The 53,791-nt window shown below is 47.7% G+C and carries 53 protein-coding genes and 1 pseudogene (1 of these 54 running past the window's edge); 29 read left to right on the plus strand and 25 right to left on the minus strand.

The window, feature by feature from the left end; all coding sequences use genetic code 11:
- Positions 1 to 1,038, plus strand: partial view of a cobyric acid synthase gene (locus tag J7E78_RS12895; RefSeq protein WP_215076613.1) — the 3' portion only. It extends 507 nt beyond the left edge of the window; the window shows 1,038 of its 1,545 coding nt (coding positions 508-1,545); its start codon lies beyond the left edge, outside the window; it ends in the stop codon at positions 1,036 to 1,038.
- A 126-nt stretch (positions 1,039 to 1,164) separates the two neighbouring features.
- Here J7E78_RS12895 and J7E78_RS12900 read toward each other — a convergent pair whose 3' ends face one another.
- Positions 1,165 to 2,865 carry a methyl-accepting chemotaxis protein gene (locus J7E78_RS12900; protein WP_215076562.1) on the minus strand — a complete coding sequence of 567 codons (1,701 nt, stop codon included), beginning with the start codon at positions 2,863 to 2,865 and terminating at the stop codon, positions 1,165 to 1,167.
- Positions 2,866 to 3,217: 352 nt separating this feature from the next.
- On the opposite strand from J7E78_RS12900, the gene J7E78_RS12905 reads away from it, so the two are divergent.
- From J7E78_RS12905 to J7E78_RS29390, 4 genes are all read left to right on the plus strand, one after another.
- Positions 3,218 to 4,615, plus strand: coding sequence for an L-cystine transporter (locus J7E78_RS12905; protein ID WP_215076563.1), 1,398 nt, complete (start codon positions 3,218 to 3,220; stop codon positions 4,613 to 4,615).
- A 263-nt stretch (positions 4,616 to 4,878) separates the two neighbouring features.
- Positions 4,879 to 5,562 carry a queuosine precursor transporter gene (locus J7E78_RS12910; RefSeq protein ID WP_215076614.1) on the plus strand — a complete coding sequence of 228 codons (684 nt, stop codon included), beginning with the start codon at positions 4,879 to 4,881 and terminating at the stop codon, positions 5,560 to 5,562.
- A 202-nt stretch (positions 5,563 to 5,764) separates the two neighbouring features.
- Entirely contained in the window at positions 5,765 to 5,941 is a 177-nt protein-coding gene (locus J7E78_RS29385; protein WP_251035007.1) for a hypothetical protein, read from the plus strand.
- Positions 5,922 to 6,116, plus strand: a complete 195-nt coding sequence (locus J7E78_RS29390; RefSeq protein ID WP_251035008.1) for a hypothetical protein — start codon at positions 5,922 to 5,924, stop codon at positions 6,114 to 6,116. Before J7E78_RS29385 ends, J7E78_RS29390 begins: the two co-directional genes overlap by 20 nt.
- 294 nt (positions 6,117 to 6,410) lie before the next feature.
- Here the strand turns inward: J7E78_RS29390 and J7E78_RS12920 are convergent, their stop codons facing one another.
- Complete coding sequence (locus J7E78_RS12920) at positions 6,411 to 7,499, minus strand: M24 family metallopeptidase (protein WP_215076564.1); 1,089 nt, start codon at positions 7,497 to 7,499, stop codon at positions 6,411 to 6,413.
- Positions 7,500 to 7,765: 266 nt separating this feature from the next.
- Here J7E78_RS12920 and J7E78_RS12925 point away from each other — a divergent pair, with 266 nt between their 5' ends.
- Positions 7,766 to 8,977, plus strand: a complete 1,212-nt coding sequence (locus tag J7E78_RS12925) for a PQQ-dependent sugar dehydrogenase (RefSeq protein ID WP_215076565.1) — start codon at positions 7,766 to 7,768, stop codon at positions 8,975 to 8,977.
- Positions 8,978 to 9,180: 203 nt separating this feature from the next.
- Here J7E78_RS12925 and J7E78_RS12930 read toward each other — a convergent pair whose 3' ends face one another.
- Both J7E78_RS12930 and J7E78_RS12935 read right to left on the minus strand, forming a co-directional pair.
- Positions 9,181 to 9,939 carry an MBL fold metallo-hydrolase gene (locus J7E78_RS12930; protein ID WP_311517236.1) on the minus strand — a complete coding sequence of 253 codons (759 nt, stop codon included), beginning with the start codon at positions 9,937 to 9,939 and terminating at the stop codon, positions 9,181 to 9,183.
- Between the two features lie 29 nt (positions 9,940 to 9,968).
- A complete protein-coding gene (locus tag J7E78_RS12935; protein ID WP_215076566.1) occupies positions 9,969 to 10,511 on the minus strand; it encodes a hypothetical protein in 543 nt (180 codons plus the stop codon).
- Positions 10,512 to 10,615: 104 nt separating this feature from the next.
- Here J7E78_RS12935 and J7E78_RS12940 point away from each other — a divergent pair, with 104 nt between their 5' ends.
- The gene (locus J7E78_RS12940; RefSeq protein ID WP_215076567.1) at positions 10,616 to 11,479 is read left to right on the plus strand and encodes an SDR family oxidoreductase; all 864 of its coding nucleotides are present in this window, start codon (positions 10,616 to 10,618) and stop codon (positions 11,477 to 11,479) included.
- 47 nt (positions 11,480 to 11,526) lie between these two features.
- On the opposite strand, the gene thrS is transcribed toward J7E78_RS12940, so the two are convergent.
- The 3 genes from thrS to J7E78_RS12955 all read right to left on the minus strand — a co-directional run bounded on the left by thrS (position 11,527) and on the right by J7E78_RS12955 (position 16,523).
- On the minus strand, positions 11,527 to 13,533 hold the full coding sequence (gene thrS, locus J7E78_RS12945; protein WP_251035009.1) for a threonine--tRNA ligase: 2,007 nt from the start codon (positions 13,531 to 13,533) through the stop codon (positions 11,527 to 11,529).
- A gap of 471 nt (positions 13,534 to 14,004) precedes the next feature.
- A complete protein-coding gene (locus J7E78_RS12950) occupies positions 14,005 to 15,765 on the minus strand; it encodes a sensor histidine kinase (RefSeq protein ID WP_215076568.1) in 1,761 nt (586 codons plus the stop codon).
- Positions 15,762 to 16,523, minus strand: a complete 762-nt coding sequence (locus tag J7E78_RS12955; RefSeq protein WP_215076569.1) for a response regulator transcription factor — start codon at positions 16,521 to 16,523, stop codon at positions 15,762 to 15,764. The genes J7E78_RS12950 and J7E78_RS12955 overlap by 4 nt, the downstream gene beginning before the upstream one ends.
- A 220-nt stretch (positions 16,524 to 16,743) precedes the next feature.
- Here J7E78_RS12955 and J7E78_RS12960 point away from each other — a divergent pair, with 220 nt between their 5' ends.
- Both J7E78_RS12960 and J7E78_RS12965 read left to right on the plus strand, forming a co-directional pair.
- On the plus strand, positions 16,744 to 17,844 hold the full coding sequence (locus J7E78_RS12960; RefSeq protein WP_251035010.1) for a M23 family metallopeptidase: 1,101 nt from the start codon (positions 16,744 to 16,746) through the stop codon (positions 17,842 to 17,844).
- Positions 17,845 to 17,951: 107 nt separating this feature from the next.
- On the plus strand, positions 17,952 to 18,455 hold the full coding sequence (locus J7E78_RS12965; protein WP_036610704.1) for a GNAT family N-acetyltransferase: 504 nt from the start codon (positions 17,952 to 17,954) through the stop codon (positions 18,453 to 18,455).
- A gap of 112 nt (positions 18,456 to 18,567) precedes the next feature.
- On the opposite strand, the gene J7E78_RS12970 is transcribed toward J7E78_RS12965, so the two are convergent.
- On the minus strand, positions 18,568 to 19,062 hold the full coding sequence (locus J7E78_RS12970) for a DinB family protein (RefSeq protein ID WP_215076570.1): 495 nt from the start codon (positions 19,060 to 19,062) through the stop codon (positions 18,568 to 18,570).
- Positions 19,063 to 19,337: 275 nt separating this feature from the next.
- Between J7E78_RS12970 and J7E78_RS12975 the strand changes: the two genes are divergently transcribed.
- The 6 genes from J7E78_RS12975 to J7E78_RS13000 all read left to right on the plus strand — a co-directional run bounded on the left by J7E78_RS12975 (position 19,338) and on the right by J7E78_RS13000 (position 24,493).
- Positions 19,338 to 19,757, plus strand: coding sequence for a hypothetical protein (locus tag J7E78_RS12975; RefSeq protein ID WP_215076571.1), 420 nt, complete (start codon positions 19,338 to 19,340; stop codon positions 19,755 to 19,757).
- Positions 19,754 to 21,043 (plus strand): ammonium transporter, encoded by a 1,290-nt coding sequence (locus J7E78_RS12980; RefSeq protein WP_215076572.1) that lies wholly within the window; start codon positions 19,754 to 19,756, stop codon positions 21,041 to 21,043. Before J7E78_RS12975 ends, J7E78_RS12980 begins: the two co-directional genes overlap by 4 nt.
- 150 nt (positions 21,044 to 21,193) lie before the next feature.
- Complete coding sequence (locus J7E78_RS12985; protein WP_215076573.1) at positions 21,194 to 22,135, plus strand: DUF1963 domain-containing protein; 942 nt, start codon at positions 21,194 to 21,196, stop codon at positions 22,133 to 22,135.
- 175 nt (positions 22,136 to 22,310) lie between these two features.
- Positions 22,311 to 22,778 (plus strand): DinB family protein, encoded by a 468-nt coding sequence (locus J7E78_RS12990; RefSeq protein ID WP_311517242.1) that lies wholly within the window; start codon positions 22,311 to 22,313, stop codon positions 22,776 to 22,778.
- 106 nt (positions 22,779 to 22,884) lie between these two features.
- The gene (locus J7E78_RS12995) at positions 22,885 to 23,838 is read left to right on the plus strand and encodes an aminoglycoside phosphotransferase family protein (protein ID WP_215076574.1); all 954 of its coding nucleotides are present in this window, start codon (positions 22,885 to 22,887) and stop codon (positions 23,836 to 23,838) included.
- A gap of 148 nt (positions 23,839 to 23,986) precedes the next feature.
- Complete coding sequence (locus tag J7E78_RS13000; RefSeq protein ID WP_215076575.1) at positions 23,987 to 24,493, plus strand: DUF2569 domain-containing protein; 507 nt, start codon at positions 23,987 to 23,989, stop codon at positions 24,491 to 24,493.
- Between the two features lie 129 nt (positions 24,494 to 24,622).
- Here the strand turns inward: J7E78_RS13000 and J7E78_RS13005 are convergent, their stop codons facing one another.
- The 14 genes and pseudogenes from J7E78_RS13005 to J7E78_RS13070 form a co-directional block, all read right to left on the minus strand.
- Positions 24,623 to 25,081, minus strand: coding sequence for a threonine/serine exporter family protein (locus J7E78_RS13005; RefSeq protein WP_047842069.1), 459 nt, complete (start codon positions 25,079 to 25,081; stop codon positions 24,623 to 24,625).
- 18 nt (positions 25,082 to 25,099) lie between these two features.
- Positions 25,100 to 25,861: a threonine/serine exporter family protein gene (locus tag J7E78_RS13010; RefSeq protein WP_215076620.1), complete on the minus strand. Its 762-nt coding sequence runs from the start codon at positions 25,859 to 25,861 to the stop codon at positions 25,100 to 25,102.
- A 235-nt stretch (positions 25,862 to 26,096) separates the two neighbouring features.
- Complete coding sequence (locus J7E78_RS13015; protein ID WP_215076576.1) at positions 26,097 to 26,402, minus strand: hypothetical protein; 306 nt, start codon at positions 26,400 to 26,402, stop codon at positions 26,097 to 26,099.
- A gap of 64 nt (positions 26,403 to 26,466) precedes the next feature.
- Positions 26,467 to 27,510 carry a S66 family peptidase gene (locus J7E78_RS13020; protein WP_215076577.1) on the minus strand — a complete coding sequence of 348 codons (1,044 nt, stop codon included), beginning with the start codon at positions 27,508 to 27,510 and terminating at the stop codon, positions 26,467 to 26,469.
- Positions 27,511 to 27,604: 94 nt separating this feature from the next.
- A complete protein-coding gene (locus tag J7E78_RS13025) occupies positions 27,605 to 28,939 on the minus strand; it encodes a DUF4179 domain-containing protein (protein WP_215076578.1) in 1,335 nt (444 codons plus the stop codon).
- A complete protein-coding gene (locus J7E78_RS13030; RefSeq protein ID WP_311517248.1) occupies positions 28,936 to 29,451 on the minus strand; it encodes a sigma-70 family RNA polymerase sigma factor in 516 nt (171 codons plus the stop codon). Before J7E78_RS13030 ends, J7E78_RS13025 begins: the two co-directional genes overlap by 4 nt.
- 378 nt (positions 29,452 to 29,829) lie before the next feature.
- Positions 29,830 to 30,357 carry an ankyrin repeat domain-containing protein gene (locus J7E78_RS13035; protein WP_215076579.1) on the minus strand — a complete coding sequence of 176 codons (528 nt, stop codon included), beginning with the start codon at positions 30,355 to 30,357 and terminating at the stop codon, positions 29,830 to 29,832.
- Between the two features lie 69 nt (positions 30,358 to 30,426).
- Positions 30,427 to 31,290, minus strand: coding sequence for a helix-turn-helix transcriptional regulator (locus J7E78_RS13040; RefSeq protein WP_311517249.1), 864 nt, complete (start codon positions 31,288 to 31,290; stop codon positions 30,427 to 30,429).
- A gap of 18 nt (positions 31,291 to 31,308) precedes the next feature.
- On the minus strand, positions 31,309 to 31,710 hold the full coding sequence (locus J7E78_RS13045; RefSeq protein ID WP_311517259.1) for an NUDIX domain-containing protein: 402 nt from the start codon (positions 31,708 to 31,710) through the stop codon (positions 31,309 to 31,311).
- A 210-nt stretch (positions 31,711 to 31,920) separates the two neighbouring features.
- Positions 31,921 to 32,409 (minus strand): annotated as a pseudogene (locus tag J7E78_RS13050) (GNAT family N-acetyltransferase); the annotation flags it as partial.
- A 147-nt stretch (positions 32,410 to 32,556) separates the two neighbouring features.
- Positions 32,557 to 32,967 (minus strand): flagellar basal body rod protein FlgB, encoded by a 411-nt coding sequence (flgB, locus tag J7E78_RS13055; RefSeq protein ID WP_215076581.1) that lies wholly within the window; start codon positions 32,965 to 32,967, stop codon positions 32,557 to 32,559.
- A 183-nt stretch (positions 32,968 to 33,150) separates the two neighbouring features.
- On the minus strand, positions 33,151 to 33,966 hold the full coding sequence (speD, locus tag J7E78_RS13060; protein WP_215076582.1) for an adenosylmethionine decarboxylase: 816 nt from the start codon (positions 33,964 to 33,966) through the stop codon (positions 33,151 to 33,153).
- A gap of 167 nt (positions 33,967 to 34,133) precedes the next feature.
- The gene (locus J7E78_RS13065) at positions 34,134 to 34,712 is read right to left on the minus strand and encodes an SLOG family protein (RefSeq protein ID WP_215076622.1); all 579 of its coding nucleotides are present in this window, start codon (positions 34,710 to 34,712) and stop codon (positions 34,134 to 34,136) included.
- A gap of 63 nt (positions 34,713 to 34,775) precedes the next feature.
- On the minus strand, positions 34,776 to 35,924 hold the full coding sequence (locus J7E78_RS13070) for an RluA family pseudouridine synthase (protein ID WP_215076583.1): 1,149 nt from the start codon (positions 35,922 to 35,924) through the stop codon (positions 34,776 to 34,778).
- Between the two features lie 189 nt (positions 35,925 to 36,113).
- Between J7E78_RS13070 and J7E78_RS13075 the strand changes: the two genes are divergently transcribed.
- Positions 36,114 to 36,521 (plus strand): hypothetical protein, encoded by a 408-nt coding sequence (locus J7E78_RS13075; protein WP_215076584.1) that lies wholly within the window; start codon positions 36,114 to 36,116, stop codon positions 36,519 to 36,521.
- A 225-nt stretch (positions 36,522 to 36,746) separates the two neighbouring features.
- On the opposite strand, the gene J7E78_RS13080 is transcribed toward J7E78_RS13075, so the two are convergent.
- The gene (locus J7E78_RS13080) at positions 36,747 to 37,457 is read right to left on the minus strand and encodes a GT-D fold domain-containing glycosyltransferase (RefSeq protein ID WP_215076585.1); all 711 of its coding nucleotides are present in this window, start codon (positions 37,455 to 37,457) and stop codon (positions 36,747 to 36,749) included.
- Positions 37,458 to 37,775: 318 nt separating this feature from the next.
- Here J7E78_RS13080 and J7E78_RS13085 point away from each other — a divergent pair, with 318 nt between their 5' ends.
- The 10 genes from J7E78_RS13085 (at position 37,776) to J7E78_RS13130 (ending at position 50,526) form a co-directional block, all read left to right on the plus strand.
- Complete coding sequence (locus J7E78_RS13085; protein WP_215076586.1) at positions 37,776 to 38,465, plus strand: glycosyltransferase; 690 nt, start codon at positions 37,776 to 37,778, stop codon at positions 38,463 to 38,465.
- An 18-nt stretch (positions 38,466 to 38,483) separates the two neighbouring features.
- Positions 38,484 to 39,473: an SDR family NAD(P)-dependent oxidoreductase gene (locus J7E78_RS13090; protein ID WP_215076587.1), complete on the plus strand. Its 990-nt coding sequence runs from the start codon at positions 38,484 to 38,486 to the stop codon at positions 39,471 to 39,473.
- 34 nt (positions 39,474 to 39,507) lie between these two features.
- The gene (locus J7E78_RS13095) at positions 39,508 to 41,019 is read left to right on the plus strand and encodes a nucleotide sugar dehydrogenase (RefSeq protein ID WP_251035011.1); all 1,512 of its coding nucleotides are present in this window, start codon (positions 39,508 to 39,510) and stop codon (positions 41,017 to 41,019) included.
- Complete coding sequence (locus J7E78_RS13100; protein WP_215076588.1) at positions 41,006 to 41,752, plus strand: class I SAM-dependent methyltransferase; 747 nt, start codon at positions 41,006 to 41,008, stop codon at positions 41,750 to 41,752. Before J7E78_RS13095 ends, J7E78_RS13100 begins: the two co-directional genes overlap by 14 nt.
- Before the next feature lie 151 nt (positions 41,753 to 41,903).
- Positions 41,904 to 43,034: a glycosyltransferase family 2 protein gene (locus tag J7E78_RS13105; RefSeq protein ID WP_215076589.1), complete on the plus strand. Its 1,131-nt coding sequence runs from the start codon at positions 41,904 to 41,906 to the stop codon at positions 43,032 to 43,034.
- A 443-nt stretch (positions 43,035 to 43,477) separates the two neighbouring features.
- Positions 43,478 to 45,358 carry a DNA helicase RecQ gene (gene recQ, locus J7E78_RS13110; RefSeq protein WP_215076590.1) on the plus strand — a complete coding sequence of 627 codons (1,881 nt, stop codon included), beginning with the start codon at positions 43,478 to 43,480 and terminating at the stop codon, positions 45,356 to 45,358.
- A gap of 1,003 nt (positions 45,359 to 46,361) precedes the next feature.
- Positions 46,362 to 48,404: a B12-binding domain-containing radical SAM protein gene (locus tag J7E78_RS13115; protein WP_215076591.1), complete on the plus strand. Its 2,043-nt coding sequence runs from the start codon at positions 46,362 to 46,364 to the stop codon at positions 48,402 to 48,404.
- Positions 48,405 to 48,831: 427 nt separating this feature from the next.
- Positions 48,832 to 49,161, plus strand: coding sequence for a DUF3024 domain-containing protein (locus J7E78_RS29395; protein WP_251035012.1), 330 nt, complete (start codon positions 48,832 to 48,834; stop codon positions 49,159 to 49,161).
- Positions 49,162 to 49,335: 174 nt separating this feature from the next.
- Positions 49,336 to 49,863, plus strand: coding sequence for a plasmid pRiA4b ORF-3 family protein (locus tag J7E78_RS13125; protein WP_215076592.1), 528 nt, complete (start codon positions 49,336 to 49,338; stop codon positions 49,861 to 49,863).
- A 183-nt stretch (positions 49,864 to 50,046) separates the two neighbouring features.
- Entirely contained in the window at positions 50,047 to 50,526 is a 480-nt protein-coding gene (locus J7E78_RS13130; RefSeq protein ID WP_215076593.1) for a hypothetical protein, read from the plus strand.
- Positions 50,527 to 50,576: 50 nt separating this feature from the next.
- On the opposite strand, the gene J7E78_RS13135 is transcribed toward J7E78_RS13130, so the two are convergent.
- Positions 50,577 to 51,179: a hypothetical protein gene (locus J7E78_RS13135; protein WP_215076594.1), complete on the minus strand. Its 603-nt coding sequence runs from the start codon at positions 51,177 to 51,179 to the stop codon at positions 50,577 to 50,579.
- Positions 51,180 to 51,322: 143 nt separating this feature from the next.
- On the opposite strand from J7E78_RS13135, the gene J7E78_RS13140 reads away from it, so the two are divergent.
- Genes J7E78_RS13140 through J7E78_RS13150 form a run of 3 tightly spaced genes read left to right on the plus strand, consistent with a single transcriptional unit; the run spans position 51,323 to position 53,434 of the window.
- Complete coding sequence (locus tag J7E78_RS13140; protein WP_215076595.1) at positions 51,323 to 52,048, plus strand: hypothetical protein; 726 nt, start codon at positions 51,323 to 51,325, stop codon at positions 52,046 to 52,048.
- A gap of 55 nt (positions 52,049 to 52,103) precedes the next feature.
- On the plus strand, positions 52,104 to 52,826 hold the full coding sequence (locus J7E78_RS13145; RefSeq protein WP_215076596.1) for a HEAT repeat domain-containing protein: 723 nt from the start codon (positions 52,104 to 52,106) through the stop codon (positions 52,824 to 52,826).
- A gap of 23 nt (positions 52,827 to 52,849) precedes the next feature.
- A complete protein-coding gene (locus J7E78_RS13150) occupies positions 52,850 to 53,434 on the plus strand; it encodes a chloramphenicol phosphotransferase CPT family protein (RefSeq protein WP_215076597.1) in 585 nt (194 codons plus the stop codon).
- 38 nt (positions 53,435 to 53,472) lie between these two features.
- On the opposite strand, the gene J7E78_RS13155 is transcribed toward J7E78_RS13150, so the two are convergent.
- A partial coding sequence (locus tag J7E78_RS13155) for a hypothetical protein (protein ID WP_215076598.1) occupies positions 53,473 to 53,791 on the minus strand: 319 nt, incomplete at its 5' end.

The raw sequence follows: 53,791 nt of genomic DNA on the forward strand, positions 1-53,791 counted from the left end.
TCCATTGTAGGTACGCTGGAACTGCTGGAACCCCATGAAGCGGCGCGTGTCAAAGGGTTCATTATCAACAAGTTTCGTGGTGATCTGTCCTTGTTGCAACCGGGACTCGACTGGCTCGAAGAACGGACAGGCATTCCAGTATTAGGTGTATTGCCTTACATAAGAGATATTCAGATTGAAGCAGAGGATTCAGTGGTACTGGACTCCATGCGTCATGGAAAATCCGGCAAAACCGAGCTGGATCTGGCGGTGATCCGATATCCGCGAATTTCCAACTTTACAGACTTTGATGCACTTTCCCGTGAACCGGATGTGAATGTACGTTACGTGACCTCGCCAGAGGAATTGGGTAATCCGGATGCCATTCTTCTGCCGGGTACGAAGGACACCATAGGTGATCTGGCATTTCTGCGTGAGTCTGGGCTGGAGCAGGCGATTGCGAGCCAGACCGAGCGTGAGCATGTGCAGCTCGTAGGCATATGTGGCGGATACCAGATGCTGGGACGTCATCTGAAGGACCCGTTTGCTGTGGAGGCGAATCAGATCCAGGAAGCGAAAGGGCTTGGCTGGCTCCCGCTATCGACAACGTTTCTTCAGGAAAAGCAGACCGTCAGAGCTTCCGGACGGGTGCAGCCTAATCACCCGATTCGTCTGTATGGTGAGCGAGATGTAGCAGATGTTGCATTACCTGTTAATGGATATGAGATTCATATGGGTGTTACGGAGTGCCACGAGCCTGAACGTGTAACCGCGTTGTTTGAAATCTCACATCCAGGTGGTCAACCTTTCCAAGAAGGCTGGGGCTCAGTCGATGGCAGCGTGTGGGGAACCTACCTGCATGGTTTGTTTGAAAGTGATCAATTCCGACGTTCGTGGCTGAATGCCTTGCGTGCAGGAAAAGGACTGCCGCCGCTTCAGGAGACATATAGTGCGCAAGAACGTAAGGAGATGGAGTTCGATCGGGTAGCCGAATCATTGCGTTCGGCATTGGATATGAAGCGCGTGTACGAGATTATGGGTGTTCAGGCACCCGAGTGAAACAACAATACCCCCTTGTCCGACAAACCGTTCTCTGGAAACGGAATGTTAGTGGCATGGGGGTATTGTATATCCTATGACTAAATGAGGTTTAAATCAGGTGATGATGGGTTAATGGTATACCTGTTAGTTTATTTTGAATTTCTTCATAGCGGATTGCAGCTCTACAGCTTGTTCATGCAGATGGCGAACTGTATTTGAATGTGAATCCATCTCGCTGAGCTGAAGATCTGCTGTTGAAGCAATCTGTAACATGCTCTCACGGGATTTGGACGTAATCTGTGCCGTTTCTTCAACGGACGCACTCACTTCTTCAGCACCAGCGGATACTTGTTGTGTCGAAGCAGAGACGGTCTGAATGGTCAGATTGACGTTCTGGATCAATTCATTCAGTTGCTGGAAGGCTGAGCCTGCTTGTTGAACAACAGTTGTACCTGAACCAATCTCCTGGGTTACACGATTCATGGCATCAACGGACCGTTCAGCGTCTTCTCGAATGGTGCCCAGATAATCCGAGATTTCTTCGGTGGCTGTTTTGGATTGCTCGGCAAGTTTGCGAACTTCTCCGGCAACAACAGCGAATCCGCGGCCATGCTCTCCAGCACGAGCTGCTTCAATGGAGGCGTTGAGTGACAGCATGTTAATCTGTTTGGTGATTTCAAAAATGGAAGCTACAATGGTGCCTACGGCTACCGAACGTTCATTCATGGTCTCCACATACCGCAGTGATTCACTTGCTGTCTGGCCTACACGTTCCATCTGCTCAACGGCATTCTGAGCCAGTCGGTTACCGTTAACTGCCTCGTTGGCTGCTTCACCAATCTGCTCAGACACTTCAGCGGAAGAAGAAGCAATATGCATGATACCCTGCGTAATTTCTTCCATAGCTCTGGCGTTCTCGGATGCGCTTGATGCAATGCTGATGCTGCCTTTCTCTGCATCTTCTGCGGAGCGGCTGGAGTTTCGAACCATACCGGACATCGATTCAACCCGCTGAAGCAGGTCATTGGAGCCTGATACAACTTCATTGGATGTGGACAAGGCACGGCTAATCATTTCTTTCAGGTTATGCGTCATCGTCTGGAAGCTTGCGGCAAGCTGGGCAATTTCATCTTTGCCTTTGATCTGGAGTTCAGCGGTCAGATCGCCTTGGGAAATTTGTTTACTATGTTGGACAAGCTTGATGATCGGTTTGGTCACTCTTTTGATCATACTAGTGGAGATAAGCCAGCCGAGCACAAACACTAATGCTGTAATCCCAAGACACAACCAGAAAATCTGGGTAATCTTGTCTTGAATGAACTGGGCATCCATGCTCACAGCCATAATCATGTTACTTCCTGCAATGGGGATAAAGGCTGCTTTATGTACACCAAAGGAATCGGAGTAGACCTCACTGATGACCATTTCTTTGTTCTCAATAGCTGCATTCATTGCGGGTTCTACACTAATCTCATCCTGGGCTTTCATGTTTGAGGAAGAGTTGGCCACAACCACTTTGGCTGAGCCGTCCTGTATAGCAACAACGTAAGCAGCATCCAGATTATGTTCTTTTGCTTTATCTGCCAGATACGATTCCACGGTCATGGCAGCACCTTCAGAACCGGCTCCGCCACTCTGTGCCTGTAGGATTTTGGAGGCTGAAGTATTTTTGTATATATCCTGAATGGACGTGTTTAGGACTTTGTCGAACTGCGGAAGCACGTAGCTTTGAATAATATTCATCGATACGGCATAAAAACTGATACTGAACAACAGGGAAGCAACCAGCAAGACGAGGAACAAGGTGCCTCTGATTTTACCGGCAACGGTGCGATTACGAAACATATGATCATCCTTTCACGTCATGTTCATTAACATTGTCGCTTTTCCGTACTCATAAGACCTATCTACCAATGAAGAAAGACCTAAATTGAACGTTGAGAAAACTTGGGAATAAGCGGATATACCTATATTACAAAATTAACCGGAGGTTGAATAGAACAATTTTCACGAATTGGTGTATTTTTTTCAGAAATTGATGAATCTGTTACATACATATTACATAATATCAATTAATACCTACCAGAATAGTTTGTTATATGGTATATTGTAAAATGTCTTTGTCGGAAGTACAAAAAATAGAAGAAAAAGCCGGATATGTTCCGGTCACACACATGCCTGAGGAGGATTTAAAGAAATGGATACTTTTCTAGTCATATTGAATGTAGTGGTTATGCTTGTCTTACTTGGCATCCTCTACTGGATGCAGAAAAAGCATATCTCCTTTACGAAACGCGTATTTGCGGGTCTGGGATTGGGAGTAGTTTACGGTGTTATTCTCCAATTGGTGTACACATCAGGTTCTGATGTAGTTACGAAATCAGTCGATTGGTTCAATCTGGTCGGTTCAGGATATGTTCGTTTGTTACAGATGGTCGTGATCCCATTGATCATGGTGTCGATCATCTCAGCCATTATGAATCTGAAGGGCAAGCAAAATCTCGGTAAGATGAGTGTTTCCATTATTGCCATTCTGTTGATCACCACAGCGATTGCCGCAGGGGTCAGCATTGTAACCAGCCTTAGCTTTAACCTGACTTCTATTGAAATTGAGGGTGGAGATCGCGAGCTCGCTCAGGGGCAGAAGATGGAGGAACGGCTTGTTGACGTGAAGGATCAGACCATCCCGCAGCAAGTGCTCGAATTCATTCCTTCGAATCCATTTGCAGATATGACAGGAGAACGTCGTACATCCACACTGGCGGTGGTTATCTTCTCCGCGTTCATCGGTGTAGCTGTACTGGGATTGGATCGCAAAAAACCACAGCAGGCGGAAACCTTCCGAGGAATGGTTAATGCGGTATATGCGGTAGTTATGCGGATTGTTACGCTGGTGCTCAGGCTTACACCATACGGGATTCTGGCCCTCATTACCAAGGTGACGGCGACAACAAATCCGGATGAGATTCTCAAGTTGATCAAATTTGTCATTGCGTCCTACGTGGCCCTCCTCGTGATGTTTATCATTCACTTGATCATCATCTCGCTGTCCGGGTTCAACCCGATTACGTATGTGAAAAAGGTTCTGCCAACACTGGTATTTGCCTTTACCTCCCGTTCAAGTGCAGCGTCGATTCCGCTGAATGTGGAGACACAGACGAAGAAACTGGGCGTATCGGACGGTATTGCGAACCTGTCTGCAAGCTTTGGGGCTACAATTGGGCAAAACGGCTGCGCCGGGATCTATCCGGCCATGCTGGCGGTCATGATTGCTCCAACGGTCGGAATCGATCCGCTGAGCTGGGACTTCATTGTAACTCTGATCCTCGTAGTTATGATCAGTTCATTCGGCGTAGCCGGAGTCGGCGGCGGGGCAACCTTCGCTTCCCTGATCGTATTGTCCACCATGAACCTGCCAGTAGCCTTGGCAGGATTGCTGATCTCCGTTGAACCACTGATCGACATGGGTCGTACAGCGTTGAACGTGAACGGGTCCATGACTTCAGGACTCGTAACCAGCAAAATTTTGAAAGAAAACGATCAAGACACATTCAATGATCAGAGCCGTGAGCTGGATTCAGCTGTTCAGGCGTAATATCAAAATGGATTAGATAGAGGCTCATATTAAGATAGCTAGAGCCGTCTATAAGCCAGGTGAGAATAGCCGTCCTTCGGAGGAATCCGGAGGGCGTTTTTTTGTGGCAATCAAATTATAATGTCACTCAGGCAGATTTGGAGTTATTTAGTGCTGTTCAATGGCGGGGAAATGTGATAGAGTATTCATGTTTTGGCCTGGAGCCAAACCGCGGTTCGTAACCATCCCGCGTAATCAAAACTAGGAAGGCAGTGTATGTATTGATGTTTAACTTAGGGTGGGGAGCAGTTTTTGTTCTCGTAACTTATGGATTTTTCCTGCTGTGTTACCGCTTGTTCGGTAAAAAAGGTCTCTATGCCTGGATTGGTGTGGCTACAGTTATAGCCAACATTCAGGTGACCAAAACGATAGATATTATGGGAATTGTACTGACACTTGGCAACACGATGTATGTCAGCATGTACCTGACCAGTGATCTGCTCAATGAGAAATATGGACCAGGTGAGGCGCGTAAAGCCGTATGGTTCGGGTTCTTCACGTTGATCATGACAACCGTGTTAATGCAGATGGTATTGTTCTTTGAGCCAGCATCTACGGACTTTGCACAGGAACCCATGGCGAAGCTGTTTGGTCTGCTGCCACGTCTGGCACTCGGAAGTCTGTCAGCCTATTTCATCAGCCAGTTCCTGGATGTACGACTGTACTCCTGGCTGCGTAAGGTGGCCCCAGGGCGCAATCAGTTGTGGATTCGCACCAACGGTAGCTCGATCATCAGTTCATTTGTGGATACACTGGTGTTCTGCACGATCGCGTTTGCGTTCATCTACCCTTGGGATGTTTGGCTGGAAATCTTCCTGACGACGTATATTATTAAATTTGTATTAACTGCGGTCGGAACGCCGTTTCTGTATGCTGCACGCAGCTTTAAGTTTAAGGATGAGGCTTAGACAATATTCAAAGAGTATCACTTAAAATTACCCTCTGCGCAGTCCATTGTATTTCGGACTCTGCAAGGGTTTTTTTCATAGAAAAGACCCGAAACAAGAAAAATCCTTTTTACATTTTTATGAAAAAGTTATAATATAAACGACCTGTCGTTATAAGCGTGTATCATTAGCAACGATGACTTCAACCAAAGGGGAATCGCACATGTACTCTACACTGCGTTATACACTGGAAAGCAATGGCACAACCTACGAGAATGATAGCATTAATGCCTCGTTATTGGTGGAGTTGATCACCAATCTGGAATTGCAGGAATACGTAGTACTTGCACCTTCGGAGCTGGTGAAGGGGAAGTATGTATATGCAGGCTGCTGCGCTTGAGGAACCAGGGCAAATGGTGGCGGAGATTCGTTTGCAGGAAGGCGAGGACGGTTTCCGACATTACAGCTGCAGAACAACAGATCCGACTGGGATTATTCAATGGTTTCTGGATTACTGGGGGAAGCAACAGCTGCCACAGCTGGAGTCTTGGCAGGATATCACGCATGAGTTTTGACTAATGGTAAATGAGTGAGCAGGAATAAGATTACGTAGAATGCAGACGGAGTAATTTAGGATATGCTCAGTATTAATTACAATCCCGCAACCCATGATATTCATGGATTTGCGGGATTTTTGCGTTCGCGTGTGTACTTGCTACTTTTTCTGTATACAGGCCTGAGGCGTACGCGAAAGGAGTATATTATTTTGAAGAACAGTTCAGCGCAGTTTCGTGCAGTTTAGTTCATGATGCATAAGATCGGCTGAGCATTGATGTATAGGGGTAGTTTTTGACATAGATTCAATTGGATTAGTCGGTAAGGATTTGCAGTTCTTTTGGATATGTTGTCAGAACTTCGACACCCGTCTCGGTCACAATTACATCATCCTCAATACGGACGCCGCCTGCTGCGGTATAGATGCCCGGTTCAATCGTGAATACGGTACCTTCATTCAGGATGTCCATATTCTCTCCATGGAGAGAAGGATACTCATGTACGTCGATACCCAATCCATGGCCTACTCTATGCATAAAGCGCTCGCCGTATCCCGCTTCTTCCGTGACCTGGCGTGCTGCACGATCTACTTCTGCGCAGGTGATGCCTGGTTTCACGATTTGGATAGCGGCTTCATTGGCTGCGAGCACCGTGTTATAGATGGTTTTGAGTTCAGGTGAGATGTCACCAAAGGCGAATGTACGTGTGATATCCGAGGCATACCCTCCAGCATACACACCCATATCAAACATCAACAGGTCACCATGTTGCAGTTTTCGTTCACCTGGTGTACCGTGTGGCAGACCTGTTTTGGGTCCTGTGAGCACCATAGTATCAAAGGAAGGGCCATCGGCACCCAGCTTTTTCATCTGATACTCCATCTCGGCGACAAGTTCAATCTCGGTTACACCTGTGCGAACATGAGAGAGGCCTTGACGCAATGTTTCTTCAATTAGATAAATAGCGTGGCGAATGCGGGCTACCTCATCAGGTGTTTTTTTCACACGTAATGTGCGAAGCAGGGGGCCAACATCTTGGAAGCTGGCAGCACCCAGCGCGGCGGTCAGTTGCTCATAACGTGCGACTGTCACGTATTCTTTTTCGAGACCTACCCGGCCCAAGCGCCCCTGATAACGATCAAACAAAGCGTATGGATTATCCGTATCCGTGTGCGTGGCAATATTGGATACCGAGGAAGCGGCTGCGGCAGCTTCAGCGTCCAGGGCGGGTACAATCAATAACGGTTCTTCGCCGCGTGCAAGAACCAGACCAAGGAAGCGTTCATGCGGATTGCTCGCAAATCCAGTTAAATAGTAGATATGTTTCGGATCTGTGATCAGCATGGCGTCCAATCCTTGCCCGGACAGATCGGCTTCAAGACGAGATAAAGGGTTTTGATTCATAAGTGTATATATCCACCTTTCCATTCCTTCTATCTCTCTATTATAAAAGATTATGATGGAATTCCAAACTGCGGTGATTTCATATCCTCGGAATCCCTTGAATTCTCGGTTTAAGCGGCTGGTATGAAGGGTAATACAGGGCGAAACCGCTTAACAGATGAATAATAGCACCACAACTATAGAGAGCAGTGAATGAACAATACGTCGAAGCTTTTCTTTATTTATTTTATACGAAAAAACGATATGCGAAGGGAGATGTAATTATCATGAATAATCGAGTAACCGTTCCGCTGTATGCTTCATTATTAAGTGTGGCACTGTTAACCGCGTCATGTTCTTCAGGCGAACCCTCTACGGGAGGAACAGAGCAGACGTCTCAGGGGCAGGGAACCGCTCAGGGACAGACAGCCAATGGAGGTAATACCGGTGCGAGTGGAAACGAGAGTGGAGCACAGGGAGAGACGGTTATTCCGTATCAGGCTTCCGTTCTGGTTGAAGGATTGAATGCACCATGGGAGATTGTGAGTGTGCCTGATGGTCGGATGTTTGTAACGGAACGCCCTGGTGCGATTCGGGTTATTGAGGATGGAAAACTGGCCCCTGAACCACTGATTGAATTCTCAGCTCCATTTAATGAAGAAGGTGAGGGAGGTCTGTTGGGTCTTGCGGCTGATCCGGACTTCGAGGATAACAGTTATCTGTATGCATACCACTCCTATCTGGAAGGCGATGACATTGCCAATCGAGTGTTACGCCTCAAGGTGAATGATGGCAAAGCGGTCATAGATCAAGAGCTGCTTGGTAACATTCCAGGCGGAACGAATCATAATGGTGGGCGGATCAAAATTGGCCCGGACAAGTTGCTCTATATCACGACAGGTGAACGTTATGAACCGGAACTGTCGCAGAACCAAGATAGCCTTGGGGGTAAAATATTGCGGATAGGTCTCGACGGATCGATCCCGGCAGACAACCCATGGCCGAATTCACCTGTATACAGTATGGGACACCGTAACGCACAGGGACTGGCATGGAACCCGGACAATGGCTATCTGTATTCTACCGAGCATGGTCAGCGGAATCATGATGAGATTAACCGGATTGTAGCCGGGGAGAATTATGGCTGGCCCGAGGTAGAAGGAGACGATGATGACAATGGCGCATATCAGGCTCCGCTTGCACATAGTGGGAATGATACATGGGCGCCGTCTGGTGTAGCTTTTGTTGAAGAAGGACCTTGGGCTGGATCACTGATTGCTGCGAATCTGCGTGGAGAGCAGCTGCTAAAGGTTACTCTTTCGGAAGATGGCACACAGGTGGAGAAGGTGGAACCCATCTTCGAAGATGAGTGGGGGCGAATTCGTAATGTGAGTGCGGGCGAGGACGGAAAGTTATACGTGCTTACGAACAATCGGGATGGACGGGGATCACCACGAGATGGAGATGACAAGCTGATTGTACTTACTCCGGAGAGTTAAGTCGGGGGCAGGGGAGACAAAATCAGTGTAACAGGAAAGCGTCGAACCGAATTGGTCTCGCCGGTAAGGTTAGGAGGTTTAATGGTTAATTAATCAAAGGAGCTGTCCCGTCAAGTTCATGACATTTGGGACAGCTCCTTGATTGTAATGTATGTTTCATCCTAATCTTGAATGAGCTACAACGCACAATGCCGCGTTCTTTACTATTCTGCGCTCTCCGCAAGTGTGGCAATACGCTGAGCCGGATCATTCATGTACTCTCCACCGTGATAACAGAGAACCTTATTAAGCTTAAGGTTGGTCAGTTTCTTCAGGCTTCGCAGCGCTTCAGGCATGTCCGGTGTCGCTTGTGGCGCAGGGCCAACCAGTTCATCATCGACCATACGAAGTTCATCGGCAGCAAGCAGGAACTGCTGCTCCTGGAAATACAGACAGATATGACCTGGCGTATGTCCCGGTGTATGAATGACCTGTGTACCGCCTTGAAGGGGTAATAAGTCTCCGTCTGCCAGAGTTCTGCTAATGTTCACTTCGGGCAGCTGCAAGAGCAATTGGTCTGCCAGTGCCAGAACGGGAGCGGGCAGCAGAGCACGACGTTCAGGCATGAACTTGATCAAAGGTTTCTCACCTGTTAGATATGGAGTCTCATCGGCATGTGCCCAGATTTCCAGATCGGGAATAGCATCCAGCAGAGCGCCCAGATTACCGATATGATCGATGTCTTGATGGGTAATAATCACACGTTTGACGTCCGAGAGCTGTACGCCCTCTTGTTCCAATGCGGATTGAAGTTCGGCAAATTGTCCAATCATGCCTGTATCCACCAGGGTAACGCCATCTACATCACGAAGCATGACGGGGAATATGGGGCTGTTCCCGGAAGGTGTGGGAATCTGGAGATTTAGCACAGTAATCGAAGTTGTTGGATGGCTCATGGTGATCCGGACCGTAGTCCGGTACACCTCCTTTTCTTTTTTAGCGATGATTGTTGTTATTCAGGGCGATTATATTTTAAGTGTTTTCTATATTTTTTTACCGTATGGAGCAGTGCTTCGAACGTTTCTTCTTCATTACTGCCATCCTTAACGATGGAGACAAATGAGAAGTTATCATGAACAAGTTTGTTCCTCGTCTGAAATACCAGACTAAGGGCTTCAGCGAAGTGTTCTTTTTCGGATTCCAGAGCAATGAACTCTTTACTCAGTTCCGCTTGAATAATCTCCATGTTGGAGCGCGCGCGGTAGGCAGGAGTTTTCATCAGCTGGGTCGAATTAAACTTTTTCTGATATACGTCTCTGTACAGTTGATGTAACATTTGTTCAATGATGGCGCATAATTCGATGACCAATGAAGCATATCTTCGGTTTTTGCGTTTTCGGGTGAGCTCACGTGTTTCTTCTTTGTCCAAAATACCATATTTTTCATACAGCGTAGAGTCAACGTTCTGCAAGATTTCCTGATATTCCTGTTCGAGTAGTGCGATTTCAACTTTGGCTTGTTTTTTAACTTTTCTAAAATCTTCTTTGGTCAGCATACTTGTCCTCCCATGGAAACCGAGATGTGATCCTATCATTATCTCATATTGTCCGTTGTTGCGCCTCTAATTTCAGAACCTCAGGTTCAGAAAGGAATTACCTCATGTCCATTCAGATAGCAATTGTAACAGGAGCTAACTCAGGTATGGGGTTGGCAACCACCATTGAACTTGCAAGACAAGGATATCGCGTAATTATGGCATGCCGCAGTGAGAAGCGCGGACAGGAGGCTCTTCAGGAAGCTGTGCGTCAGTCCGGCTCTTCTACGATTGAACTTATGCTGTGTGACCTGGGTTCACTCGAAAGGATACGCCAGTTTGCCCGCACATTCCGCGAGTGTCATGATCGCCTTGACGTTCTGGTTAATAATGCGGGGGTGGTGATGGTCAAGCGGAAGGAAACCTCAGATGGGTTCGAACAAAGTATCGGTATTAACCATCTGGGGCATTTCCTGCTGACCTTACTTTTGATAGAACCTCTGAAAGCCGCGAAGCAGGGACGGGTGGTGAACGTTTCGTCAGGTGCTTACAAGGCTGGCAAAATCCACTTCGAAGATCCACATCTGCACAAAGGTTATAATCCGATCAAAAGTTATGCTCAATCCAAACTGGCGAACGTGCTGTTCACTCGTGCACTGGCTCGCAAACTGTCAGGTACGTCTGTCACAGTGAACTGTCTACACCCTGGTGCGGTGGGAACGAGTATAGGCGTAGATCGCAATACCGGATTTGGCACACGCATTATGGCGTTTGCAGGTAAGCTTCCATTCTTTCTGTCGCCTGAAGAAGGGGCACGAACGGCTGTTTATCTGGCTACAAGCTCTGAAGTCGTCGGGATCACCGGGCGTTACTTCTATCAGCAGAAAGAGCAGCAGCTGAAGGCACATGCCATTGATGATGCTTCAGCTGAGCGTTTCTGGACGTGGAGTGAAGAACAGGTTGGGCTAAAGCCTGACGAGAAGTTGTAATTCAGCACAAGCTGATGAGTGACCAATGAATAGAGTTGTTACATCTTTTATACTTTTGCCTTCACAGCTTGTTGGATCATTTTAATAAAATCTCGAATATGTTGGATGCCTTGATCTCCCTGACCGTATGCACGGACTGAGGCGGATGAGGCATTTTTCTCATTCTCACCAAGCACGAGTGAATAAGGCACTTTTTCCATCTGGGCTTCACGGATTTTGTACCCGAGCTTCTCGCTGCGCAGATCTGTTTCTACCCGAATTCCCGCAGCACGGAGCTGGCTCTGTACTTGGAGCGCATAGTCTGCGTAATGATCTGATACAGGTAGGAGCTTCACTTGCACAGGTGCGAGCCAGAGTGGGAACGCTCCTGCATAGTGCTCAGTCAGGATGCCGATGAAACGATCAATGGAACCATAGATGGCACGGTGGATCACGACAGGACGGTGTTTCAGGCTATCCTCGCCAATATAAGTGAGGTCGAACTTCTCCGGCATTTGAAAATCAAGCTGGATTGTTCCGCACTGCCAGCTACGCTTCAGCGCATCGAGGATATGAAAGTCAATTTTCGGTCCATAAAAGGCACCGTCCCCTTCGTTAATGCGATACTCCACACCGCGCCGATCCAGTACATTTTGCAATGCTTTTTCAGCTTGATCCCACAGTTCTTCCGATCCCATGGAATCTTCCGGGCGAGTGGACAATTCAATCTTATATTCGAACCCAAAGATATCGTACATACGTCCAATCAGTGAGATTGCCTGATTAATCTCGTCCTCGATCTGCTCTGGCATGACGTAGAGATGGGCATCATCCTGGCAGAATGTCCGCACACGCATCATGCCGTTCAGAGCACCTGAGAATTCATGACGGTGAACCTGACCAAATTCCATCATGCGAATCGGTAATTCGCGATAGGAATGGAGTGTATTTTTGAAGATCAGCATGTGCCCGGGACAGTTCATCGGTTTCAGTGCAAAAGTGGAATCGTCCACTTCCGAGAAATACATATTGTCCTTGTAATGCTCCCAATGGCCGGATTGCTCCCACAGCCGGTTGTTCATCATGAGCGGAGTCCGAACTTCCTGATAACCTTCCTGTAATTGCAGCTCACGGGAGAATTGCTCCAGTTCAGTACGAACAGTCATGCCTTTAGGCAGATAGAAGGGCATGCCGGGCGCTTCCTCGGAGAACATGAATAGTTCAAGCTCTTTACCGAGTTTACGGTGATCCCGTTTTTTCGCTTCTTCGAGCATGTGCAGATGTTCATCCAGTTGGGCTTTGTTCGGAAAAGCTGTACCGTAGATGCGTTGCAGCATCTTATTATCCGAGTTCCCCCGCCAGTACGCACCAGCCACATTCAACAGCTTGAACGCTTTGATCCGACCAGTGGATGGGAGATGGGGACCGCGGCACAGATCAAAGAACTCTCCTTGATCATAGATCGAAAGCTCGGCGTCCTCTGGCAAATCCTGAATGAGTTCAAGCTTGTAGGGGTCCTGGATTTCTCCGAAGATCCGGAGGGCTTCTTCCCGGCTAACGACCCGCCGACTGATTTTGTGATTTTCCTGAATGATTTTGTTCATTTCCCGCTCGATGGCAGCCAGATCACTGATGGACAAGGCATGCTCGAGATCAACATCGTAATAGAATCCATCTTCAATGACGGGGCCGATCCCCAGTTTCACTTGTTCTGCACCGTAGATGCGTTTGAGTGCCTGTGCGAGCACATGTGCTGCGCTGTGACGATAACGATACAGACCTTCCGCACTGTCCAAAGTAACGATAACAAGTTCGCAATCTTGCTCGAGCACCCAATCGAGGTCGACATTCTGACCATCTACAATACCGCCAATGGCCTGTTTTCCCAGGCTTGTGCTGATCGATGAGGCAACCGCACCTACAGTGATGCCTGCTTCGTAAGAACGTACCGCGCCACCTTGCAGACGGACCTCAATGGAATGACCGGATTGTTGCACATCATTTGCTGTTGCTTGGCTGTTTATTTCGTTACCTGATTTGTTGCTTGCAGCGTTACTGTTTACCTGTTTACTCATGTGAACCACTCTCCATTTCATCAAATGAAAGCGCAAAAAACACCCGTCCCGGAAAAGGGACGAGTGCGCTTGGCTCGTGGTTCCACCCTAATTTTGGTTATGGTGCACCCTGCTCTCGGCCAGCCGCCGGAACAGAAAACATCATAACCCTCATTGGAATCCGTTATCGGGGATCAGGCGGTGAACTCTACTGGCAGCATGCCAAACATCCGAGGGAAGTTCGAAATGCTGAGGTTCGAGGTCACGGCTGCAGAGGGGTAATTCCGGTCCGTTCGCTGAAGAAGGTTTCACCAATCCCCTCTCTCTCTGGGCAGCACGCAAACGAAATCATGTCTCTGGTCATCGCCAAATATGTTAGATCAACTCATCAGATGATCCTGAAATGTGTTGTGTTCAATATTAATATATGGGAACAGGTGTTATTGAGTGTCGATTATATAGACTGGAAATGGAAAGGTCAAGCGGAACATTTTAATTGGTTTCGGACGGTCCATCCCATATTAAGCGAATGATCGTTCCTTCACCAGGGGTGGACTGTACCTCAATCCGACCATTCATGGCTTCGATCAAACCTTTGGTTACCGCCATGCCCAGCCCTGATCCAACATCCGATGTACCTGTATCTGTACCGCGATAGTATCGTTCAAATAACTTCCATACCGTCTCGGGGTCCATGCCTCGTCCATTATCGGCAAACTGAATGCTGAATTCATCTGCCTGCTTACCAGAATGCACACTGACAAGCAGGATGGACTCGGCCGGATTATGAAGAAGGGCATTGGCGGTCAGATTATCCACGATTCGTTCAAACGACGGAATATGCACAAGGCCATACACGGGCACTTCGGAAGCTTGGAAAATAATGCGACCTTCCCCATATGCCGGATTCCGTTCAGCGCGCAGGATCAGATCGCGGAGCAACGTATTTACGTCAGTTTCTTCCACCACAGGTTGATATCCTCCACTGCGTAATCGATAGGTCATGGCAAGGTCGTTGACAAGCCTGTCCATATACATAGATTTATCGAGCATTATGCCTGCGAATTCCCTGACTTCTTCCGCGGTCCAGCTATACTTATCTGCCTCAAGCATATGAGCATATCCCTGAATGGAGGAGAGGGGTGTCTTCAGATCATGTGTTATGCCAGCAATCCACTCCTCCCGCAGAGAATCGGTCTGTTTCCGAAGTTCTTCATCTTGTTTCAATGTGTGAGACAGGGCCTGCATGGAGCGAAGCACTTCAGCATACACGTTGTATTTTCGCTTCCACTTTCCGTTACGACGCTGACTGCGAGGCACTCCAAAGGCTCCGGTGGGTTCCTCATAATGTCCTCGTTCCAGACGCTGTAACCATTGGAGCATATGCAGCATAGGTGAGCCGAAGCGGTTGGCATACCAGAAGGCGAGTAGGCTAATCAAAATGACAACGGACAGGAGAAGCGCGAGAAGAGCGGGTGCCAATATGAATTTATATGGATTCTCATCTCCTGACGCAGATGGGTCTACAGGTATGTTAAGCATCCAGGTTGTGCTGTTCTGTTCGTCGTAAAAAGTTGCGCTCGATATTCCATACCGATTGGGATAACGAATACGTAAAATCAGTTCCTGGATGTCATAACTGCTGGGGACGCCTATGGCGGGTTTGTTAAAGGAAGCCAGCTCTTGACCGTAAGCGTCCAAAACTTGCAGATATGCATCTTTGGAGCGAATCGCATCCTGTTGTTGGGGCTGGAGAACCAGCTCTCCATTGGTGTAATAACTGTTTTGACGGGCTTGATTAAGTAAGGATTCGGCCTGATTGCGCTCGCCGTACAGCAAGGTGAAATCCTGTCCGTCTTTCTTCCGAATCTGAATGATGATCCGGTACGGGAAGGTTTTTTTGGCATCCCAATAAGCGATCAACTCGCCGGGCTTGTATTGTTTGGGGACATCGGTTGGTGTATTAAAGTCGTCAATGACGAAGCCCTTCTTATCCAGAACCTGCAACCATCCCTGATTATGTTTCACCTGCTCCAGCAGCTTGGGATCATAACGTACCGTGCCATCGGGCATCATCTCTGCGGTATTGATTAATTGGTCAAGTCCGCTTGTAGCGAAGTCATCCACCAACATGACTTCATTTACCCTTTGAACGACCCAATAGGTTGCCGCAGAACCCAATAGGATAATAAGGACAACTATACCGGCAAGCATCCCGACAAACCGGGTCATCAATCTGCGACGAATACTCATGGACGAATCGCTTTTTCTGGTTGAATGAGCTTGTAACCCAACCCCCGGACATTCACAAGAAAAGCCGGGTTCGAAGGATCGGCTTCAATGCGCTCCCGAATGCGGTGAATATGAACCATTACGGTATTGTCATCACTAATGGCTTCAGAGCCCCATACTCGCTCATATAGATCTGATTTGGTAAAGATACGATTGGGATGCTTGCAGAAAAAGAGAAGCAGTTGAAACACAAGTGCCGGACAGGATACGGATTCACCTTCAACTCGAAGCTCACCAGCCCATTCCAATACCTGGAATCGTCCAAAGTCGTATACGCCTTCCGGCATGCTGGAAGATGACGTATTTACGTTAGATGAGACGTAGTCCGAGAGGGTTACTGTTTTTGATGGTAAATAACGCTTCAGTAATGATTTAATTCGAGCAACCACTTCTAGAGGGTTAAAGGGTTTGGCCACATAATCGTCGCCACCAACGGCGAACCCGGTTAATTTGTCATAATCCGTTGTTTTGGCTGTTAGAAACAGGATGGGCGCATCGGTGACCTGCCGCAGAAAAGGACAGATTTCCAGCCCGCTTTTTCCAGGGAGCATGATGTCGAGCACAATGCAATGATATGTCTTGTTGTTGCAAGCCTCAATGGCAGCTTCGCCTGTTGTAACGGTATCAATATCGAGAAACTGCTCTTTGAGCAGAACGGTTTTGAGCATATGCAGAATAGCCTGTTCATCATCCACAAGCAGTAATGAGACGTTATCCATAGATTAAAAATGACCTCCTGATCCTTCCGTTGTGTGTATTGCTAATCATACCATCCAAGAAGGCTGTATAGCGTACGAGCTATCTTAACGGAATCTTAATTATGCAGCGTTAGAAGGCAAGACGAGTTTAACTACTGGTAAGTTGGGGTTAGACGAAGGATAAGACTCATTCTGTACACTTAACTGGAAAGTATAACGATTAATAGAAGGGATGTTGAAAATGAACAGGGAAGGTCATCTGAGATCAGAGCAACATACACACCAGAAATTACAGCACAGAAAGAGCTGGAAGGTGCTTGCGATTGCCCTTGGAGCCTGCGTGATATTGTCTGCTTGCGGCAACAGTAACTCCATTACTTCCGACCAGGCGGAGCAGCAGTCAGCCGAACAGACGTCCAATTATGAAGCGAGTGAGAAGGCTAATCAGGAGCAGAACTCAAGTTCAGAGGTGAGCACGATGGTTACACCAGACAATTTCATAGATACGTTGATGACCGGTTCAAAGGATGCGATCTACAGTCAGTTTTCTCCGGAATTGAAGGAAACGTTAACGCTTGAGCAGTTCAAAACCTCCGCCGATAGTTTCCTGGAAGGTGTTGAATCGTGGGAGCAAGTGGTAGACGCCAAAATGAATCAATTATCCGAGTATGCCTGGAAAGATCAGACAGGGACAAAAGGGATTCTGGCCTATTTTTCCAAAGAAAACCAGATTGATGGTCTGTTGATTCAGCCGCTGGAAACCCATGAGGATACAGATCAAAAGTTCACCAAAACCGAATTCCATTTCCCTTTAAAGGGTGAGTGGTATGTGTTCTGGGGAGGCAACGATGTGATGTCGAACTATCATTATGAGCATGAAACGCAGCGCTACGCGCTGGATATTGTTCGGGCTAAAGAAGGTTTCAGTTATAACGGGGATGCCAAGGTGAACGCAAGTTACCATGCTTTTGGTGAACCACTCTATGCTGCTGCGGATGGAACCGTCGTTGAAATCAAGAACGATATACCGGACAATGTACCGGGTGTGATGAATCCCGAAGAGCCAGCGGGGAATTATGTAGTCATTGACCATGGGCAGGGAGAATATAGCATTACGGCACATATAAAAAAAGGAAGTGTAGCGGTCAAAAAAGGAGATAAACTCAAGCAGGGGGACCTCATCGGTGAGCTGGGTAATTCGGGTAACTCCAGTGAAGCTCATCTGCATTTCCAGGTATCGGACGGCCCGGATCTGTTCACATCTCGCTCAATCAACATTCGTTGGGCAGACCAGAGTCAGCAGTTAACTCGTGGCAACACAATTCAGGGACTTCCAGAGTAATGATTGAGTAATTCTTTGTCAGAATGTTAGAGGTGACGAAGGCTTCTATTTTCCATTATAATATCCTCTATGATAATAGAACGATTTGGAATGATGGAGGAATAGGGATGAAACTGGAAGATGTGCAGATTGAATATGCGCGCCTGGAGGACTTGCCGAGGATTGTGGAAATTTATAATTCTACCATTGAGGGCCGTATGGCAACAGCGGATTTGGAGCCGGTGACGGTGGAGCAACGTTTGCCTTGGTTCGAGGAACATACACCGGAACATCGTCCGCTTTGGGTGATGAAGCAGGCAGGACAGGTGGTCGCTTGGGCAAGTCTCAGCTCGTTCTATGGACGCCCTGCGTATAATGGAACGGTGGAAGTCAGTGTATACGTGGATCAGCAATGCCGCGGAATTGGGGCTGGTGGACGTTTGCTGGAAACGGTATTTGCGGCATGTCCTGCACTTGGAATTAAGACCATTCTTGGATTTGTCTTCGGGCATAACGAACCGAGTCTGGGGTTATTGCGCAAGCATGGTTTTGAACAGTGGGGTTATTATCCCGAAGTGGCCGTGTTGGATGGTGTGAATAGGGATCTGGCGATTTTGGGCAAAAAAATATAAGTGTCGTTCTTTTCGTAGAAAAGAACATTGAAAACCTCCAACCTAAATTAATAGGATTGGAGGTTTTTTGTCGTTCAACTATATTCTTCGCTATTTGAAGTGTAGGTTGTGTTTACACGCCAAGCTGCTGTTTGATCTCTTGAATCTGCCCCAGATGACGTTCCTCATGATAACTTGCAAAGTCAATCCATTGGGTAAGATCCATCTCACCAAATACGGGATGAGGAAAGGACTTGCTGCGCAGCAGGTCAGGATCATGATCCAATGCAAAGTTGTTTAACGCTTGGTGAGATTCGTCCAGATCATTGCGTACGTCTGCAAGTGCTTCAGGCGCTGCTGGAGGCTGAAGATGGGGTGGTGCCTCGACGGAGCGGCTGCGGTCCAACGATAATTCATATGGTTTTTTGTCCACAGACACTGTCTGTTCCTTCTCGAGGGCCGAGCGGGCTTGTTTTCCAATTACATTTTCCATCAGATTCAGATGACGTAGTACTTGCATAATACTCCATTGCTCGGGTGAAGGTTTTCGGTTCAATTGTTCTTCTTCGAGTCCCGAGACGGCTTCCCAGATTTGGTTACGTATATCGTCATTACGAGTAAACATCATATAATCCTCTCCTTATATATGGATTCTGTGATGTGGGTAGTCTGTGTATGTTCATTACCCCAAATGTGGATGCTTATTCTATATGGATTGGAAAGAGTGAATGCGAACCTAGGCAAAATTACCTTGTTAAATGTGATCTGTGCCAAATAAAAAAAGCCGTTCTCCATGAACGGTTCATTTAAATCCATCCCAAGTCCAAAAAAAGATTGACGGGCAGACCCCGGCAAACTATAATCGGTACAAGTAACTTTATATGTAAGGAGTCCTGACATGATATGTTAGTAATCGAGGAGGTGTATCACCATACAGCATTGCAAATATCATCGTCCGATTTATTGTACCTTATCGAACGGCTGAAGGTCAAAAAAGAAAATGAGATCCAAACGCTCAAGCAGAAGATCGAACAGTTCGAACAAAAGCGTCGAGCGGAAGAGGTTGCTTATCAATCATTGTCGCCCGTACGCAAATGGTTCGCGGGACGCCCTGCATCCCATCATCAGGCGGTAGAGTATATGGTGCAGGTAAAGGAACGTTTTCGCAAGATGGAACAGATTCGCAGACGCATACGTGAATTGGATCAGATCGCAGAACGAATTAAGCATCCGGACAGCATTGAGCGGGACGAGATTGAGCTTGCGCCCGATACAATCCGTGAGCTCAGACAGCTTAGTGAAACGGAGGATGTACAAGCATGACTTTGGAGACGTTAAGCACCGGGATTGATACGGTCTGGGTCGTACTGAGTGCAGCGATGATTTTATTGATGGAGGGTGGATTCGCCCTGCTCGAGGCTGGCTTTGTGCGTTATAAAAATAGTGTGAACATTATTATGAAGGTCTTTGCTGACATTACGATTGGAACGTTGCTGTTCTATGCCATCGGTTTTGGACTGATGTATGGTTCGGACGTTGGTGGTTTTGCGGGAGTAACGGGATTCTTCCTGAATGGGGATTTGTCTCACCTGGACGTACCGGTATCTCTGGAGACATTCTGGTTGTTCCAGGCTGCCTTTACCATTGCCGTTATTTCCATCGTTTCAGGAGCGGTAGCCGAGCGGATCAACTTCCGTGCCTACTTGTTGTATATCATATTGATGACAGCGATTATCTATCCAATTGGTGGACACTGGGCATGGGGCGGCGGCTGGCTTAGTCAGCTGGGGATGCAGGACTTTGCCGGTTCGGCTGTCATCCATGCACTCGGCGGATTCTCGGCATTGGCTGCTGCGATTATCATTGGCCCACGTAAAGGCAAATACACGCCACTTGGCGTAAGTGCCATTGCACTCCCGAGCAATCTGCCGCTGGCATCTGTAGGTGCATTTTTGTTATGGTTCGGCTGGTTTGGCTTCAATGCGGGTAGTACACTCAGCGCGACGGATGTGAGAATTGGTCACATTGCGATTGTCACGATGTTATCTGCGGCTTCGGGTGGTGCGGTTACGTTGCTGTATACGTTATTCCGCTTTAATCGTTCAGATGCACCCTCGGTCATTAACGGTTCGCTTGCGGGACTAGTCGGCATTACAGCAGGCTGTGCTTTTGTTGGCGATGTAGCAGCGATATTCATTGGGGCAGTATCCGGTTTATTGATGATGGCTGCCACCAACTGGCTGGACCGTCATCAAATTGATGATCCAGTTGGTGCTTTCCCGGTGCATGCCGCATCCGGAATGTGGGGTACGATTGCTGTAGGTTTGTTTGCCACGGATGGTGGATTATTCATGGGCGGCGGCTGGAGGTTGTTGGGTGTTCAAGCACTTGGCCTTACAGCCTTGGTCGTCTGGGGATTCGCCATGACTTGGGTCGGGTTAAAGTTAATTGGGAAAATTGTGCCTGTACGATCGACAGAAGAAGAGGAAGATCTGGGTCTGGATATTAGCTATCATGGTGTGATGGCAGCCCATCAGGCCCATGAATTCCTGGACGGTGAGGAGCATATGCGCGCTTACCAGGAAAAGTCTTCTGATCCAAATCGTTGAAATGGAATACAGGATAAAGAAGTAGACTGACAGGGGATGTCAGTCTCTTTTTTTGCTAGAAGCAGGGAAAGACGTCCGGGCGGAAGAATATACAGGTGTGAACCTGAATATGTCTCAGCATAGGTGTATTGTCAAAAGGGGAGGATCTATATGATTAAGCCAGAACAATGTGAACGTCTGACCAGAAAAGCCCGTAAAACACTTGAGGAATATGGTTTGGGAGTTGCTGCCGATCTGCTGTTGTCCTCAAGCCGCTGGGGAATTCGCCTCGATGTATCCACACTGGACGAATATCGCAGGACGGGAAACTCACGTGTGGGTGGACATCCGGATTTGCCGAGTCGCATGGAATGGCCCGTAACACAAGAAGGAGTTCCAATGACTTTCCTGGCCCAGTTAAACCTGGTGGATTTGTCGCCGTATACGCCGAATGATGGGCGCGGGACTTTGCCTGAACGTGGAATGTTATACTTTTTTGTTGGCACGGATGAATCTGCTTGTCCCATTGAACATCGTGTAATTTTTGAGCCGAGTTCTCATCATTTAATAAGGCGAGAGCCTGAAGGTGATACCGCGCTGGACGGAGCCCCGTTTGTTGCACATTCGGTGACCGTACTGCCTAATCTTGAGTTTCCTACATATGCTTATATAGACGCCAACGCGCTGAATGAGCTCTCGCCGCCTCAGCTTGAGACCGATGAGGCCGAAGCGGAAGTGAGTCTGTATGACCGATACCTTGAATTCGAGTCGAGCTGGAACCATCCGAGTACGCTGAATTGGGGTGGTATGTTTGGATATCCTGACGGGCAGCATCCGGATGCCGAGCACCGTGCCTTGTTACAGATCGCACTGGGAGAAGAGTACGATTATAATGAGCAGGAATGTGAGAAGAAGCTGACCAAGCATTACGGCGGTGATGAGGATCGGACATGGCAGGAACTATCCGATACGCTGCTGCTGTTGAAGATAGATACACATGATGCTATTGGTTTCCAATGGTGGGATTGCGGGGAACTGCAATTTTTCATTCGCAAGTCTGACTTGGAGGCTGGACGATTCGAGCAAACGTATTGTTCGTTATACTCCAGTTGAGCGAAGATTTGAACTCATATAGGCAACAAAATGTCCTGAATCCCGTCTATAAGAAGGAGGAAGGACTTTTTTGTTCGTAGATTGTTAGATTTGGTATATAGTTCGTTTATATATTAGGGAGGGATATCTTGGTTGATAATAGATCATATGTTCTGTATAATGGGATAAAAAGGAAGTGTATGTATTGATTCAATCTGCGTTCAAACATATTGACGTGGCCGTAACATCGTTAATTGATATATGTGATCAGCTGTCGGAAGAAGATTTGGCTTTGACTCCCATTGAAGGTAAACGGCCTGTTGGAGAACTACTAGCTCATCTGTCTGTGATCTGCCGAGCGGATGTTTATATTTCCGAAGGTGCATCGGAGGAAGAGATGGCTCAATTCTATGCAGAGAATCAGGTGCATTCGCTCTGTGAGATCAAGCAGGCTCTGATTGATAACCAGATGTATCTGTACCAACGGTACAGGCAGTTTAACACGGAAGAGTTACTGCATGTGACGGATTCGTATTGGGGAGCTTCCTATAGTCGGCTGGAGTGGTTGCTGGAGATTATGGGGCATGTATATCATCATAGGGGGCAATTGTATACGATGCTGACCCTGACGGGCAAAGAACCCGAATCAGTACTTTTTAAATAGAAACGGATAGAATACATATAAGCATGTTATAGGAATCATCGTGGGATAGAGTGGTAATAGACAGACGATACTACACGTTATACGTGAAATAACGGAGGTTTCTGGTGTGGAACAACATAATACATGGAATGCATCGATGGACAATACGTTGATTGACAGGTTAAAACAGATTCCTGAACTTGATCAGGCTACACGGGTTGAACCTGTTATGAAGGGGTATTCAGCGGATGCTAAATTCAAAATGTTTGTCCCCGGCCAAGGCCATGTGTTGGTGAGGGTATATGATGTTGCTGAGGAATGGATGAAGCAAAGGGAATATCAATGTTTGAAGAGCATGCAACAATTAGGTGTACTGTGTCCAGCAACGTTGGGCACAGGTAGATTGGATGAGAAGAACGGTTATATGATTCTTAGCTACATTGAAGGCGAAGATGCTTCCGAGAGACTGCCTCAACTGAATGAACAGCGGCAGTGGGCCGTTGGTTTCGAAGCGGGAGCGCAGTTACAGCTGATTCACCAGTTGCCGATGGAGGAACAGACCGAATCATGGTACATACGCAAGAGCACGAAGCATCAACGTTACGTGGAGCGCTATAAACAGTGCCCGATCGTGATGAAAGAGGATCATACTATTCTAACGTTTATTGCAGACCATCTTGGTTGGATGAAAAATCGTCCAGATGGATTTCAGCATGATGACTTCCACCCGAGCAATCTTGTCGTTAAGCAGGATAAGCTCGCAGGAGTGATTGATTTTAATCGTTATGATCAAGGGGATCCCATTCATGAATTTTTGAAGCTGGGTTTGTTTGCTTCGGAGATCAGTATTCCATATTCCATAGGTCAAATTCAGGGCTATTTCGATGGCAATGAACCGGATGAGCTATTCTGGAGATTGTATTCACTGTATACGGCTATGGCGCTGGTGTCTTCTGTGGTGTGGATTCAGCAGGTGAAGCCGGAAGAGACAACTGAGATGATGACCAAGATCGAGCGTGTCCGTGACGATCACGATGATTTTCGCAGTTTCATCCCTCGGTGGTATACTTTGAACAGGTAAGGAATTGGGGAAGGAAAAGCATAGCCAGCAGATTATGCTAAGGTATACCCGGATCAGAAGATTATATTTAAGGCCAGGCAACGAACTGGAACTTAGGCACAAGCGGTTATTACTGGAGACGTTTAATATTCGGTATGAGGAGGATGAAATGAACAATAGACACCTGAATTCGGAAGGAGAGCTGCCTGGTATCTCCGGATTGGGCGGATGGCTTATTTTAATCCAGATCAGTCTCTGGCTTGCGCTGGTGTTTCTCATCTCGGATTTATCGCAGGTGAATGTCATCATGGACTCTGCCAGATGGGAAGTAGGCCGTGGTGTCGATCCTCAGATTTACAGTGAGATGATCCGTCCACTCCTGTGGTTTGGTTTCATAAGCAGTACCATTCTATTGATAATTGTTATCGTGAATCTCATTCTTTTGTATAAACGGAAGAGACAGTTTCCGCGCATGATGGTGGTGATGTACCTAATGAATGTGATCATAAGCATCGTGACGTGGATTCTGATTGCGCGCAATGAAATCCCAAGAGAACAGCATGTGCTTGATGCAACTCCGGCTTTTCAGCTGATCGTACGATCCATTCTGACGTGCTGTATCTTCATTCCATATTTCCTGAGGTCGGTACGTGTGAAGAATACGTTTGTGAAGTAAACAGAATATTGATTGATTTGCTGCTCTATAATGCTCTATAAGAAAGTGATACGTAAGGCCCGTAGGTATACAAGAGCTTATCCTGTATGCTAACGGGCCTTACGTGTGCTGAATATGTGAAAAGAATAATCATTTCGATGATGATTTTGTCCGAAGTGAGGCGGGAATTCGGCGTATCATCTGGTTTAATACCTCGGAGAGCACAAGGCCTACGGCAATAGCACCGGATAACATAAGTGCCTTGGCGGCCATCTCCATGGCGGCACTGTAGTCATTTTGCACAAAACTTCGCATCGCATTATACGCCAGTCCACCAGGAACCAGAGGAATGATGCCTGCAACGCTGAAGATGATGACAGGTGCGCGAAACATGCGAGAGAATACCTGGCTGATGACACCTACGGCTATGGTCGCAGCAAGTGTAGCAGGCACCGCATCCGCTGCATATTCAAGCACGATATAGATAATCCAGCCGATCATACCGACAAATCCACCATGGAGCAGCATGCGCCGGGGGGCGTTGAAGATGATTCCAAATGCGGCTGAAGCGACAAAACTGGTTAAGGCTTGTTCAATAAAATGGAGCATATCCTGCATTCCTCCGTCTTACATAAAAAGTGAAAATACAACTGCAATGCCAGTACCTATGGCAAAGGCGGTCAGAAATGCCTCGGCTCCCTTGGATAATCCGGAGACCAGATGTCCGGCCATCAGGTCGCGTACAGCATTGGTAATCAGCAGCCCCGGAACGAGCGGCATAACCGAACCAATGATGATTTTGTCCCGTTCATAACCCGCTCCCATATAGATCAGGAGAAAAGCGAGTAAGCCAATAACAAAGGATGCCGTAAGCTCGGCAAAAAATTTGACCCGTACCAACCGGTGAAAGGAAATAACGGCTGCATAACCTATGCCCCCGCAGATCAGCGCCGGAAGAAAGTCGCTCCAGCCCCCGCCAAACATAATGGTAAAACAACCACTGGATAACGCTGCGGCCGTAAGCTGCACAGCCGTTGAATAGGAGGAGGGCTTGCCTTCGATCTGTATCAACAGATCATGGGCTTCCTGAGCGGATAGCTCACCTTGTCCAATGCGGCGGGAGACCGCATTCACCTCGGACACCTTGTCCAGATCCGTCGTACGCTCGGAGATGCGAATCAGCTTGGCGGGTTCGGTTGCATCAACAGAGAAGAAGATGCCTGTCGGGACAACGTAACTGTGCGAATGGGGTAAACCCAGCGCAGCCGCCATACGTTTCATCGTATCTTCCACACGGTAGGTTTCACCACCGCTTTGCAGCATGATTTTGCCTGCGAGCAGACAGATGGCAATCACGCGGGATTGTTCAGTAGGGTTGCTGCCAATCATACCCGTCTCGACTTGTGAAAGGGGTGATGAATCATGACGTATGTATTCCAACCGGATCAAGCTCCGTTTCATATGAGATATGGGGTGTTGCGACACCATTGTATCATATTTCACACGCTTGCAAGGAATCATACCGCACCATCGCCAAGACCATAAAAAAGCTTCGTTCCCAAGACTTGAAAATCTCAGGAGCGAAGCTTCTTGGAACAGCTTCGGATATAGAAGTACAATACCACTACATCAACAGTGTGATAACCAACAATTCATACAGCACCAGCGGCAAAATCGTCGGTCCAAACAAGGCGCGCGGTTCAGGGTATCCATGCATCGGGGTAACCTGGAGATACAAAATCCCCCGGTCTGCACTGATGATGACACCTTCCCACACTTGCCCATCGATATTCTGGACGTGTACTTTCTTGCCAATATGCTGCCGGGCTGTATGATGAAGCATATTCCGCACACTTTGCACGGATTGAAGCATCGGTTGATTGGCTTGATACACGACACGCATGGATGGCGTGGATGTGGATTCAGACATGATGCACAACCCTTCCTCAAAATAAGTTCTTACTTCAAGGTATGCATCTGCCTATAAAAGGTGATCACACAAACGCCATCTCAAGGCTCCCGCGTCCATTTTCATAAGTGACTTTGCCCAATGCTCCATTCACAAAGGTGAGCTGGGGCGGAATATGACCAAGATCCACATCGTACAGTACAGGGACATCCAGATCCCCAAGTGCAGAGGATAGGGCATCGGTGAAATTAAAATCCGCTGTATCGGAATAACCCGCAGGTCGGCCGAACATGAAGCCTTTTACGCCAGCAAACCAGCCGGCCTGTCTCATCTGCCACAGATGACGGTAGATATCCCCCGCACTCATCTCACAGCTTTCCAGATACCAGATGGCTCCTTCGACTGCACAGTATTGCTCCAGATACGATTGGACAGGTGCATACGGGGTGCCGATCAGACAGGTGATTGTATCCATACAACCGCCGATCAGCCGACCGGAGAAGGCCGCAGAGGTATCCGCATCTTCCGAGTGGCCGAGCTGTTTCCAGCGGGAAGGTGTATCCAGATTGAATCCAGGCAGTTCCATTTTCCATGCCGATTGATAATGCGTGGAAGACGATTGAGTGATCTGTCCGCCGTATTCGTTCTGTAACACATCAATCCAGCGCGCAGTCACGGGATCGAGGGCGTTTGATCTTAGATCCACATAATTGGTGCCATGTGCTGATGCAGTTCCGGTGATCAGGGTATATGCGAATAAAAAGGTACTGATATCCGAATATCCCATGACCCATTTGGGCGGCAATGTTTTCAAAGCTTCCCAATCCAGCAGGGGCAGGATATCCATCAGAAACTCCCCACCCCATGGAGGGATAATGGCTTGAATATTGGGATTGCGGAAAAATTCATTCATCTCTTCAGCGCGTTCCTCTTTAGAGGCACTCACACATTTGGTGTTGTGGCGGAGCGATGGGCTTTCCATCACGCCAAAACCAAGGCACTCCATATTGCGTTTGCTTTCCTCAAGATAATGGTGCAGAGATTCGCCTACACCGCTGGAAGGGGCTGCCACACCGATCATGTCCCCTTGCGCGAGTGGTTGCGGATAACGGATGGAACGGTTATTCATTGTGAAAACACCCTTTCCTGTGAACATTGCTCATCTTCATGAATATTTCCATTATATAGATTAATCCGATTATTGAAAGCTTGTTGAGTTTAGATTAAGGGTTCACAGGAATATCCAACGAGAAGGGGGACTTAATTTTCATCGGATAGGTGGAGATGTTCATCTTCACTTCCCCTTTTAACTTAGCTCCGTTTTCGATAGTAGAAGAAACAATCGTATGACTGTCATCCGTTCCCTCTCCACTACTCCAACTGGAGCCAGGAACTTCATATGATTTCCCTGCACTGTCTGTAACTTTCTTGAAAGTGAGAACGAACCCACCGTCCATCCTGCCAGCAACTGAGAAGTCAATAATTAGATCTTTGCCTTCGACCTTACTGCCTACCATCTTCAATCCAGGTGGGCCCCCTGTAATCCGGTGTGACTTCAGATCAAGGGTAAGATCCAGCTCATCTTTATCCAATCCGGAGAAGCCAGATCCCTGTAACGTCAGCTTTTTCGGTATGGAGAAGTACATGCTTTCGAAATAAATGGAACGTTCATCCTCACCTGTTGAGGTATCTGTTCTCCACGCGAGGCCTTGCTCATCGACCAGTTGAAGATCGCTGAGGCCAAATATCTTTTTGGTATTCTTTGGATCAAAATTCACATCAAGTACAAGACGGGTTGGATACAGAGTAGCCTGTTTCACATCAATACGCTGCCCATCCACCGTTAACGCCTGATTCACAGGGATGACTTTTTTCATGCCTTTGGTAAGATTCTTATCTACCGGGAACGTTATTTTCCACTTTTCTGCACTCGTTGTATCTTCGGACTTAAACACGACGCTCAGCTCTTCAGGAGGAGAGGTTCCATCCGTGAAGATCACGTCTATCATATTTTCATTCACATTCTCGTCTGGAGAAGGCTTTGGATAAGCGTAACTAAACGCAACAGGAAGATCTTTACCGTTCTCATCGAGCAAATCAATGTCATAGTTGAATTTTTCGGGATCTTTCATACCTTTCATCGTGTAAAAAATGACCATACGTGACTCGTCTGTGATAATGCCATCAATGGTCAAGGAAGTACCATCATGCTCGTCGGTGACGCCGACCTTCTGTAAGAGGGACTGATCAATCGCCATCATTAATCCTTTGTCTTGGCGAATCATACTCACAATGCCTTCCATTCCCGGCAACTGCTCCACGAAGGACGCAAAAGCGGGAGAGACACGGATACATCCGGTAAATAGCAGGATGAAGGCCGCTGCCGAGATGGAACTCATATACCAGCGCAGCCGGGACTTGCGTTTGCGGGCAGCCTGGCGGATTCCGGACTGAACAGCCTGATGGGCAGCATCCGGTACAGGGATGGTTTCATATTCCGTCTTGCGAGCGTTCAGCCGTTCTTCCAATGCGTCAAATGATTTTTGTTCATCCGTCATGAGGATGCATCTCCTTTCGTTTCAAGTTGATCACGGAGCTGTCCGAGTGCCCGATGTAATCGGGATTTTACGGTTCCGGTCGGGATTTCGAGAATATCGGCAACTTCAGTTAAGGAGAAACCTTCGAAATAACTCAGAATAATAATCTGTTTGCAATCCCGGTCAAGGGTGGATACAGCGGCAGCAAGATCGGGATCTGCAGGACGATCCCAACTGCTGGATTCATGAATCTCGGTGACGGGACTGAACCGACTTTTGCGTTTGCGTTCGTCCGCACAGTAGTTGAGCAGAATGCGGATGAGCCAAGTGCCGAAGTAGGAGGGCTCTTTTAATTTTTTGAGTTTACGGAACGCCCGGAAGGTTGATTCCTGAATCGCTTCGAGCGCATCGCCTTCATTGTGCAGGTAGGCATAGGCGATACGGTACAGTCGGCTCTGATGTAATTCCATTAACGCTGCAAAAGCCTCGGCATCCCCTTTTTGTGCGGCGATGGTGAGCTGAGTAGGGGTCACATGGCTCCTCCTTTCATGGATATGTTGAGTATTAGACCGTGTAAGGCGTCAAACGGTTCTTATTTCCTGAAAAAAATATGATGGATCGCGATTTCTATATAAGGTGAACTATATTTACACGATAACGTAGAGGACAGAAATAACCTGAAGAAGCGGAGCGTTCACCTTTGTAAAAGTGAATTAAAAAAATTTGGGGATAACAGCGATCGGAGGGTTGTTCTGTCATCGGAGTGGCAAGTGTAAATATTCTTTAGCTCAACTTATATAGCCTCCCGATAGAGGTATGTAATCGAACAACAAATAACCGTCAGACCTTCTCTTTGTACTCCAAAAAGAGTTCTGGCGGTTGTTCATGTTATTGTCCAATCTACCTAAACATTATTGCTGCTGAGCTGCAACGGCTGCTCGCAGACATGAAGCTGTAGACGTGTTACCACGTTCAAGTGCAATGTCCAGTGGGGTCTGACCCGCTGAGTTCAGCGCATGTGGATCTGCACCATGCTGGATTAACATCTCGATAAGTTCGATCTGATCCGTATGAAATGCTGCGGAGTGCAACGCATATTGTCCATCGCTGTCCAGAATACTCGTGGATGCCCCATGTTCGAGTAAAAGTTGGATAACTTCTGGCGAACGTTCTCCCGCAAGCGCGGCATGCAGTGCAGTATTGGACGGAATAAAGGAAATCTTGGAATGAGAAAGGGTGTTAACATCGGCTCCATGCTCCAGAAGAAGACGAACTGCTCCTGCTTGTCCATAATGAGAGGCATATCCCAGCGGAGTTAACCCATCCTGATTTTCAGTATTGGTGAGTTCCGGGTGAAAATTGAGCAATAATTGCAGGTTGGCCAAATCTCCAGACTGTGCAGCCTGAAATAGTTGATTAATCTGTTCTGCGTGATTCATAAAGGAATACCTCCATCTGATGAGATAATGTAATTATAGATATTCCTCTTCAGAGGTTCTTCTTCATAATCACCTTTTTGCCCGCAGCTGGGAAGGTGAGCTATGGAAGCGTCTAGTGAATAATGAACTGAACGAACCAAGGCTTTCGAAGCCCACATCATAACAGATATTGGTGACAGACCTGTCCGAATCTAGCAAAAGCCCCTTCGCAGCCAATAGTCTACATTCAGTCAGATAACGATGGGGTGAAGTACCAAACAACTTTTTATAACTGCGTAGAAAATGATTCACGGATAGTTGTGCAGCCGATGCTGTCTGTTCTAGCGTTAAAGGCTGATCATAGTAGGCGGAGATATACTCATGCCCGATATACACTCTTCGGTACAACTCTTCTCTGGTTGAACGTCTGATCATATCCAGTTCGTTGATCTCTTGCTGAACGTTACGGTGTAGATCCAGCATGTGAACAGCAAGCTGATGAAGCTGCTCCGCCATTGCCCAGGAATCCAGCGTGTCTTGACTGTACAAATTCCGCAAATGATTCAGGGCTGCGCCAAGTCGATTATCCATCGCGTATGTACGTTCTACCCACTCCATCTTGCTTGAGGGGGAATAACTATACGGCTCATCAAGTAGCCGAAGATCACTGCGAATTAAATTCCGCCCGATCTCTTCCACATAACCGGGAGGAAAGAAGATACAGAAGGATTCAACTGGAGTAGATGAATCAATGTGAAGACTATATTCCTGACCCTCATTCAGAAGCAGATAGTTCTCATTATTGACTGCGAAGTGACCGCGTCCCGCTTCATAGAGCGTTTTTCCGTTACGGAATGTTTTCAGTGATAGCGAGCTGCTGCCTTTCCAATCGAATTGAGAACTCGATTCATGCAGAATGAAGGGTACAGGATGAGGAAGAGGACTCTCCAACACTTGCAAGCACCTCCAAGCTTAATTCTGGTTATATAACTTCTTCACAGCTTCCAGCCCAGGCACGGCAAAGCAGGCGAGTGGAGAGGGCAGATCATTCAATGGAAACCAACCGATCTCACCGATGGCTCCGCCTTCTTCCAGATTACGAGCATGGCCGCCAATCACCTTGGTGGAATAGAGCACGGATATCCAATGTTCCTTCTGCTCTGGCTGGATCGTCTCCGCCGTACAGAGCAGACTGTCAATGGAGATATCCAGATTCACTTCCTCCTTGATTTCACGGATGACGGCAGCTTCCAATGATTCATAGGGATCTACTTTCCCGCCAGGAATACTCCAGGTGTGCTGTTCGGGCTGGCGATTCCGCCAGGCGAGAAGCACTTCGCCCCGTTCATTCAGGATGACCGCGCCTACGCCGATGCGAGGTGAAATGTCAGATTCACCTTTTGGAACAGAACTTAATTCCGACAGGGAGAGCGCAGCATGTTCATTCCCATTACGCTGTGAGATACTACTCGCGTCCATTTCCCCAGATTGAGGAGTGCGAGTAGACTGGAATGACAATGGAAGCCCAGACTGTACCGACCATTCTTCGGCAAGGATACTCATCGAGATCAGGTCGTAATGCAGGCCATCCCGCAAAACTGCAGAACGCTGGCGACCCTCTTCCCGGAATCCGGCTTTCAGGTATGCGCGTCTCGCGGCTTCATTGTATTCGATAACTTCCAGCGCAATCCGGTTCAGGTTCAATTCGTGGAAGCCATATCGAAGAATTAGAGCAAGAGCATCGCTGCCGTAACCTTTACCCCGATCATTTTCTTCGCCGATACCAATGGCCAGACGAGCGGAGCGATTGTTCCATTCAATCCGGTAGAGGGCTGTGAATCCAATGAATCGGTTACCCTCCAGTGTACGTAATGCGAATTCAAATCCGTTGTCTCGGCGGACAGAGGAGGACCCTGTCTCATCCGGCGTTAACGGGATCGCGATATCGGTATCCATGTTGCGCAAATATTCATAATCGTCTGTGAAGCGGGAGAGACGCATGCAATCTTCCGGGCATGGGGCCGCTAATCTGACTTTGGAACCTTGAAAACCATTTAAATGACGTGGAGACATGTTGCACCTCTTTTATTCGATATGTAATCATTCGTTTCTTCTCATTATACTACGAATAAGAGAGGATACCGAAAAATGGGACCAAACAGCGTACACTCAGGGGAAAAAGACAAAAAAAAGCAGCCATCATGGGCTGCTGTACATTCATTATTTCAAATCATTCAATAAATTTTTCATTTTTTTGTAATGTCCACTGACCCGATCGACCATGTAGTTATACATGAGCTGATTCTCCGAAAGATTTGCCATTTCCTTGTCAATATCAACGTTATTGTTGTTATTGTTCATGGATGTTTCATTGTTCTCCACAATCCGGTACTTCACAATTGAAGCATTGGGATCGCTAATAGGGAAGTGTTTTTCATGAGTCCGCTTCATGTTGAGCTGGTCTGATTTGCCATTCTCAACGATCCGTCTCAGCTCTTCCTGAAACTCTACCGTTTTCTTTTTGTAGTTGGGCGTGTCTGCATTAGCAATGTTATTGGTAATGGCACTGTGCTGTGCAGTAAGCGCTTGTAACAGTGATTCGTTACGTCTTGTCGTATTCGTTTCGATCACGGGCTCAGTCTCCTTCACTGTAGATTGTACAGTTACTTCTATAATAAGAAATAAAGTTGCACACTGTCAACATAACAAAGAAAAAGACAAGCACATGCTGGAGGTCCCCTGAATAGAAGAACCCTGCCTTCATGAAATCTTGTCTTAGACCTTGCCCATATGGATCAGTGTTGAACAACCTCTTTAAGAGGGACGATTCATATTTTTCCCGTAATAGATCTCATCCATCTCCAGCTTCAACCACTCCGTAATCTCCTGTTGTTCCTTCTTGCTGAGCTTATCCTTGGTGTACCCAAACAGATAATTGTCGAGATCGAATTCCCTCAGTTTACACTTGGTGTGAAAAATATTCTCCTGATAGACGTTCACGTCAATCATGTCAAAGCTGCTCTTGATCTCGTCTGGAATATAATTCTGAATGGAGCCGATCTCATGGTCAATGAACAGCTTGCGCCCGCTTGTATCCCGCGTGAAACCACGTACCCGGTAATCCATCGTCATAATGTCCGTATCGAATGAGTGGATCAGATAATTCAGCGCCTTGAGCGGTGAGATCTCACCGCAGGTGGAGACATCAATGTCCGCACGGAAGGTACTGATACCTTCACTAGGATGAAACTCAGGGTAGGTGTGCACAGTAATATGGCTTTTATCCAGCTGCATGACAACGTTATCAGGCAGAGGGCCGGGAGATTCATCGAGTGATTCTTCAGGGATCTCCACGATTGGACCTTCCGAGACAAGCATCGTAACACTCGCACCTTGAGGCACGTAATCCTGCTGGGCAACATTAAGAACGTGGGCTCCGATGATATCAGAGACGTTGTTCAGAATTTTACTCAGCCGGTCGGCGTTATATTGTTCATCGATATATTCAATGTAAGCTTCGCGTTCATCTTTGGTTTTGGTATAACAAATATCGTACATATTAAAGCTCAGCGACTTGGTCAGGTTGTTAAATCCATGCAGTTGAATGCGCTGTTCTGGCGTAATTGTCATGGTTGCAGTTCCCCTTATCCCATACGACATATCATCGCAGTTATAATACTACTTATACCCAACCTGCCTCGAAAAAAAACATATGTACGTCATTCGAAATGTTATTCACCTCTGATAATCGCCCTGCATGAATGGAGCTCTGACGAACGATACTGATCCACAAGGAATCAGTATGAAGAATCATCAAAGTCAATAACATCGTTCATGCGCTCATCCTCGGCTACAGACTGGATATCTTCTGAAGTCACACTGATGATTGTATAGTCCTCGTTCTGCTGTTTCTTCATGGCTTTTTCCTTGATAAAACGGGGGCTACCATCCCCGGCATCTTCGTCATAAACGAGCAGAAGCCCGTCGCTTTTACGTAGCAACAGGTCATCCCGTGCAGTGAACTGCCACGGCCCGATATAAGGTTGATTGCTAATCGCACCGTAATAGTCCACACCCGAGAGGATGGAACGGTAATACTCCTGCTTGTCTTCTTTCCATTGCTCCTCAGGGTTCTGAAAGGCAGTGATGATCGACAGTTTCAGATGTGGATACGTCTTCTTCAGATCAATTACCACTTCGCAGGCCCACAAATCCACACCATATTGTCCTGGCGTCAATACCCACTCCAGTCCATCCTCGACAAGAGGTGTGAGGCGGGATGAGATGGCTTTTTTGATAAAAGGGATACCTTCATGCTTCTGTCCAAAAATCTGCAATTCATGTGCACGGTAACCGGTAATTAACAGGTTTTTCAGGGGCCGTTCCTCCTTTCAGGCATGATCAATCCGTCATTCAGTCGATTCGCTATCAAGATGCAGTTATTTCGCGGGTGGAGCATCTGCACGGAACGGATACAGGAATGGCTTCGGAATATCCGTTTCGAATGACATTAACTCATCCGTTGTGGGATGAATAAACGAGAGTATACGTGCATGAAGTCCGAGACGGCCAAGGTCTCTCGTACGTGCGCCGTATTTTCTGTCACCAGCAATAGGATGTCCGAGATCTTCCATATGCACACGAATCTGATTTTTACGACCTGTCTCCAGACGCACTTCCAGCAGGGAGAACTCACGGTTCGACTTCAGACGTTTGTAATGTGTAATCGCATGTTGTCCATCATTCGGACGAGAGCTGGAGTACATTTTTAGCGTTTTGGTTTCCTTCAGCCAAGAAGAGATGGTGCCTTCTTCTTTGGCTACCGAACCTTCAACAAGGGCAACGTATACGCGGTCCTGCACATTTTCTTTCCAGTTGTTTTGCAGCTTCTGCTGCACCTCTTCACTTTTGGCAAACATCATCACACCGGACGTATCCCGATCCAGACGATGTACGACAAAAATCCGGTTCAGCGGATTGGTGCGGCGCACATGCTCTGTCAGTTGGCGATAAGCCGTCAGGTCATCTGTCTTGTCAGCAGCAATGGACAACAGTCCGGCTTCCTTGCGAATCACAATGATATCATCGTCTTCATGCAAAATGTTAATACCCGTCAAGGATGGAGCAGCGACTGCACCTTCTTTTCGAATGTAGACAATCTGACCTGGCGTCAGCGCCTCATTAAACTTGGTTACGACCTTCTGATCCACGGATACCTGTCCACGACCCAGAATGGACTTCACTGCGTTCCGTCCTGATTTCAAATGCTGCAACAGGAAGTTCAACAGTTCATCCGGTTCAGTCACTTTGTACTGGCGTGGTGGTTCCTGCTTGCGATAATAGGAATTGCCCGGGCGTTTGGATGCACTGGCATTTTTGGATTTGTTACCTCCAGCTTTCTTCGGTGCGGCCGATGATTTGGCAGCTAGTTGTTTTTTATTCTCCTCCGTATTGCGTGATGCGGAAGCTCCTGATGATTTTGCAGATGAGAAGTTAGACTTGCCTGACCGTGCTTTAGATGAACCTGCGTATGTTTTTCCCTTGGCCGTGGCTGATGTTTTGCCTGTTGGACGTTTGCGTTTATTCATGAATAGTAATCTCCTTCTGAACAGCCTGTACCGCTTGTGTGCATACGATCCGTTCATTTCGTTATGCAGTTCAATATACCACTAACAGTCGACAAATAAAAATAGGTTCATGGAATCTGCTATACATCCAATCCGAAGAGTTGTGAGATTCATAGGATATGTTATCCCATAGCATTGGAGGTGTTACTCATGGGCGTGTTTCTCGATATGAGAACTTCGATGAACTCGGGAACAGTTGGACAGCCCGGTTTGTCCCTGTCAGAATCGCCGACAGCGTTCGGCGCTATTGGTCTTCAGACGCAGGGAGTGGTGAACCCTATTATTACGTTGAACGGGACAGTAGGTGTTACGGGAGAACTGGGAGATACCTTTGTTGTTGAGCTTGTGCGGGGTTTTTTATATGATCCTTTCTATGTTATCTACCGTGCTGAAGGTACGATCGGACAGAACGGAGGTGCCGAATTTCATTCGTTCACAGCTCAGGATCTGTCTGCACCACCAGCACTGGAAAGTGTGTATACTTCGTTCATCTCGGGGGTGTCCACAGCAGTAAGAACCGGGCCGGAGATGTTATACGGTATTGCAGCCACCAAATAATGGTGAAGATCGTAATGTGAGAACAGCAACGTGCTTCGACATCGCTTTTCTTACGGCAGAGTTCGCTTTACAACCCAGAAATCCCAGAAGTACATGTCCATGTAGTGATATGGTTCGACTAGCGCTCAGCATGAACCCCCCGACTCCTTGAGCCGGGGGGTTCTGCCGTACAAGCATATGCATGTTTCGAATGCAACCGATTCAAAGTTGAAGGAGCCCTGAAAATCAGTTGGCACGTCCTTTCAGAATGATGTTGTTGGCTTTGCCAAAGTCGATGGCGACTTTACCAGCGAGTGCGGCTGTTCGCTCAGCAAGAACAACCGCGTTGACGCCGCAGGAGAAGAGAGCCACATCGAAGGTATCTTGATTCGTCTGAATCCACTCCAGCGTGTCCTGCATCTGATCATAGCTGTCGAAGGGCAGTGTAGTTACTATACTCAGATGATACGGTTCAGATATGAGTGTAGCACGCAGTGCCTCGATCTCACGGGTAACGAGAAGCACGCGTTTGCCTGCGAGCATCTGCCAGAAACGCGGGTTCTGCGCCAGCTCCCGATTGACACAGGCATGACAAGTCATTGGAGGCGAGATGCCAAAGTGTGCAAACACCATATCGGTCAAGGGTCTTTTGAGATAATCCGGAGCGTTAATGGTGCTGTCACCGCGGGGAAGAATGCCGACGATATCCGCACGTTGCAAGGAGGCCGCGACTTCATCCCGGAGCTGCGGGTTGGGCAGAGTCAATCCTTTTTGTCCTAGATTAGCCTTAATGGCCCAACGCTCCTGAAGAACCTGTTCCGTGCTCCACACCGTTTCCTGAGACATGACGATGTTCTCTCCATCGCCAACGCGTACAAGAGACAACGGTCGCTCTTCGAGCAGTGCCGCTTCAAGCTGATCAAGCACACCATCCATTTCAAGATAGATCGAATTCATTCGAGTGGTTGCCTCCTTTGAAAAATGAACTGCTCTATTCTATGTTGCGGCTGCAGAAATGATATGTACGTTCGACCCGCAGGGCACCATCTTCAGCTGTATATCAATCTATTTCGTTGAGAATCAGTGCATTCGTCCGTACCGCTTCTATTAACATTTCATACCTTATAGAGTCGGCAGGATTGGAAAGCTAGATCTGGATGGATTGTCAGCACCAGACAGCCGGAAGTTGTGTTTCGTATGAAAACGACTGTTGAAACTATGAAAATGGCAGGTATCCGCTGAAAGAAGATGGCAGAGTTCATGAGGAGGAATGTTATGTCCAGGAAAGTGGTTATAGAAATTAATTTCAACAATTATGGGCTCGACCCGCAGCGATTGACGAGAGAATGGCTGGAGCGGCGGATGAGCATTTTTCGCACATTTACATTGCACTGCCTCAAAGCTCAGACGAATCAGGATTTCCTGACGGTAGTGAAGTTATCCAAGGAATCGGGAGAAGTGATGCAGGAGATTCTCGCGGAACAGGAGCCACTGCCTGCAAACATTCGTTTTGGAACCCATATTGAGAGTGTGCGAGCGATTTTGGCATTTGCTGAAGGGGCGGAGCACATCTATATTGCCCGTCTGGATTCGGATGACCTGTATCACCGGACCTTTGTACAGCAGCTATATGATGTGCAACCACAGCCCGAGACGATGGCCCTGATTAATCAGAACGGTTATCTCTGGGATAGCGTGAACAACGAGATGGCACCTGCGTTTCATCGTTCTCCGCAATTCTACGTCTACCTGTATAAAACAGCGGAGTACGCATCCGGGTATCGGGTGAAGCTGCCGGGCCGAGGTACGCACGGCAATGTCATCGATCTGCCGCATGAGCTGCTGACGCCGCGCAATTACGTCAACATCGTGCATTCGAGCAATACTTCGGTCAAAAAGGTACCACCCAAAGACCGGTTAAGCCGCGAAGAGATGGCACAGGTATTACGCGAATTCATGATCTGATCAGGGAGGGGTATATGCATGATTAAAGGACAAACGATTCTGGTTACCGGGGGCACAGGCTCCTGGGGTCAAAAGCTGACCGAGGTGCTGCTGGAACAGGACCCGGCAGAGATTCGCCTCCTGTCACGTAACGAATATGCCCAGATTGCGATGCAACGAGAGTTCAACCATGACCCGCGTCTGCGATTCGTCATTGGGGATATTCGGGATTATCGGGCAGTGGAAGATGCGTGCAAAGGCGTGGATGTGCTCTTCCATCTGGCTGCGCTGAAGCATGTACCGGTCTGCGAGGATCAGCCGGATGAAGCGTTCAAGACCAATGTGATCGGGACGCAGAACATTATTCGGGCTGCGATCCGCATGCAGGTTCCCAAAGTCATTGATGTGTCCACCGATAAGGCGGTAGATCCGATTAACGTATACGGCATGACGAAGGCCCTGGGTGAGAAAATGATGATTCGTGCCAACTGGTTGAGCGAAGTCACTCGGTTTGTATGTATCCGCGGTGGCAATGTGCTGGGTACCAGCGGAAGTGTGGTGCCCTTGTTCCGTCGTCAGATTGATGAAGGCAAGAGCCCGACCATTACGGACAAAGGCATGTCCCGTTTTTTCTTGACGCGCACCGAAGCCATACATCTACTGCTTAAGGCGGCTGAGGCGGCTGTGGGCGGAGAGACTTTTGTGATGAAAATGAAAGCTTGCAAGATGACGGAACTAGCATCCGTCATGTTGGAACACGCCGGTCGTCCATCCTTCGATTATACGGTGACGGGAATACGTCCAGGCGAGAAATTGCATGAAGTGCTGATCTCGCCCTTTGAAGCACCGCGTACGTATCAATACGATGCTCAGTATTATGTGATCCTTCCGGAGCACAAGGACAAGAGCCTGACGGATCAGTACAGCAGTCTGCCTCGTGTGAACTTCTCCGAGTATCGCTCGGACAGTGCCATGATGAACAAACCAGCGATTGCCCGTTTCTTACGTGCAGGCGGCTATATCGATTAACCGAAGGGAGGCGGAGCGTTTGGAGGTGGAAGGAATGGAAGAGAAACATCAGCACGAGCAGCACGAAGGAAAAGAAGGGCCGCAGCAACATAATACACTTCAACACATCAATGACCGCTCCCTGAAGGCTGTTGTCATCGGTCTCGGTTATGTCGGTTTACCCATGGCCGTGGAGATGGCACAGGCAGGTTATCAGGTCCACGGGATTGACATCGATACCTCCAAGATAACCAAGCTGAACGCCGGGCATTCGTATGTCATCGGTATAGAAGATGATGTCCTGCGGTTTCTGATGCAGGCAGGATTGTTCACGGCAAGCACTGATTATGCAGCTGTGGCACAGGCGAATATCATTGTAATCTGTGTGCCTACCCCGTTGACTGTCGAGCATCAACCAGATATCTCGTTTATCTCGGCCGCGGTGGATGGTCTGACTCCGTATTTGCAGGAAAGCAGCCTGGTTATTCTGGAAAGCACGACCTATCCGGGCACGACGGAAGAACGCGTGAAACAACCGATTGAAGCGGCAAACGGCTGGCGAGCTGGAGAACAGTTCTACGTCTGTTATTCTCCGGAGCGGGTAGATCCGGGCAGTGTGCATTATGGTGTGAAAAATACCCCGAAGATCATTGGTGGCTCCACACCCGCTTGTCTGAATTATGGTAAACAATTCTACGGCTCGTTCCTCAATGAAGTTGTTCCGGTTAGTTCAACAACGGTAGCGGAGACGGCAAAGCTGTTCGAAAATACATTTCGCAGTGTCAATATTGCACTTGTGAATGAGTTGACCCCGGCCTGTGAACAGATGGGGGTAAACATCTGGGAAGTACTGAATGCGGCGGCAACGAAGCCGTTTGGTTATATGCCATTCTATCCGGGTCCCGGCATTGGTGGACATTGTATCCCAATCGATCCGATCTATCTGTCCTGGGCTGCAAATCGTCAGGGATCGGAGCTGCAATTCATTCAGCTGGCGGATGCAACCAATCGGCAAATGCCAGAGAGAGTGGTGAAGCGTGCCGCGGAGCTGCTGGAGCAGAAGGGTGTATCTGTGCGGGGAGCACGTGTTGTACTGGCGGGTATGGCTTATAAAAAAGACATTGATGACCTGCGCGAATCGCCAGCATTGGATGTCTTCCGGCTGCTGAGCGTAGCGGGTGCAGATGTGGTTTTCACCGATCCAATGGTGCCTGTCTTCCGCAAGGATGACGGTACAGTATTGCACTCTTGTCCAGCGGTGCCGGAATTATGGACAGGAGCTGATCTGGTGATCATCACCACGGATCATTCGGGATTCAATTATCAGGAGATGGCAGATCATGCAAAGCTGATATTCGATACACGCAATGCAACGGCCGGATGCCACGGGGGAAATATTGTGGTGCTGGGCATGCCTCTACGGCCTGAGGTGAAGGGAGTTCGCGAGCAACAAGAAATCGTAGCATGGGTAGGACAAAAAGAAGAGGCAGTCGAGGATAGTGCAGCTCACCATGAAGTTGCAATCGGTCCCGACGAGGATCAGGGAGATGCCCATGGCGAATCATGACCGGGTGAGTGAACGTTATTACGGCGAGATTAATTCGGAAGATTCTCATGAAGCGACGAGAACACGTATCCACTGGATGTGCCGTGAGGCGACAGGCAAACGTATCCTGGATGTCGGGTGCAGTCAGGGCATTACGTCCATTCTGCTGGCACGTGAAGGATTTCGTGTAACAGGGATCGATCTGGAAGAAGAAAGTGTGCGATATGCGCAAGCTGAGCTTGCCAAAGAGTCCAGGCCAGTCAGGAACAATGTGGTTTTTCGAATGCTGGATATTACGCAATGGAAAGTAAGGACTACCTTTGATACTGTGCTGCTTGGAGAAGTGCTGGAACATTTTGCTCATCCAGCGACGTTACTGATCCAGATTCATCGGCTGTTGCAAGAAGATGGGACGCTGGTTGTGACTGTGCCGTATGGGTATCACCCGTTCTATGACCACAAGCAAACGTTCTATGCGGGAAGCCTGGCGATAACCCTGATGCCGTATTTTGAAGTCTTGAAACTCGAAGTTCATCATAAATATCTATGTTGCGTGGCCCGCAAACGGCGGAATACACAGCTGCATATGTCGCCAACGTTGGATCAACTGATGGAGTGGATGGAGCTGGACCATGTTCATTTTGCCGAGGTGGAACAACAGCACCTCCGTGTCATGAAGCAGCGGAAGAAGGCACTGGACAGTGCGGTGGAGCAGGTGAAACGGCTGCGCCGTCAGGAGAACGAAGAAGGGTAGAAGCAACGTGACATGGATGGCAAACGTTGAGTTGTAGGGTTCGAGAAAGTAAGGTCACTACCATTAGAGTGGAAAGGGCTGGAACAAAGAACTAAGGAAGCAAAATTGTCATCCTATCGCAATACGCGTACGACAGGAAGGGGCTCAAAACGTGATCACCATCAGTCTGTGCATGATTGTGAAGAACGAGGAACGCATGCTGGCGCGCTGTCTGGACTCGGTCGCAGGCATTGCGGACGAGATCGTCATTGTGGATACCGGTTCATCGGATCGCACGATGGACATCGCTGCGCAGTATACCAATCAGGTCTACACGTATGAATGGAAGGAAGACTTTGCCGCAGCGCGGAATGAGTCATTCGCCAAAGCCACGCAGGAGTACATCCTGTGGCTGGATGCGGATGATGTGCTGCTGCCCGCGGAACGGGCGAAGCTTGCGGTGTTGAAGCAACAGCTGCCGTCTGGGGGGAAGACGGCAGCTGTGATCTTGAACTACACGCTGGCCGAGGGGGCGGAGGGAAGTCCGCTTGTGACGGACCGACGCCTTCGCCTGGTCAAGCGGGATGCCGGGTGCCGCTGGCATGGCCGGCTGCACGAGCAGCTTAGCTTCCCGCGGGGCGAGGTCATTACGGCAGACATTGCCGTTACGCATCGCCGCGAAGCGGGACATCATTCGGCGCGAAACGTGCGCATTCTGCGCAAATGGATCGCCGAAGAGGGCGTAGCCCAAGGTCGCCTGCTGTTCTATTATGCAGGCGAATGTTATGACCGCCAGCGTTATGCGGCGGCTGCACGCGGGTATGCGAAGCTGCTGGAGCAGCCAAGCGGTTACCGCGAGGATCGCCTGATTGCCTGCGCGCGGCTGGCGGAATGTTATGAACGACTGGGTGAGCCGGGCCGCAAGCTCGGCGCATTGCTGCAGTCGTTCCAGTATGATCTGCCACATGCCGACTTCTGCTGTGCCATTGCGGCCTGCTTCCATGAACGGCAGGAACCCGTCTCCGCGATCTACTGGTATATGCAGGCGGTGGACGTGAGCAGCCGCGATCCGGGCCTGCGCCCGGTGCCTATGGCTTGCCGTACCTGGCTGCCACATGCCCGTTTATCCCTTTGTTATGCTCATCTAGGCAACTGGGAACAGGCACTGATTCATAACACCAAAGCCCGTGAGTACTTGCCCAACGATCCCGGATTGCTTACCAATCGCCAGAAGCTCGAAGTTGTGGTACGCAAAGAGATGAAGGAGCGGGAAGAACGTGGTGAAGTGTCACCGCGTAAGTAGGGAGACGAACTGGGACAGATGAGGACAGAAGGGTTTGAAGCGGGAGTAGAAGATAGAGAAAATAAATTGAAGTAGAAGATTGCCAAAACAAACGGCTTATCTGAGTATGAAATTTAGTCACAGAAAGATGAGAAGTACAACCAGTACGAAACAGTCTCTGGAGGGTGTAGTAGATTGTCAAAATTAATGCAATCGTTTTGTCCAACTAGGGCAGGACGGTTGTTTTTATTTTAATGAAGAAGCTTCAAACGTTTTACAGTAAAACGCGGTTGCTCATTCGGGGCTGGGCCGTTAAACTAAAGGGAGCGGCGTTTGCTTGACGGACAAGTCATGAGAACGCCATTTTGTTGTCGAGGATGCGGTGGATGTGCCGCTTTCGGATGTCAGAATCGGATCGGACCAAGCTGGTGGAAAAACACCGGTGATAAGTAAGGAGTCTTTACATGAGTGTGCAAACACCTACTATTGAAGAAGCGCAGGGTCTCCTGCAAAAATATTATGGCTACCCCGACTTCCGTGAGGGACAGAAAAAGATTGTAGCCAGCCTGCTGGAACGCGAAGATACGCTCGGCATTATGCCAACTGGGGGCGGTAAGTCGATCTGTTATCAGATCCCCGCTCTGTTATATTCGGGTCTCACGCTAGTTGTCTCCCCGTTGATCTCATTGATGAAGGACCAGGTCGATGCGTTGACGACCGCTGGAATTGCTGCCGCGTACATTAATAGTACACTTAGCGGCAAAGAAGTGAATGAGCGCATCCGCGCGGCGCAGCGCGGTGAGCTGAAGCTGCTCTATGTCGCGCCTGAGCGGCTGGAGCTGGATTGGTTCCGCGATGAGATGGCGCAATTGCCCATCTCCTGCGTTGCCGTGGATGAGGCCCACTGTGTATCGCAGTGGGGGCATGATTTTCGGACAAGCTACCTGGCGGTAGCGCCGTTTGTGGATAGTTTGCCGGAGCGGCCGGTGGTTGCGGCCTTCACGGCTACAGCGACGCCTGAGGTCATGGGCGATATTCTGCGACTGCTGCGTTTGCAGGATCCGCAGACCTATGTGACCGGACTTGGGCGCGATAATCTGGCGTTTAGCGTGCTACGCGGCGAGAGTAAGAAGGACTTTGTTCTGAATTACGCGCGCGAGCATGCCAGTGAGCCTGGGATTGTGTACGCCGCGACCCGTAAGGACGTGGACGATCTGCATCAGCGTTTGTTGCAGGCGGGATTGCCTGCAGGACGCTACCATGCTGGCATGACGGACGATGAACGGTCCCAGAGCCAGGAAGCTTTTTTGTACGACGATATTCGGGTGATGGTGGCGACCAATGCGTTTGGGATGGGGATTGATAAATCGAACGTGCGTTACGTTATTCATAACAGCATGCCGAAGAATATGGAGGCATACGTACAGGAAGCCGGGCGTGCGGGACGCGACGGAGAACCAAGCCAGTGTATTCTGCTATTCGGGGCACAGGATATTATTACCCAAAAGTTCCTGATTGAGCAGAATCCGATGGACGGCGACCGCAAACAGAACGATTACCGGAAGCTGCAGCAGATGGTGGATTACTGTTACACGACGCGTTGTCTGCGCAGTGCGCAGCTGGATTATTTCGGTGAGGTGCATGATGATACACCTTGCGGTACTTGCAGTTCCTGCACGGACGACCGCGAGCTGGTAGACATGACGATTGATGCGCAGAAAATATTCAGCTGCATTCACCGCATGCGTGAACGATATGGTGTATCGCTGGTCGCTTCGGTGCTCAAAGGCTCCCGTGCCAAAAAAGTGCTCGATTACGGCTTCAACTCTCTGCCAACCTACGGCGTGATGGGTAATCGGACAGAGCGCGAGATATCGGAGATCATCAACGTGATGGTATCCGAAGGATATCTGATGCTGTCCGAGGGACAGTATCCGGTTGTGCGTCTGCAACCACTTGCGGTGGAAGTGCTCAAAGGCCAGCGTGAAGTGATGCAGCGTGTCGTCCGCAAAACAGCGGCGACGGCTTCGGGTACGAACTATGGCGGACGCCGCGGACGCGATGCGATGCCATCTGCGGTCAACGAGACGGTATTTGAACAGCTTCGTCTGATCCGGCGTGATCTGGCGGCGAAAGAGCATGTACCATCGTACATTATCTTTAATGATGCAACCCTGCGCGAGATGAGTGTGGTATGTCCACAGACAGAACATGACATGCTGGATATCAAAGGGGTCGGTGAGGTGAAGTACCGCAAGTACGGACTGCCGTTCCTGGAGTTTTTCCAGAAGCAATCGGGCGAAGAAGTGGATACGGATGATGATGTGTTTTACGAGTATGAGTAGGTATGAGCAGGTATAAATAAGTATGAGTGAGTATGATCTATTATGAGCGAGTTTGGCTGGTTGCGATGGACTGAGAATTGTTGTTACATTCGCGCTTTCAGGTCTTTGAAGTTCATTACTGTGGAACTTAATTGTTTGAAAGGATGCTATATATGTATCCAGATGTTATCTTCAACCTGCCGAAAGCCGGAGCACAACTGCATGTTAGGAGCAGAACATGGAGCGGGAGCGCTAACGAACCTGTGACGTCTTATTCAGGGGTTTGAAGCGCCCACAGCAATCTAAGGAATCTGAAACTCGCTATATTAGGGTAAACAGAGGTTAACAGCGTGTTTGTCAGGTGATTTTGGTCAATAACGTGTCTGATGTTCCTTACAAAATAAAAGGAGGCCCGGATGGCCGAATAAGTCGTCCTCGGTTTCTTAGAAAATCGTCTGGACAATTCGCCAGGATTAGCTAGTCTGTGTTTTCATTCACAGCATCTTCCTGCTCCGTGCAATCCTTTTGTTCCACAATCCGTTGGACAGTTCCATCTTCTCCGGTGCAAGGAATGATCGATCTCTTGGCCGAGTTTAATGCTGCAGTTGCTGGGGGAGGGGTTGGACCTTGGTATCCTTTCAACGATTGAACACTATGGAGGTCTTTTATAGGTTGAAGTTGAGTTTGAAGTTGATTATTTTGTCTCTGTAGAGTGGACAAATGGTGGCGAATTGTCTTTCAAAGGGTGGACATTGGCGTTAGGAATGGCTGACCGTATCGTATACGACATGTAGGTTGAAGGTGCGGGTTTTATACTGTATATTGTGGTTTTGGTTTGGCGAGGTGTATATGTCTTTTTGAAAAGAGTGTCCACTCTTTGAAAGACAAAAGTTGGATATGTCCATGAGACATGGAAGGCTAGTTCAAAAGGGTTTAGATGAACAGCGTCTTGGGCAGGATGGCTGTGCAGCTTTCTTTTTACCCAAAAAATATGGTCTGGGTGTCCAGGCAAAGGTTGTGAACCATGAAGGTTATTCTTTCTACATTAAATGCAAAGTACATCCATACCTCCTTGGCCTTGCGGTGTCTGAAGGCGTACAGTGAGAAGGATTTTGATATTGACCTGGCGGAGTATACGATTAAGGACCCGGTGATGAACATTGTGTCTGATCTGTACCAGCGGGGCGCGGACGTGATTGGTTTCTCATGTTACATCTGGAACATTGAAGAGACGATCAAGGTCATTGATAATCTGAAAAAGGTTATGCCTGACGTGAAAATTCTGCTGGGCGGGCCGGAAGTGTCTTACGACACGGAATATTGGATGAACCGGATTCCCAATGTGGATTTCATCGTAATGGGTGAAGGGGAAGAGACACTGCATCAGCTGTTGACGGAGCTGGAAGGAAGCAAGAAGTTCCACTTCGTGTATGGACTGGCGTATCGCAAAGGGGAAGAAGTCATTCTCATGCCAGGACGGCCAAAGGCGGATCTGAACGATCTACCGTCTCCGCACCGATTCGAAGAGGATATCCCGGATCTGGGGAAACGGGTGGTTTATTTTGAGACAAGCCGTGGCTGTCCGTTTAGCTGTCAGTTCTGTCTGTCCAGTATTGAGGTCGGCGTGCGGTATTACGATATTGAGCGGACAAAGTCGGACATTCTGTACCTGATTGAGAAGGGTGCAAAGCTGATCAAGTTTGTGGACCGGACGTTCAACATCAAGCGGGATTATGCGCTCGAAATGTTCAAATTCCTGATCGAGAATCATCAGGGGACGGTGTTCCAGTTTGAAATTACGGCAGATATTATGCGTCCCGAGGTACTCGACTATCTGGCAGAGAACGCGCCGCCGGGCACATTCCGCTTCGAAATTGGGGTACAGTCCACGAACGATCCGACAAATGAACTGGTGAAACGCCGCCAGAACTTTACCAAGCTGAGCCGTACCGTGAACAAGGTGAAAGCCAGTGGCAAAATCGATCAGCATCTGGATCTCATCGCCGGACTGCCGGAGGAAGATTACAATACGTTCCGCAAAACGTTTAATGATGTGTTTGCCTTGGGGCCAGAAGAGCTTCAGCTCGGATTCCTCAAAATGCTGCGTGGTACGGGTCTGCGTCTGGATGCGGAGAAGTACAACTATACGTATATGGATCACGCGCCGTATGAGATTTTGGGCAGCGACGTGCTGCCGTTCAGCGACATCGTGCGCCTAAAGCGGCTGGAGGATGTGTTGGAGAAATACTGGAACGCACACCGCATGGACCATACGCTGAAGTACCTGATGGAGCAGGAGTTCAACTCACCGTTTGATTTCTTCCAGGCATTCGGGGATTATTGGGAAGGTCAGGGTTGGCAGAAGATTGGTCACCAACTTGAGGATCTGTTCACTCGTCTGCACAGCTTCCTGGAGTCGCGGAACACGCCGCATATGGATGTCGTGCTTGGCCTGATGAAGCTGGACTATTTCCTCGGTCACAAATACAAACCGCGCAAAATCTGGTGGGAAGATCCGCTCCAGAAAGACCAGTGGGCTGGTTATATGAAAACGTTGGCTGAACGTCCGGAAGACGTTCGTCTGCCACGTGTTGCCGGTGCCGCTGGCACGGCATGGCTGGAAAGCAGCGGCACGGGTGCGAATGCCGCTGGGGCAAGTTCGGCTGCTGCCGGGGAAGACGCTGCCGCGGATGCGGCGGGTGTGATCGGCAGCGAAGCCGGGGATGCAGCGTCGCTCCCAGCGGGCGACGCAACAGGGTCCGCCGCGGATGGATCGGCGGACATGGTGGACGGCAACGCTTCGCGTGCGTTGCCGATGACCTCGGCCATGACCGCACAGACGGTCATGGGTGCCCGTGATTTCGCCGACCTTGGTCTCGGCGAAAAGGAACTGCAGAAGCACACCGTACTCGATGTGCTTCCGTTCCGGCTTGAGCGTGTGCTAGCTGGCGCCAGCCCGCTTGCCGCGAAAGGCCGGACGCTGCTGGTCGTAGTGTACCAGCAGCATGAAGGGCAGCAGGCGCAGTATTACACGCTGCCGCTGGGAGAAGAAGCCGCTGCCATGTAGGTGCAGCGGCATTTGAGAGAGCACCGCGATCATGGATGCGGTGCATCCCAATAGGTGCTGCGCCTATGGGACGCAGCAGTGTAACACAAGCTGCATGGCCGATTGGCATCATGCAGCAGGAGGAAGCGCCGCGACGATGAGGTCGCGGCGCTTTTTTGCGTGCATCACGGCGCAGCTATCGTGATGCACCAAGTGTTGCCATCACGGAAGTGTGCTCGTGATGGCAGCATGAGCACCGCGCTAATGCACGCGGTGCAAACCCATGAGGTGCTGCCCATTGGGCGCAGCACCTCACCCTTACGCGGCTTGCCATTGCACAAGCCGCGTCCCGTTTCACCTTTTACAACACTAAAAGTATCATTTAAATTTGAGAAAACAACATGATATAATCATAGCAAAACGGATCAAGGCAGGAGAGTTAGAAACAATGGATGATTTTACGAAGAAGCGGATTCAAAAGATTATGGATCATTACACCGAGAATGCAGTACCCGAGCATGTAAAAAGTCAGATTAAAATTAGTTATAAAATCAGAGGTAACCATGTGACGTTGATTGAAGAAAGACAAGCCTTTCAAAGCGATCGATGGGTACAGATGCCGGTAGCACAGTTCAGATTGGATGAGAAGGTATGGAAAGTGTATTGGCAGGACAGTAAGGGAAAGTGGCATTTCATCGATGATATTGAACCGAACGAAGATTTTGAAGCACAGCTTAAGATCGTGGACGAAGGTCATAACGGAATGTTCTGGGGTTAATTTGGAAGAAGTTAATAGACAGATTGGAGAGAATGATAAAGGGATAAAATGAAGAAGAAAAAATCGATTGGTGTGAAGCGGAAGGAATAGCATATGAAGAATAGTGAAATGTGTGAACATGTTGTAGCCAATAGAATATCTTAAAATTTTATATGCAGAGAGGGTGTATCTGCCATGGCAGTTTATCTATTTAAAATAACAAATAAACATAGAAAATCCATCTGGAGAAAGATAGAGATCCAAGAGACTCAAACATTAGGTGACTTCGACAAAATGATTCGAGAGTCATTCGGTTATGAGGAAGATCATTTGAGCGAGTTCTATCGAGGGAAGGTTTGGTCAACTACAGGTTATGGAGAGATTGAGCCGGGTGGGAAAGGCAGGGGAGCAAACAAGAAGATCAAAGATCTGAAGTTACAACGAGGGGATAAACTGGAATATGTATATGATTTTGGCGAGAGTCATATCAGTCTCATTGAACTAATGGACATCGGAGTAGAGCAAGCTGGAGTTACGTATCCCAGAGTCATTGAAAAGAATAAACAAAGAAATAAGTACTGTGAACAATGTAAATCGAAGGGTAAAAAACAAGTAGCTGTATACAATGTTTACTATTTTGAAGCGGAGTCATTAGAACAATTATGTGAGCCATGTATGGAATCTATAGAGGAAGACATTGATGCTACAGAAATCGTTTACTAATTCATAATCAGCTAAATGAACAGGGGAGTCGTGCATGAATATTTTTAAAGCAACACAACTGACATTAATAGATATGAACGTCAAACAAGAGACCATTGAAGACAGCAATCCCCTCTTTAGATGGCATGTTAACTTCTTCACGATGTATGGCAGAAAAGATGTAAGATGTAAGGAGTAAGGATTATGGATAAAAAAGAGAAGAAGTTTATCATTGCAATGATTGTACTTGCTGTAGTTGTACTGGGAGCTATATGGTACCTAAAAGTAGGCTATCTATTAGAGAAACCAGTGATGCCCGAAGCAAATATTGCAATTCAGACCCAAATGGTTGATGGTGGCGCGATCAGTTTACGAAATGCTGATTACATGGAAAATCAAATCAAGGTCGGATATGAAGTGAAAGGGTTCAGTTTGGAGGAATATAACATTGCTTGTGAGCTTTATCGTGACGGACATTTGATTTCAACTTCTGGCTCAACAGGTGGAGGTTTGATAGAACTGGACGAAAAGCATTATTACTTCATTGGTCATGAGAATATAACTGAAATGAATCTTCCTGAATCTATACATCTAAACGTGGAGATTAAAGTGATCCCCAATGATTTTAGACAAAAATCGATAACTTCATCATTTGACGTAATCCTTGATAAAGAAGTGCAATAGATTGAAGGGGCAGCTATGTCCGCAAATGTCACCGTTGTTTGATAAAAACCTTAATTCAAATGGTATTTCTCCATAACGGAGTCCCGGAAAGTTTCGTATTCGGATAACTCTTCTACAGTGGAGGATTGAGGTAAACTATATTGAGTTATCCCTTCAAGGCTGAATTTTCCCAAATTATCGTTGATTAATCCATAGTCGCCATAGGAGTTTCTCATCAAAAAGAGTACACTTTCATCACCCTTCTGCAGTTCTACATAGTCATCAACTGTATATATGACATCTCCTTCGATGCTAACGGGTTCAATGATTGGTAATTCGTTCTGATCTGAAGGGAAATCGTCGGGTTTCTTCAATATCTTTTCAATCTTGCTGTTTGTATTGGTGTGAAAAGACTGCATGGTTCCATCATCAAATGCAGTAATAACATGCTCTCGATCTCTGAAATCTTCTGTTGCATAACCAATAACGATCAGTTCAGCGAATGCATCCAGCTTATCTATTTCATGAAATGTTAAAGAGTTGGCTGAAAGGTTGACGACTTTATGAATGGGTACATCCGGTTTCGATTGATCATTTGCATAAGCGATTGCACTAGCAGAGATAGCCAATACGAATAAAGAGACTAGTACAACCTTCTTTTTAAAAAAAGACATGATCTCATCCTCTACGTTAGATTTAACTTCTTCTGAAAGCATCTTGCTTCATTTCTACTATACACATATCTGAAAATTATTGTAAATTGGTTGTACCAAACTAAAAGTGGTAAAGCGGTGGAACAAACGAGGAGATGGTACGAATGGATCAACAAGAATATGGCCGCTATTTATTAGCGATGGGCGGAGAAGATATTGAGCGAGAAGATGATGAACAGGTTGAGGCAGACCATCTCTACGGATTTTTTCAATGGTTTATGCCATCGGGAGCAGGGATTGAACGTGTGCTTGAGCCGATTCCAGAGGGCCAGTGTTTTCTGGACAGAATACGTCTGATCTATGAGATGTTGAATCCAGAGGAATTCGCTGGCGAATATGTGCCGGGTTATTTCAATGGTGGAAATGAGGATGCTTCCGAGGAAACGCTCCGTGGTCTAGGGGAAGAACTAATTCAAAGATTGAAGAGTCTGTTCTCCATGGTGCCGGAGGATGATGAACTAGCAGACGTAGCTAAGAAAGCATACGGGGCTTTGGCGTGTGTAAAGGAAGTGGTTGCACTACCACCAGGGGAAATTAGCAAGTTAGAACAAGGACTGATTCAAGGCACGGATGAAGAGGATAGCGAGGTCGTTTACGAAGCACTTGGTGACCTACTTCGCTCACGCAAAGATTACAATGAAGCTATCGAAATATTGAGCGAAGCCTACTATTCCATCGCTTGCGATTATTGGGTAGCCTATTACTTGCAATGGCCCCGTTATCAAGGTTTGCAAGAGGCGGAAAACTGCTTATATCCATACTTTGAGCTATACTGCTATGGCTATAATCTTCATTGGACACAAACGAAGCTATACATTGGTAAACGTTAAAACGTTACGATTGTTTGTATGATTGATATGGTATGAATTGTGGAGGGGACAAAATATGTTTGCTGATCTATTTAACAGACGCGGTATTACTTTACCTGCTACAATCGTTGAGGAGTTAGAAGTTCATTTTCAGAAACAGAAGGATTACAGGTTTTTTCTACAATTAATGCAGCGCGACGAGATCGTTGAATCATTGGATGATATGGCTGGAATAGAGGTGTACCACAATATGATTCCTTTATGGATAGATGATCATTCGAACTACATAGGCTTACATGTGGAAGGTGCATGCCAGTACAGGATAAGTTATATCAGCCATGAGGAGACGGATATAGCTCCAGCTTATAGAAGTGCAGGCTCATTCATACGTGAACTGGAACGAAATCCTCATCAGGATTGGGATGAATTGAAGAAAGACTATCCCAGCGATATTGAACTTAGTAGAGATCAAATGAATGAAGACTTAAGTTGTATTCATGAATTGAACGATGTAATTGAGTCTGATCCACGATTAAATGAGGATGTTCGTTGTCAGTACATTTATTGCATTATGGCATTAACCCCGCAAAGCCATCTGGATTCTCTGATGAAATATATAGATGATGAAGATATGTATGTTCAAGAGAGAGCATGCCAGATTATGGGGTTCCATCGTTACACGCCGGCTAGAGAAAAATTAGTAGAAGTCTCCAAAAAAGGAATGCATAATGGGAAACTAGCGGCCAAACGAGCATTAGCCAAAATGAGAGAACAACGAAAAGAAAATAAGATAAAATAAATCTAATGATAAGGGGGATAGATATGGAACGAGGACTCATTATATTTTTGAACGGAACGTCAAGTTCGGGGAAGACGAGCATTGCGATGGAAATGAAAAATCAGGGAGATATTCCGTTTCATCATCTATCTGTAGATCAATTTCTGCATAATTATGATCAATTCATCGATACTACATATCCAGATATGAAACCAACAAGAGAAGTGGAACACCATGTGATGACAGATATCCTGTTCGACCCCATCAATTCGATGTACTGTGCAACCATTAAGCTATTTTCGGAAATGGGTTTGAATGTCATCGTGGATACGGTTATCAGCAATGACAAGTGGTTTAACGGTTTTTATGATTTGCTTTCGGATTATCCAATAATGTTCGTCGGCGTGCAGTGCTCAAAAGAAGAACTCACCAGAAGAGAGCAGAGCAGGGGAGATCGCGAGATTGGACTTGCCCATTCTCAGTTCGACTACATCTACTCCTATGATGAATATGATCTAGAAGTGAATACGGAAGAGCTTAGCTCAGCTGCATGTGCGGAAAAGATATTAAGTTATATGAAGTCTGATCAGGAATACTCGGCATTTAAGAAATTAAGCAGAAGAGACTGAAGCTGATTGCGTCAGATCATATTTTGCTCTAATGAAGGTTAGGGATTCGGCCAAATCTTTTTCTTAGAGTTGCCAGGACCTAATAAGTAGATTTCATCAACATTCCCATAAGTATTAGAAAATGAAATTGTGAAGTCTTTACTACCACCGATAGGAAGTTTGCTGCCTTTAATCTGAATGAATAGTGAATTGTTATTATGTGAAATGTTGTAACCGTGATATCTGCTAATACTGTCTGCAAATCCACCTTGTATAGTAATAAACTCAGGAGAAACTTCAGTTCTCGTAACCATTGTCTCGTCAGGATCGACAACCTTGTTCAACATATAAAATCCAACACGCCTGTTGAATATCCTA

The sequence above is a fragment of the Paenibacillus polymyxa genome, assembly GCF_018614975.1.
GTDB lineage: Bacteria > Bacillota > Bacilli > Paenibacillales > Paenibacillaceae > Paenibacillus > Paenibacillus polymyxa_E.

What these genes read in the sequence shown, in the direction of transcription:
- J7E78_RS12950 (WP_215076568.1), bottom strand. Translation starts at nt 15,765, where the DNA reads ATGAGTATTCGTCGCAGATTGATGACCCGGTTTGTCGGGATGCTTGCC.
- J7E78_RS13000 (WP_215076575.1), top strand. Translation starts at nt 23,987, where the DNA reads ATGAACAATAGACACCTGAATTCGGAAGGAGAGCTGCCTGGTATCTCC.
- speD (WP_215076582.1), bottom strand. Translation starts at nt 33,966, where the DNA reads ATGACAATTACGCCAGAACAGCGCATTCAACTGCATGGATTTAACAAC.
- J7E78_RS13150 (WP_215076597.1), top strand. Translation starts at nt 52,850, where the DNA reads ATGGAACGAGGACTCATTATATTTTTGAACGGAACGTCAAGTTCGGGG.
- J7E78_RS13140 (WP_215076595.1), top strand. Translation starts at nt 51,323, where the DNA reads ATGGATCAACAAGAATATGGCCGCTATTTATTAGCGATGGGCGGAGAA.
- J7E78_RS13010 (WP_215076620.1), bottom strand. Translation starts at nt 25,861, where the DNA reads ATGATTGGCAGCAACCCTACTGAACAATCCCGCGTGATTGCCATCTGT.
- J7E78_RS13095 (WP_251035011.1), top strand. Translation starts at nt 39,508, where the DNA reads ATGGAAGAGAAACATCAGCACGAGCAGCACGAAGGAAAAGAAGGGCCG.
- J7E78_RS13070 (WP_215076583.1), bottom strand. Translation starts at nt 35,924, where the DNA reads ATGAATAAACGCAAACGTCCAACAGGCAAAACATCAGCCACGGCCAAG.
- J7E78_RS29390 (WP_251035008.1), top strand. Translation starts at nt 5,922, where the DNA reads ATGCAGGCTGCTGCGCTTGAGGAACCAGGGCAAATGGTGGCGGAGATT.
- J7E78_RS12980 (WP_215076572.1), top strand. Translation starts at nt 19,754, where the DNA reads ATGACTTTGGAGACGTTAAGCACCGGGATTGATACGGTCTGGGTCGTA.
- J7E78_RS29385 (WP_251035007.1), top strand. Translation starts at nt 5,765, where the DNA reads ATGTACTCTACACTGCGTTATACACTGGAAAGCAATGGCACAACCTAC.
- J7E78_RS13005 (WP_047842069.1), bottom strand. Translation starts at nt 25,081, where the DNA reads ATGCTCCATTTTATTGAACAAGCCTTAACCAGTTTTGTCGCTTCAGCC.
- J7E78_RS13130 (WP_215076593.1), top strand. Translation starts at nt 50,047, where the DNA reads ATGGATAAAAAAGAGAAGAAGTTTATCATTGCAATGATTGTACTTGCT.
- J7E78_RS12985 (WP_215076573.1), top strand. Translation starts at nt 21,194, where the DNA reads ATGATTAAGCCAGAACAATGTGAACGTCTGACCAGAAAAGCCCGTAAA.
- J7E78_RS12920 (WP_215076564.1), bottom strand. Translation starts at nt 7,499, where the DNA reads ATGAATCAAAACCCTTTATCTCGTCTTGAAGCCGATCTGTCCGGGCAA.
- J7E78_RS13080 (WP_215076585.1), bottom strand. Translation starts at nt 37,457, where the DNA reads ATGAATTCGATCTATCTTGAAATGGATGGTGTGCTTGATCAGCTTGAA.
- J7E78_RS13090 (WP_215076587.1), top strand. Translation starts at nt 38,484, where the DNA reads ATGATTAAAGGACAAACGATTCTGGTTACCGGGGGCACAGGCTCCTGG.
- J7E78_RS12940 (WP_215076567.1), top strand. Translation starts at nt 10,616, where the DNA reads ATGTCCATTCAGATAGCAATTGTAACAGGAGCTAACTCAGGTATGGGG.
- J7E78_RS13115 (WP_215076591.1), top strand. Translation starts at nt 46,362, where the DNA reads ATGAAGGTTATTCTTTCTACATTAAATGCAAAGTACATCCATACCTCC.
- J7E78_RS13085 (WP_215076586.1), top strand. Translation starts at nt 37,776, where the DNA reads ATGTCCAGGAAAGTGGTTATAGAAATTAATTTCAACAATTATGGGCTC.
- J7E78_RS12960 (WP_251035010.1), top strand. Translation starts at nt 16,744, where the DNA reads ATGAACAGGGAAGGTCATCTGAGATCAGAGCAACATACACACCAGAAA.
- J7E78_RS12910 (WP_215076614.1), top strand. Translation starts at nt 4,879, where the DNA reads ATGTTTAACTTAGGGTGGGGAGCAGTTTTTGTTCTCGTAACTTATGGA.
- J7E78_RS13135 (WP_215076594.1), bottom strand. Translation starts at nt 51,179, where the DNA reads ATGTCTTTTTTTAAAAAGAAGGTTGTACTAGTCTCTTTATTCGTATTG.
- J7E78_RS13015 (WP_215076576.1), bottom strand. Translation starts at nt 26,402, where the DNA reads ATGTCTGAATCCACATCCACGCCATCCATGCGTGTCGTGTATCAAGCC.
- J7E78_RS12935 (WP_215076566.1), bottom strand. Translation starts at nt 10,511, where the DNA reads ATGCTGACCAAAGAAGATTTTAGAAAAGTTAAAAAACAAGCCAAAGTT.
- J7E78_RS13025 (WP_215076578.1), bottom strand. Translation starts at nt 28,939, where the DNA reads ATGACGGATGAACAAAAATCATTTGACGCATTGGAAGAACGGCTGAAC.
- J7E78_RS12965 (WP_036610704.1), top strand. Translation starts at nt 17,952, where the DNA reads ATGAAACTGGAAGATGTGCAGATTGAATATGCGCGCCTGGAGGACTTG.
- J7E78_RS13145 (WP_215076596.1), top strand. Translation starts at nt 52,104, where the DNA reads ATGTTTGCTGATCTATTTAACAGACGCGGTATTACTTTACCTGCTACA.
- J7E78_RS12900 (WP_215076562.1), bottom strand. Translation starts at nt 2,865, where the DNA reads ATGTTTCGTAATCGCACCGTTGCCGGTAAAATCAGAGGCACCTTGTTC.
- J7E78_RS12905 (WP_215076563.1), top strand. Translation starts at nt 3,218, where the DNA reads ATGGATACTTTTCTAGTCATATTGAATGTAGTGGTTATGCTTGTCTTA.
- J7E78_RS13125 (WP_215076592.1), top strand. Translation starts at nt 49,336, where the DNA reads ATGGCAGTTTATCTATTTAAAATAACAAATAAACATAGAAAATCCATC.
- J7E78_RS13075 (WP_215076584.1), top strand. Translation starts at nt 36,114, where the DNA reads ATGGGCGTGTTTCTCGATATGAGAACTTCGATGAACTCGGGAACAGTT.
- thrS (WP_251035009.1), bottom strand. Translation starts at nt 13,533, where the DNA reads ATGAGTAAACAGGTAAACAGTAACGCTGCAAGCAACAAATCAGGTAAC.
- J7E78_RS13100 (WP_215076588.1), top strand. Translation starts at nt 41,006, where the DNA reads ATGGCGAATCATGACCGGGTGAGTGAACGTTATTACGGCGAGATTAAT.
- J7E78_RS12955 (WP_215076569.1), bottom strand. Translation starts at nt 16,523, where the DNA reads ATGGATAACGTCTCATTACTGCTTGTGGATGATGAACAGGCTATTCTG.
- J7E78_RS12975 (WP_215076571.1), top strand. Translation starts at nt 19,338, where the DNA reads ATGTTAGTAATCGAGGAGGTGTATCACCATACAGCATTGCAAATATCA.
- J7E78_RS13035 (WP_215076579.1), bottom strand. Translation starts at nt 30,357, where the DNA reads ATGAATCACGCAGAACAGATTAATCAACTATTTCAGGCTGCACAGTCT.
- J7E78_RS29395 (WP_251035012.1), top strand. Translation starts at nt 48,832, where the DNA reads ATGGATGATTTTACGAAGAAGCGGATTCAAAAGATTATGGATCATTAC.
- recQ (WP_215076590.1), top strand. Translation starts at nt 43,478, where the DNA reads ATGAGTGTGCAAACACCTACTATTGAAGAAGCGCAGGGTCTCCTGCAA.
- J7E78_RS12970 (WP_215076570.1), bottom strand. Translation starts at nt 19,062, where the DNA reads ATGATGTTTACTCGTAATGACGATATACGTAACCAAATCTGGGAAGCC.
- J7E78_RS13020 (WP_215076577.1), bottom strand. Translation starts at nt 27,510, where the DNA reads ATGAATAACCGTTCCATCCGTTATCCGCAACCACTCGCGCAAGGGGAC.
- J7E78_RS12925 (WP_215076565.1), top strand. Translation starts at nt 7,766, where the DNA reads ATGAATAATCGAGTAACCGTTCCGCTGTATGCTTCATTATTAAGTGTG.